Below are 41772 nucleotides of genomic sequence, written 5' to 3' on the forward strand. Positions count from 1 at the left end.
CGAAGGAAGATAAATGAACAGATAAAACACTTGGCAAAAATGAGGTGTCCATATATATATTCACGGCGGGTCTGCGTGGGCTTTGCCTTTTCCGCTGCATCTGAACCCACTAGTGAATAGATAAGCAGTTTTTGCATAAAAACTGCTTATCTGACTGGCATTACTGACGGCCCTTTGGGTTTATAAGGTTTCTTCAAACAACTTCAGAATACGTTTGTATTCATCCAGCCAGCTCGACGGCTGACGGAAACCATGAGGCTCCACCGGGTAAATCGCCGTTTCAAAGTTGGCATTTTCATGCTCAATCAGGCGTTGCACCACCCGCACGACGTCCTGGAAAAACACGTTGTCATCCACCATAGGCGCATTGATCAGCAACTTCGATTTTAACCCTTCGGTGAAGTAAATCGGGGAGCTGCGACGGTAGGCGATAGGATCCACGTCCGGTGTATTGAGGATATTGGAGGTGTAAGGGTGGTTGTAATAGGCCCAGTCACTGACAGGACGCAGTGCCGCCCCCGCTTTAAACAGATCCGGTTGGGTAAACAGCGCCATAAAGGTCATAAAACCGCCATAGGAGCCACCATAAGTTCCGATACGGGCACGATCCACATTGGCATGTTTCACCAGGTACTCCACGCCGTCCATCAGATCCTGAATTTCAGGGGTCCCCATCTGACGGTAAATGGCGGTACGCCAGTCACGGCCATAGCCTTTTGATGCCCGGTAATCCATATCCAGCACCACATACCCTTTTTGCAGCAACAGGTTGTGGAAGAAGTATTCACGGAAATAACCAGACCAGCCTAAATCGCTGTTTTGCAGGTAACCGGCACCATGGTTGAAGATCACGGCGCGGCGTTTTTCACCCTGCTGGTAATTGTTGGGCAGGTACAGCTTGGCAAAGACCGGTTGTTTGCCATGACTGGACGGCACGGCGACCACTTGCGGCGCAGCCCAGTTCATCGCTTTAAAAGCCGCTGTGGTGGTATTGGTTAACCGGCTGGCCGCAGCTTTGGGTTTGTTATCCATCAGGTAGAGCTCAGGTGGGGTCACCGAGTTGGACCAGGTCAGCAGCAGCTTGCTTTCATCCGGCGATAACTGAAAATCAGCCGAACCTTTGAGCGCCGTCATCTGTTCCAGTTGACCGGATTTCAGCCCAACCCGGTACACTTCATAAATGCCCGGGTGGCTGACATTGCCTTTGAAATAAACAAATTCGTCATTTTTGCTCAGCACAGGGCTGCTCACTTCAAAGGTCCCAGCTGTCAGCTTTTTCGCTTTGCCGTTCAGTGCTTTGACATACAAATGGGCATAACCGGATTCTTCCGACAGGTAGTACAGGCTGGTTTCATTGTGCAGCCAGCCAAAGTCATTGAAGCTGTAGTTAACCCAGGCATCGTCATGCAAACGGTGCTGGCTGACTAAACGTTTTTTGGCAAAATCCACAGTCGCCAGCCAGCGGTCTTTGTTATCCCAGGCTTTGAGCATCACAGCCACCTGCTCACCATTCGGGTGCCATTGAATGGCCCCGTTGGCCCAGCTCCAGTCGTTCAGCAGCGAAATAGCCCGTGGCGCTTTTTTCGACTCGTAGCTTTTACCTTCGGCTTTGGCGTTTTCCGCTTTGACGCTGGCAAGCACATCCTCATCAAAACCCGGCAGGCTGTCGTATTTCAGCTCGGTCACTTCACCTGTGGCCAGCTCCACCAGCATCAACTGCTGGGATTGCGGCTTTTGGTCGGCCACACGGCGGCGCACCTGCTCAGCGGCAATATTGCCAGAGGCAGTGATGTAGTTTGGCATAATGTCCTGATCATCACGCCACGACGTTTTATCGGCCAGTGCTACCAGCATTTTGTCGGCTTTGGGCGACAACACAGCGCTGGCAATACGTTTGTCTTTTTTCAGGTAAACGGCTTTGGGCGCCAGCGTTGGGTTTTGCTTGGCCAGCAACTGCTGCTGCTCGAACTTGTCTTTGGCATTCTGATGCTCAAGCGCAATAAACTGGATCAGCTTGTGCTGTTCCTGCGCTTTGTAATCCTTGCCGACTTGTGGCGCTTTCGGCGCATCGGCATTTTTCAGGCTGACCAGTTCAGTCAAAGCACCGCTGGTTAAATCCAGCACCTGATAAGTCCAGCCCTGACGGAATGCCAGCCGGTTGTCAGCCAGAAACATCAAATCTTCAGCCGCAGTTGAACTGCGGGTGACCTGGCTGAGCTGACCTTGTTTCAGTACAAACACATTGCCTTCAAAGGTCCAGGCTTTGCTTTGTCCGTCCGGACTGGTGATCAGGCTCGCCGAGCCCAGTTGATGCCAGTTGGCCATAGGCACCAGTTGTGCCACTGACCCTGCGGCGGCCTGCTGGGAGTACCAATCGCGGATTTCTGAACCTTCGCGTTTTTGCTGGTAATACAAGGTGCTGCCATCGGCACTGAAAAATACATTTTCCACCGCGCGTTGCAGCCAGTCCGGATGCGCCATCGCCTGTTCGATGGTCAGGTTAGCCGGGCCTGACTGAGAGGGCTGCGCCACGGATACAGGCGCCAGCTGGTAGGTTTGTGGTTCTTTGGCCTGAACCGGGCTTTGTAAAGCAGCAGCCAGTAAAGCTGCCAATAACCAAGGTTTTGTTTTCATGCTGTTGTTCTTATCTGTGGTATCCAGCCTCTGTTATACAAAGAAAAAGCCGGGGGGCCAAGAGTTGCAAAGCGGCCTTGGGATTAACAGGAGCTAATGGGCGACAAGCGGACAGGACTGGAACCTCCGCCGCTGACGGCACCGGCATACCGTACGTCCTGTACATCGCCGAAAATTGCTCCTGCCATTTCGGCATACCGTACGTCCTGTACATCGCCGAAAATTGCTCCTGCCATTTCGGCATACCGTACGTCCTGTACATAAAAAAAGCCACCGCGAGGTGGCTTAAGGGAATGGCTGCATCAATGCAGACAGGAACAAGGTTTACAGCACAAGCCGCCGTTTAAGCGGCAACGGCTGGTGCCAGTTCAGCCAGGCGGGCTTTGGCGGCGGTCAGCGCTTTTTCTGCACTTTCGGCGCCCATATTCAGGCCTTCGGCATAGACAAAATGAATGTCCTTCAGACCGATAAAGTTCAGGAAACTTTGCACAAAAGGCGTCTGTGAGTCGGCCGCTGTGCCCTGGTACAAACCACCGCGGGTTGCCAGTACGATCACTGGTTTGTCATCCAACAGCCCCACAGGGCCTGTCTCAGTGTATTTAAAGGTGATGCCAGCGCGGGCCAGACGGTCAAAATAAGCCTTTAACTGGCTGGGAATGCCAAAGTTGTACATCGGTACACCAATCACAATGGCATCTGCCTTTTTCACTTGTGCAATGGCATTGTCAGACAAAGCAGCCAGCGCTTTTTGCTCTGGGGTCCGGTCGGACTCCGGCGTCATCCAGGCACCGATTTCAGCCATAGCCAGGTGTGGATAGCTGTCTTGGGCAACATCCAGCGTATCCACGCTGAAGCCTGCAGGTAATTGCTGCAAAAACTGCTGAGACAATTGATTGGATTGGCCTTTATCGCCACTGATTGAACTGTTGATTACCAGAATGTGTGCCATGTTTTACGCTCCTCTGAGTTGATAGGCACAGATTAACTCGAATTTTTTAGATAAAAAATCAGAATAAAACGCTAAATTAGTTCTATTTTTTCGAAAGTAGCCAGTCACATGCCTGGCTGTTGTCAGTGAACAGTTGCGGCTCAGGTCAGCAGTGCCACGCCGCCTTTCAGGTTATACACCTGCTGATAACCCGCCCTGGCTAACACTCTGGCAGCCAGCAGGCTGCGGTTGCCAGAGCGGCAGACCAATAAGATGCTTTGTTGGTTGTTCAGCTGGCCCTCGCTCAGCCGCTGTACCAGGCATGACAGTGGCACATGTTCAATCTGATGATCCGGAATATAGTGCTCCAGCGCACCGGCAACCTGCTCATAGGTTTCCCGCACATCCCAGATTTGCAAATCCCTTTGTTGCAGGAGCAAAGACTGCAACTCATGGGGACTGATCAGCGCCTTGGCATCGGACGCACTGACTTCCACCACACCACAAAAATGCTTTTGTTGTTGCTTCAGCCACTGGTGCTGCGCAGACAGTTGCTCCGTCCAGCTGTCACAACAATCCGGTTGCTGCAACAGGTTTTGCAGTACAGGTTGCTCCTGCAGGATCAGATCCCAGCGGGTAAAAAAGCGTTGGGCGTAATCGTGGCTGGATAACAGCAGGGTCTGTGGTTGCAACTGCTGTTGCAACAATTGCAGGCTCTTTACAAAGTCGGCCGCATTGCCGCCGGGTAAATCCAGCCGACCTGTGCCGCCGGGCAGAATTAAATCGCCGGTAAACGCAAACTTCTGCACGCCCTCTTCATCCACCAGTACAGTCACTGCCTCCGGGCTATGACCCGGGGTTGGCAGGCGGCGCAACTGGTAACGCCCCATTTGCAATCTGGTTTCCCCCTGCGGCCAGCCCAGAACATCCACCTGCTCAGCGCCGCAATAGCTGGCCAGCAGCGCGGCCAGTTCAGGCCGGGCCGAGGGGTGATCCTTGTGCAGATGGGTGTCCAGAATAGCACAGACCTGCAGCTGATGGCCCTGCACCAACTGGGCAATTCGGCTGGCCAGGCTTTGTACCGGGTCTATCACGACCAGGCGTTTCGCGTTGGCGTCCACCAGCAGGTAACTGCATAAATCTTCATGTTTTAACTGGATCAAGCCATCAACCGGCTGCAAATCGGTACTTTGTGCGTCACTGACCACCAGGCAACAGCTGTCCACCACCGACTTGAGCGAAGTGATACGCTCGCAAGCTGTCAGGCATTCCTGCTCTGTCATGGCCGGGCCAAAAGACAACCGCACAGCCCCCTGCGAGCGCCATAATTCCAGGCCCATCGCATTCAGCACAAAGCTGCTGGGGATTTTCGAGCTGCAGGCAGAACCTGCGCTGACACGGATAGCCGCCGCATCAAACAAATCCAGAATGTCTTTACTGGCAAAACCCGGTACAGAGAAATTCAGCGTAGTGGGCACCACATAAGGCGCATCACTGTTAAGCACCAGGTGCGGAAACACTGTTTTCAACGCTGCCAGCAGGTGGGCGCGGTACTGCCACAAAAGGTCGCTGCTGACAAAATCGGACTGCTCTTTATTCAGCAACTGACGGAACACCGCATTGAGCGCTGCAATACCTGGTAAGTTTTCGGTGCCGGAGCGCAAGCCGGCTTCCTGACCGCCACCGGCCATCAGAGGCAGGTAAGGCGCGCCAGAGCGCTTGTACAAAAAGCCGATGCCTTTGGGCGCATACAGCTTGTGACCGCTAAAAGGTGCGTAATCCACCCCCAGTTGCTCCAGCTGCAAGGCGGTTTTCCCCAGCGCCTGCACACAGTCGACCAGCCACAGCGGTGGATGACTCCCCCCTTTAATCAAGGCGGATAATGCAGCCAAATCCTGCATCACACCGGTTTCGTTGTTCACCGCCATGGTGCAAATCAACGCACATCGCGGCAGCTGTTCGCGGATAAAGTCCAGGTCCAGCACCCCATCTTTGTTCACGGGAATAGCTTTGATTTTGGCATTCAGCCCCAGCACCTGATTCCAATGCTCCAGACTTTGTGGTACGGCTTTGTGTTCAGTCGCGCCATACAGCAACAACTGGGGCTGCCCGGCAGTCGAATCACGGGCCGCCGTCAGCGCAGATAACACGGCCACCTGAATGCCTTCGGTGGCGCCAGAGGTAAAAATAATATCGCCCTGCCCGGCCCCCGTCAGTTCCCGTGCCAATTGCCTGGTTTGCTCTAATTGAGCTTTGGCTTTAATACCTGTGGCATGACTGGAGCTTGGATTGCCAAAACTCTGTTGCATCGCATACTGAGCGGCCGCTGCTGCACAGGCTAAGACGGGAGTGGTGGCATTGTGATCCAGATAAATTTCCGGATTGGGCAAAGCGGTCATACTGAGCACCTTTATATAACTAATGGTTATATTGATATAATAGGAATGATAAACCAGAGCCAAAAGCAAGGACAAGCGAAAAAACAGCATGGTTCAGGTAAAAAAAAACCGCCAGTACGGCGGTTTTTTTAAAAAGAAATGTTATTCCACTAAATCTTTTGGAATTTGTGAGCGCAAGCCGGACCAGATAATACCGCTTTCTTTGCCGTATTTACGCACGGCAAACACTACTTCGTCGTGTTTCCCAGCTTCAGCGTACAGTTTTAACTGTTTGTAATACTGGCGCGCCAGCTCACGGGCTTCAGGATTGGAAAAGTAAAAACGCGCAATTTTGTTATAAAGACCACGGAAGCCGTTGAGGATCAACACATAAATACGGTTGGATGAATGCAGCGCCAGTTCATGGTTCAGGTTGTAATCAAACTCGGCAAAAGCTTCCGCGCTGTCTTCCAGCTGTTCTGCCGCAGATAAAGCCGCAATAACCTGCTCTTTATGCGTTTTCACCGCACCGCGGATGTAAATAGCGCTGATATTGGTGCGGGCCGACAATAATTCGTTCACCAGATCAGGCATTTGATCTTCATCCAGCCGTGCCAGAGTTTCCAGAATATTCAGGCCTGACGTTTCCCAAAAATTATTGACTTTGGTTGGTTTGCCATGCTGGATGGTCAGCCAGCCATCACGGGCCAGGCGCTGCAACACTTCGCGTAATGTTGTACGGGTCACACCTATTAATTCAGACAATTCACGCTCAGCCGGCAAAATTGAACCAGGGGCGAACTTTCCGTTCCAGATCGACTCAACGATATATTCTTCGGCAAAACCCGCCGGGCTTTGAGCTTTAATCAGATTCATAGTCATGCAATATGGCCCGCAATCATTGTTATTATGGGAAAACGGCACTGATTGTACCAGAGGTGCGGCAGTTAACAAGCCGGGTGTTTAAAATTGCGTTAAGGCAGAGCAAAGCGTGGCGACAAGCCGCCAAAAAACCCGTTCGAACAGGCATTTGGCGGATCGCCACAGACATCGGTTGTGTTTGCCGTTGATTTGCTCTAGATTGAGCCCATAAAAAAAATTTGTTCGAACAAACAAAGGGATCCGAATGTTGGTGATTCTGGCCAAATGGTCAAAACAACGCTGGGCTTGGGGCCTGTTGGCGTTCTCTGCGCTGGTGCTGTTACTGGCCGCTCTGTATTTTCAGTATCAGATGAATTTAGCACCCTGCATGTTGTGTGTGTACGCAAGGGCCGCCTTGACCGGTGTGTTGCTGGCTGGCCTCATTGGAATGCTGTCCCCGAAGAGCGGTCTGGTACGCAGCATCGCCTGGCTTTTGCTGGCTACCTCTGTCGGTTGGGGCCTGTTAAACAGCCATGAACATGTGCAGGTTGAACTGCTGGTGCAATCTGGTGGTTTATACACCTGCAGTCTGTTCCCTGAATTCCCGCTGGGTTTGCCACTGGACAGCTGGTTGCCCGCCGTCTTTAATCCAACAGGTATGTGTGGCGAAGTGGCCTGGTCATTTCTTGGCTTATCGATGCCCGAATGGACCCGGATTATTTTTGTTATCTACAGTCTGTTAAGCCTGATGCTGCTGTTCAGTCAGTTTAAGAAAGTGAAATACAACCCCTACGATTAGCAGCAATAAAAAAGGGCCATTCGGCCCTTTTTTATTGTGCGTCTATCTGGCCTCAGCCAATGATATCCAGCAGCTCTACGTCGAAAATCAGCGCGCTGAACGGGCCAATTTTACCACCAGCACCGCGCTCGCCATAGGCCAGTTGGTGCGGGATATACAACCGTAATTTGGTGCCCACCGGCATCAGCTGCAACGCTTCTGTCCAGCCGGCTATTACACCGGATACCGGGAATTCGGCTGGCTGACCACGGTTGTACGAACTGTCAAACACAGTACCGTCAATCAGGGTGCCGTGGTAATGAGTGCGGACTGTGGATGCACGCGTTGGTTTTTCACCTTCGCCTTGCACCAGCACTTCGTACTGCAGACCGGATTCTGTGACCGTAATGCCTGGTTTCTTGGCGTTTTCAGCCAGGAAAGCTTCACCGGCCGCGGCCAGCGCTTTGGACTGTTCAGCTTGTTGAGCTTCCATCCGCTCGGTGATCACAGCAAAAGCCTGACGGATTTGCTGTTCAGTCACTTCGGGTTCATCGCCCTGGAAAGCGGCCGCCAGACCTGCGGCTACAGCCAGAATATCCAGCCCGTCAAAAGGATTGTCAGCCAGCTGCTGACCCATCTGCAGACCAATACCATAGCTGGCATGCTGCTCAAGAGTAGTAAATTTAGTCATACGACCTGCTTATGTTTAAGGCAAAAAACGCCTGGTTGTGACTCGACCCCTGTCCTGTGTATGGTCAGGGGATATACCCGTCGCCCTTAACGCTGCAGCTTTGTTGACTTCGCCCACTCGCCCCGCTCACATCGATCTCCTATGCTCCCGGGAACTCACTGGCGTGTCGACTCGCCGAAACTTCAAGTAACTTGGGTATACAGGTCACGGTTCAACCCGGTCACACCGGATCACGAAAGTTGTTGCACCTGGGCCCACAGCCCCAGCACCAGCTGTTGGTCCTGTGCATTCAGTTCACCATTGGCAATGGCCTGCTGCAGGCTCTGATCGATATCCGCTTTTAATTCATTCAGCGCAAAAGCCTGCTCAGCGACCTGCCGCTGCCCTATGGCCAAATCCACATGACCCCGTAAATAACCACTGGCAAATAATTCGTCGTCGCTGGCTTTTGGCACCAGCGCATCAAAAAAATCCGCCACCCGGCCAATAAAATTCTCAACCTGCACTAGTCGTCCTCCAGTCCGAGACGATACATCACATAATCGTTATACCCCACCAGCACAGGGATAAGCCCCTGCAGCTCATGGTCCAGTCCGGCATCGCCGGTGTCGGCCAGCAAAGGCCGGCCTGCCAGTTCTTTTAATTTGCTTTTCGTCGCAATCAGCCAAATATTGTCGCGGCCTATGGCGCGGATCACCGCCGGGCTTAATTGTTGGTTGCCTCGGCCAAACACATGACCCTGCCCGCCAATTAAGGTGATCACCAGTTTGCAGTCATGGCCCTGCACCAGCTCAAGCAGTTGGCTGGCCGTGACATCTTTGGCAATCAGCTCGCCATTTTCCACCACGTCGACGCCGAGCAAAGTGTTCTCCAGCCCCAGCTCCGCCATCACCGCAGCCACAGTGGAGCCTGAGCCCATCACATAACGTACATTGGCATCCATTTGCGACACCACATAAGCGGCCAGATCATCCAGCACCAGCGCTTCCACTTCTTTGCCACCGCTTTTTACATTCTGCACATAACGCAATTCGGCCGGAATACGCATTTCGCCATAACGCCGGGCTTTCACCACGCCCTGGCGAAATGCCGTTTCATCGATATCCATCACCGGCGCTTCGGTCAGCGTCACCAGCTCCCCAGCCACCAGCTGGGCTATCACTTTACCTGCAGCGGCCGGGCTTATGGCATACACCCCGGAGTGAATTTTACAACCGGCCGGAATCCCCAGCACAGTGGTTTTATCCGCCACCACAGTGCAGATATTGCGGGCAGTACCGTCACCGCCGGCAAACAGCAGCAGGTCGACCCCGGCTTCGGCCAGCGCCTGTGCCGCCGCTTCGGTATCCATCGCCGAGGTGTCGGTTTGGGCCGGGCAATAACAGATGCGGTACTGAAAGCCCATTTCTGCAGCCAGGGTTGCGCCCATGGCGCCAGCCACAGTGTAAATCTCCAGCTGTTCAATAAAAGGCAACAAAGGCGTCAGCGCCTGACGGGTTTTTTCTCCGGCCATAGGCACTGCCCCTAACGCCAAAGCTTGTGCCACCACCCCATCGCTGCCTTTGAGGGCCACTGCACCACCGACACCGGCCACAGGATTAATAATCAGACCTAAACGAAACCGACTCGCCACCATCACCTCGGGCTGTACTTACTTTCAGCTGGCGCGCATTGTACTCAAGTCTGCCCTTATTGCCCAGCCACAGCCTGCACAGGCTCCTGCCTGCGGGGCAAGGTCCAGGCCAGATAACAGGCCGCTGCCGCCGCCACAGCGCTGGCGCAAAAGGTCAGCGTAGAGCCTGCCCCATCGGCCCAAATCAGACCGGCAACATAAGCACCTATGGCACCGCCGCCACCGTACACCACGCCGGCATACAAGGCCTGGCCCCGGCTACGCTGCTGCGGTGGGAAAAAATTCTGCACAAATTGCATCGCAGCGCTGTGGGCCAATGCAAAACTGGCGGCATGGAAAGTCATACTGAATGCCAGCCAGTACCAGTCTTGGGCCAGAAAAGCCACCATCAGCCAGCGCAGCACCGTGATGCCGTAACAAAACATCAATAATTTGCGGTAATGCACCCGCTGCAAAATGCTGCCGGCGAAGAAAAAAGCGACAATTTCTGCCAGTACGGCAATGGCAATCATCAAACCTGAGAAGCTGCCGCTATAACCCAAATCGCGGCAATACAGCATAAAAAAGCCATAAAAGGGCGCAAATCCCAGCTGCATCAGAAAGGTGGCGCCCATAAAGGTTAAAAAGGTTTTATGCCGGAATAAGCTGCGAAAACGAATGCTGGCGGCTTCAGTCTGACTTTTAATGGAAAAAGATGGTAACAGCCATAAAGTCCAGAGCAATAAGGCCAAAAAGACGCTGGCCGACCAAGGCAGAAACTCACTGCCCAAGTGCTGCAATAACCAGCCACCCAGCATCACCACCAGAATGTAGCCCAGGCTGCCAAAGCTGCGGATGCGGCCATAAACTTTGTTGTCGTTCTGCAGAAAGTGAAAGGCACTGACTTCCAGCTGCGGCAAAATGGCGGTCCAGAATAAGCTGTACAATGCCATGGCGGCCACCAAAGGCCAGTAGCCCACGTCAAAGTAGCTGACTCCCCAGCCCAGCGCAGCCAACACGGCCCCCAACCGCATGACAGATACGGGGTCGCCACGACGCTCCACCACCATGGCCCAGGCACTGGGGCCGACAATACGGGCGGCGGTCACAATGGCCAACAACACCCCTATCTGGTAGGAATTAAAGCCCCGGCCATCCAGGAACATCGGCAGGTAAGGCACAAAAATACCCAGCACGGCGAAATAGGCAAAATACGCCAGGCCAAGTTTGGAGCTGTTGGTCAGTTGCATGTTCAGGATTCAGAAAAGAAAAGCGCGCTATTGTAGCGCGCTCCTCATCAGGCAACCAGACAGCTGCACCGGGTTATTTGTCTGCTTAACGCAGCGCAGGGGTACTGACCTGCACATCGGCATTTTGCGCACGGTGACGCAAAAAGTGGTCCATCAGCACTATGGCCAGCATGGCTTCGGCAATGGGCACAGCCCGAATCCCCACACAGGGGTCATGCCGGCCTTTGGTGATCATTTCGGTTTCTTCGCCTGAGGTGGTAATGGTTTTACCGGCAATACTGATGCTGGAGGTTGGTTTGAGGGCAATGCTGACTTTCACATCCTGCCCGCTGGAAATGCCCCCCAATACGCCACCGGCGTGATTGGCAGTAAAGCCATCCAACCGCAGTTCATCGCGATGGGTTGACCCCCGTTGCTCTACCACCGCAAAACCATCGCCCACTTCCACCGCTTTCACCGCATTGATACTCATCATCGCATGGGCAATATCCGCATCCAGCCGGTCAAACACGGGCTCACCCCACCCGACAGGCACACCGGACGCCACCACATTGACGCGGGCTCCGACAGAATCGCCGTCTTTTTTCAGCTGCCGCATGTAGTCATCCAGCGCGTCCAGTTTGGCTGGATCGGCACAGAAAAATGGATTGGTTTCCACCGCGGCCCAATCGACCAGGTCCAGCTTCACCGGCCCCAGTTGCGCCAGATAACCGCGAATTTCGACACCAAACCTGGCTTTGAGGTACTGCTTGGCAATGGCGCCTGCGGCCACCCGAATGGCCGTCTCCCGGGCCGATGAACGGCCACCGCCGCGGTAATCGCGCAGGCCATATTTGTGCCAGTAGGTGTAATCGGCGTGCCCTGGGCGGAACAGGTCTTTGATCGCCGAATAGTCCTGGGAGCGCTGGTCAGTATTTTCAATCAGCAAACCAATGGAGGTGCCTGTGGTGTAGCCTTCGAACAGACCGGACAAAATTTTTACCACATCATCTTCACGCCGGGCCGTGGTGTAACGGGAGGTGCCAGGTTTGCGTCTGTCCAGCTCGTGCTGCAGTGCGTCCAGGTCCAGCTGAAAGCCCGGAGGCATACCATCGACAATACCGCCCAGCGCCGGCCCATGGCTTTCACCAAAAGTCGTCACCTTAAACAACTGGCCTATCGAGTTACCTGACATCCCCTTTACCCTCTTATCCGAAAAACTCTGACTGACTAATTAAACAACGCCTGATGCGCAACAAGATCCGCTTTGCTGATTGCAAAAACACCATGGCCGCCCTGTTCAAACTCCAGCCACTCTAAAGGCAACTCCGGATACAACTGGTCCAGCGCCGCCATACTGTTGCCCACTTCACAAATCAGCCAGCCGCCATCATTTAACTGAGCTGCAGCCCCCGCCAGAATACGCCGGGTCAGTTCCAGGCCATCGGCGCCGGATGCCAGCCCAAGCTCCGGCTCATGGTGAAATTCCGCAGGCAAATCCGCCATGTCTTCGGCATCCACATAAGGCGGGTTGGTGACGATTAAATCGTAGGTCATGCCAGAGAGTGCCTCATAGCCGTCCGACAAAATAGGCACCACCTGGTGCTCCAGACCATGCATCTCGATATTGTGGATGGCAACATCAAGCGCCTCTTCGCTGATATCCACAGCATCCACTTCAGCAGCCGGAAACTGCTTGGCGCAGGCAATGGCGATACAACCCGAGCCTGTGCATAAATCCAGAATGCGCCGCGGTGCTTTTTCTGCAAACCATGGGGTAAAACGGCGCTGGATCAGCTCACCAATAGGTGAACGTGGCACCAGTACGCGCTCATCAACATAAAAGCTCAGGCCACAAAAATAGGCATGATGCGTCAGATAAGCGGCCGGAATGCGCTGCTCAATGCGGGCTGCGAGCAGTTCACAATAGGCACGGGCTTCGGTGCCGGTGATTCGGGTTGGCAGAATATTGTCGGTAAGGCGGTTTAAGTGCAGACAGGACGCCAGCAAAATTCCGGCTTCGTCCCAGGAGTTGTCGGTGCCATGGCCAAAATAGATATCGGCGTTGTTCAGCTGGCTGACACCCCAGCGCAACCAGTCATGAATGGTCTGCAACTGTTTTAAGGCTTCATCAACCAGTGCAGGTTCCAGGGCTGAATTCAGAGCTTCTGTCATTGTATTTTACTCAGTGCTTTAGGTAGACTGCCGCGATGAAAAAGACGCCCCCCATAACCGACGAGGATATCCGGCTGTTCCGTGACGCGGTCAGCGGAGCCAAACCTCTGCCTCAGGACTGTCATCTGCCGGAGCGGCCAAAGCGGCGGCCGAAGAAGGCTGTCACTTTAGCAAATAGCAGTCCGGATAGCCATTTGTTTTATTTTTCAGACCTGTATGAAGGGGTGTTTCCGGACAGTGGCGCATTGTCTTTTTTTCAGCCCGGTGAAGACCCTCACCTGCCGAAACGGCTGAAACGCGGTGAGTTTCAACCGGCAGTGGTGCTGGATTTACACGGCTTAACCCAGGAAAAAGCCAAAGAAGAACTGGCCGGTCTGTTGGCGTATTGCCAGCAGGAGCACCTGAACTGCGCCTGCATAGTGCATGGCAAAGGTCTGGGCATTCTGGCACGGCGGGTGCCGAACTGGCTGGTCCAACACCCCAATGTACGGGCTTTTCATACGGCTCCGACCGAATGGGGCCGGGACGGTGCCTTATTGGTCTTGTTGAAGACGCCGCAGTAACCACTCAGACCGAATGCTGCACCAGCTGCACCAAGGCCGGGCTGGCATACTCCAACAACACCCCATGGCCTGGCTTGAACTCAAGACAGGCGACACCGGCAGTGTCAAATATCGGCGTCTGGCCCTGGCGGGTAAAGGCTTCCACCAAAAAACTGACCAGTGGCATATGAGACACCAGCAGAATACGCTGGTCCGGCTGTTCGCTCAGCTGCAATTCAATAAAATCCAGCACCAGTTGAGCATTGCCTTCAGGCACCAGATCGGTATTGGTTTGCACCGGAGTCAGTGCCAATCCGGCTTCCGCTATCAAGGCCGCGGTTTGCTGGGTACGGCGATAAGGGCTGGCGTAAATACAATCAAAAGCACTATAGTGGTGCTGTAGCCACCCGGCCATTTGTTGTACTTCGCGGATCCCCGCATGGGTTAATTGTCGTTCGCTGTCGCTACTGTACTGCGGCTGTGCTTCACCATGCCGCATAATAACCAGATTCACCATTGCTGCTACCAGTTACAACTTCGCGCTCGCCGCGAAAAGAGTGCGCTATGATAATGAAACTTAGCTTGCTCGGTAACTGCCAATAAAGCATAAAATGACGTTATGATATTCCTATTAGCTATGATGAACCGTCGCCTTCAGTTTTTACGGTTCCGGACACGAGGCCTGTTTTGAACGCACAGTCACTACTGCAAAGTCCCAACGATAACCGCCAGTTTCTCGCGCTGACTTTGAGCAATCATTTAGCCGTTTTATTGGTGCATCAACAGGATGCGGAGAAAAGTGCGGCGGCACTGACGGTCAATGTTGGCCATTTTGACGACCCTTTTGAACGTCAGGGGCTGGCGCATTTTCTTGAACATATGTTGTTTCTCGGCACCGAAAAGTACCAGGGGGCCGGTGATTACGCCCACTTTATCAGCCACCACGGCGGCAGCCATAATGCCTGGACAGGCACCGAACACAGCAGCTTCTTTTTTGATATAGACCCGGACTATTACGACGAAGCGCTGGACCGCTTTGCCGATATGTTTAAAGCCCCGCTGTTCCATGCGGATTACATTGACAAAGAACGTCAGGCCATTGAAGCCGAGTTTTCATTAAAACTGAAAGACGATGGCCGGCGGATTTATCAGGTTCACAAAGAAACCGTCAACCCGGCACATCCTTTCGCCAAATTTTCGGTCGGTAATTTGTCCACGCTGGCCGATACCGCAGAACAAAGCCTGCAACAGGCTGTGCAACAATTTTTTCGTCAGCATTATGGCGCGCGTCGTATGACCTTGTGCCTGGTGTCCTCCTTGCCGCTGGAGCAGATGCAGCAGCTGGCTGAGCGCCATTTTGCCGCCATTCCAGACCATGTGGCACCCAAAGCCCCGCTGACCGAACCTTTGTATCTGGATGAACAGCAACGTATTCAGCTGTCGATCGAACCGCATAAACACAGTCAACGGCTGGTGGCCAGTTTTGCACTGCCCGACATTCAGCCACTTTATAAGTACAAACTGATTTCTTTCTTAGCGCATTTATTGGGCGATGAAGGGCCAGGCTCTTTATTGTCAATGCTGAAACAACGGGGCCTGGTCAACCAGCTTAGCGCTGGCGGAGGCATAGACGGCAGTAATTACAAAGACTTCAGTGTGTCTTTTGAGCTGACCCAGGCGGGTCTGAATGCCTGCTCGCCAATACTGCAGCTGTTATTTGGTCAGATTGCGCTGCTGCGTCAGTCGCCTTTCCCATTAAACCTGTTTCTGGAGCGCCAGCGCCTGGTGCAATGGAGCTTTTTGTATCAGGAGCCGAACACAGCCCAACAAACCGCCTGTGATCTGTCGGTCAATATGCAGCATTACCCGGTACAGGATTACCTGTATGGCGACTACCGGATGGACTTGCCCTCAGAAACCTTATACCGCCAGCTGCTGGATTATTTCAGGCCGGACAATTTGCGGGTGATGCTGATTGCGCCAGAACTGCAGACCGACAAACAAGCACGCTGGTACCATACCCCTTACCGGGTGGAAAAATTAACTCAGGCTCAACTGGAACAACTGGCCAATGCCCAGCCGGCTCTGGACGCCTCGCTGCCCAAACCCAATCCCTATCTGGTAGAAACGCTGGAGCTGCTGCCTGACAGTCAACATCAGAGTGTACCGGAACTGTTGCTGGAACAACCCTCGCTGCGCCTCTGGTTTAAAGCCGATACAGAGTTTCATACCCCTAAAGGCCATGTCTTTGTGCAGCTGAATTTGCCACACAGCATTGCTTCTGTTGGCGCCATGGCGCAGACCCGGCTCTGGCTGGAACTGTTTCAGGACCTGATTAACGAAAACCTCTATGCAGCGACCACAGCGGGCCTGACCTACCATTTGCATGTGCAGAACAATGGGCTGAGTGTGCACTGCGCCGGTTTGGCGGGCCATCAGATCCGCTTGATGCAGGATATTCTGCAACAGCTGCAGCAGTGCAGTTTTACTCAAGACCGCTTTGAAGAAATTCGTCGTCAGTTGGTGCGGCACTGGCAGAACCACAGTAAAAGCAAACCTGTGTCCAAATTATTCAGTCAGCTCTCGTCCTTATTACAACCCCTGAACCCGGATATTGAACAACTGGCTGCTGAACTCAGTGCAGTGCAGTTCAATGAATTCCAGCAGTTCCACCAGCAGCTGCTGAGCCAGGTGTCACTGGACGCCTTTATGATTGGTAACTGGCCACGTTCTCAGGCCCAGGCTTTGACGTCTGTACTAAGCCAGTTTTTACAGAACCTGTCCAATGGCCCTTTCCTGCCAAGGCAACGTTACAGCACCGCCAATATAGGCCCGGTCTGGCTGGAGCAGCAGGTGGAACACAATGATCAGGCGTTGATCATCTATTTGCCTGCACAGCAAAAAACCGCCACCCAGATGGCGTTGTTTATGCTGGCCAATCATTTGCTGGCACCAGAGTACTTTCATGAGCTGCGCACCGAGCAGCAATTGGGGTATCTGGTCGGCACTGGCTATGTACCGATGAATTTGCTGCCCGGCATTGCATTTTATATTCAAAGCCCGGCAACGGCATGCAGCACTTTGTATCAGGCCACTCTGGATTTTTATAAAAACTTCCTGTCTGAGCTGGAACAACTGACCCCGGAAGATTTTGAACAGATGAAACAAGGCCTGTTAACCCAAATCCGGGAACGGGATGCCAGCCTGGCGGCCCGCGCCAAACGCTTTTGGCTGGCAATTGCCCAAGGCGATCACCAATTCCATTTACAGCAGCAGATTGAATCGGCGCTGCAGCACTTGCCGCTGGGCGATTTCATCGCGTTTTTCTATCAGTTACTGGCACCTGAGTACGATGCAATTTTCCTTGCCACCGGACCAGCACCGGCACACAGCCACCTGAAAGTGCAAAATGCCAGCGATTGGCATCGACAGTTAGAGTTGCAAAAGGAATAGTTTTGACAGTCTGTTAGAGTTTCGTTACTTTGGATTGTGATAACAATAAGAACGAGCAGTGCTGCAGGTGAAGTCTCCCAGTCTTGTTTTGCTTTTGCTAAGCCCTTTTCCGGCGCTGGCCTCTGGCTGGCTGCTTATTCAGCCGTATTTACTCCCTGTGGTCTCCGTACTTTCCATTATGGCATTGGTGCTGGCACACCTGAGCCTGGTGCGGATGCGGCGTTACCAGCACCGTCTGGAACAAAGTGAAGAACGTTTGCGCTTATCCTTGTGGGGCAGCGGCGATGAGTTATGGGACTGGGACATAGAACAAGGCCAGTTGTACCGTTCCAGCTCCTGGCACCAGCCGCTGGAAAAACCAGACAATGCCCAGCAGTTCCCTCCGAACAAATCGGAAATTCACCCGCAGGATTTAGACAGGGTGACCCGCGCCCTTGAACAGCATATTCATGGGATTACGCCTATTTTTGAAGCCAGCTACCGGATTAAAGCCGCTGACGGCCAGTGGCTCTGGGTGCTGGACCGCGGCAAAGTGGTGCATCTGAACGAAGAAGGCAAAGCAGTCCGGATGACAGGCACGCTGAAAAATATTCAGCAGTTGAAAGAAACCGAAGAGCGGCTGGGTTTATTCGCACGCTGTCTGGAAAATATCTCTGACGCTGTGCTGGTCTGTGACACCAATTTTGTCGTGGTGGAAGTGAACCCGGCGTACCAGAACATTACAGGTAAAAACCGCGAGCAGGTGCTACACCATCTGTTCGAGTTACCGCTTTACCCGGCCCGGTTTTTACATGAAATTCGCCAGACCCTGTTTGAACAGGGGTACTGGTCAGGGGAAATTGAAGAAAAACGTCAGAATGGCGAAATTTTCCAGGCCGAACTCAGCTTTGATGTGATTCGGGACGACGAAGGCATGGTGCAGCAGTTTGTCGCCGTGATGTCGGACATCAGCGAGCGTAAACGCCGTGAAGCCGAATTGAACCGTCTGGCCGATACCGACACCTTAACAGGCTTGCCCAACCGCTCCCGTTTTTCCAATCACCTGACGCAACTGGTCAAAGAACAAGTCCCACATGCACTGCTGGTGTTTGATTTGGATAACTTTAAAAAAATCAACGACTCGCTGGGCCATGAGCTGGGCGACACCCTGCTCTGCCGTCTGGCGGAGCGTTTAAGCCACTTTATCCGCTTCAAAGCCAAGCTGTACCGCTTAGGCGGCGATGAATTCGCCGTGGTACTGGAAAACACCAATGATATTCACAGCATTACCAGTCTGGCGAAAGAGCTGTTAAAGCAAATTAACCAGCCGTTTTTTATCGAACAACACGAACTGGCGATTACCAGCAGTATTGGCATTGTGATGTACCCGGAAGACGGCCTGGACCCACAGGCACTGCTGCGAAACGCCGATACCGCGATGTACCACGCCAAAAATGAAGGCGCCAACCGTTACCTGTTTTTTAATGATTCGATGAACAAACTGGCGGTGAAACGCCTCCAGGTGGAGAACCTGATCCGCCATGGTTTGAAAGAAGATTACTTCTCAGTGTTTTATCAGCCGAAGATGGACATAGTTACCGGGCAACTGGTGGGGATGGAAGCGTTGGTGCGTTTTATTACGCCAAAAAAAGGTGTAATAAGCCCGGCTTCTTTTATCCCTGTGGCAGAAGAAACAGGCCAGATTGTCGAGATTGGCGAAGTGGTGTTGCAGAAAACCTGTGAAGATGTGAAACGCTGGATTGATCAGGGCCTGTTTCATGGCCGGGTCGCCGTCAACCTGTCAGCCAAGCAGTTTATGCTGCCATTTTTATGTGAGCAGATAGACGATATTCTGCAGCGCTCTGAACTGCCCTCCTACCACCTGGAGCTGGAAATTACCGAAGGCACGGTAATGCAGTCACCGAAGCTGGCCATAGATACCATGAAGAAGCTGCGTGCCCGCGGTATTCATCTGGCGATGGATGATTTTGGCACTGGTTATTCGTCTCTGGCCTACCTGAAGCAATTTCCGCTCAATACGCTGAAAATCGACAAAGCTTTTGTCGATGACATGACCTCAGCCCGCGGCCGCAATATGGTGGATACCATAGTCACTATTGCACACAACCTGAATCTGACCGTAGTGGCTGAAGGGGTGGAAACAGCCGAGCAATTGCAGCAACTGAAACAGTTACGTTGTGAAATTCTACAGGGGTTTTACTACAGCAAGCCTTTATCTGCCGCTGAGTTTGCGGCCTTCCTGAAGCAACAAAAACAACAGAAACCTAAACTGGCCGCCGTACACGCATAAGCAGCATCGGCGTTAACGCAAACAACAGCGATTAAAAAAGCCCTAACGGGCTTTTTTAATCGGCATCGCTGCTGTCAGCGAAAGAGAAATCGTCACTGCCATCGGCAATACGCTTTTTGCCAAATACCGTATGGAATTTACGTTTTTCTCCAACACGCTGCTTGTATTTGACCCAGACTTTTTCATACTGACTGGCTGCTTCCGCTTCGCCTTTGCACACGTCCAGAAAACGTTTCTCTTCGTCGTTAACTGGCTGGCGGCTGCCTTGTTCTAACTCTTGCATGGCGATGCCATGTTTCTCCAGCAAATTACCTTCTGCCAGAGTAAAGCGCCCGGACCTGGTAAATCCCTTTGGGAAATTACGGTCATCGAAAAAGCGACGGGTAGCGACAAAACTTTGCTGCATCACTTTTTACCTCTAATGTCGTTAATTTACAGCTGTCCCAATGAAACTGTGCGCAGTATGGTAAACAAAATCAGACTCGTCAAACAAAAATTTGGCTTTGTCAAAAGATTTCAGAGAGGCAGGAACAAGGAGGGAAAAGACGTGCAAAAATTAACCGCAACTGACTGAGTTTTAGTAAGTTTTAGCTGGCAACCTGCGGTAAAAATTGTTGGATTAACACTTAAACCGCACCTTGCTGGCATAGGCACGTTTCAACGTCAGGCGTTTATGGCTGTGAAAAAAAGGCAGAACCAAAGGACCAAAACACAAGGCCGCCAGAGCCCAGCGCCGGGCCGCCATGCCAGTACGCAAAGCCGCAATATAACAGGCCACAGCACTCGTCAAACTAGCCAGCAAGAATACCAACACAGACACCTCCGGTAAAAAACCGCGCGCAGTATACCAAGATAGCCCGGCCGTTGCGGCTATTTTTCACTCAACAAATACGTTTGTTTTGTTTTGCACCCGTTCCCTGCCGTTTTGCAGAAAAACAAAGCCAGCAATTCGCTGGCTTTGATGCGTATTAAAGACGAGCCAGGCTGTTAATAAAAGGTCTCTGCCCGCTCTGCTTTGTCCAGCAACAACTGGCAAGGGGCAAAACGGCTGCCGTGTTGTTGCTCAAAGCTGCGCAGGTGCGCCACCAGAGTTGCCGCGCCCATCTGGTCAATGTAACGGAACGGGCCGCCATGGAATGGTGGGAAGCCGATACCAAAAATGGCCCCTACATCCCCATCACGGGCGCTGCTAATAATGCCCTCTTCCAGACAACGCACCGCCTCGTTCAGCATCTGCACCGTACAGCGCAGTGCGATTTGGTCCAGGCTTAAACGTTCCTGCGGGTTCAGCCCCAGCAACAGGTACACAGAAGGGTCGACCTGCTTTTTGCCTTTTTTCGCTTTGGCCCCATAGAGGTAAAAGCCTTTTTCACTCTTACGGCCTTTACGGCCATCGGCCATCAGCTTGTCAAAGGCGGCAGGTGCGACAAAACGCTCCCCCAGCTCCTTGGCCAGAATGGGGCTGATTTTGGCGCCCACATCAATACCCACTTCATCCAGTAAGGTGATAGGCCCCACCGGGAAGCCAAATTTCACCAGCGCCTTATCCAGCTGCTCTACGGGCTCGCCTTCCAGCAGGATGTTGGCCGCTTCGTTCATATAAAGCGCCAGAATACGGTTGACATAAAAACCGGCCCCGTCTTTTACCACTATAGGGGTTTTGCCTTGTTTGCGGGCAAAAGCCACAGTGGTGGCAATGGTTTCAGGCGAGGTTTTGTCATGGGCAATCACTTCCACCAACGGCATTTTATCGACCGGTGAGAAGTAATGCAGACCAATCACATTTTCTGGCCGCGCCGCTTCAGCCGCGATCTGACCTATAGGCAACGAACTGGTATTGCTGGCAAACACAGTGTGTTCGCTGCAGTGCTGCTCAATGTCTTTGACCATCTGACGTTTGAGGTTCAGATCTTCAAATACCGCTTCCACCACCAGGTCGACATCATGAAAACCACTGTAATCTGTGGTGCCTGTCAGCAACGACATCTGCTTTTGCAGTTCGGTTTTGCTGATAAAACGACGACGGAATTTCTTCTCCAGCAGGCTGTAACTGTATTTCAGTGCATTGCTGATGCCGGTCTGGTTAATGTCTTTAATCCGCACCGGAATACCGGCTTTGGTGGCCGTGACATTGGCAATACCACCGCCCATCAGGCCGCCCCCTAAAATAGCCGCCTTTTGCACTTTGCGTGGTTTCACATCGCCGGCGCCTGTTTCTTTTTTCATCGCGGTTGTCGCGAAGAAAATAGAACGCAGCGCTTTGGACTCTGCCGTCATACAGAGCTCACCAAAAGCTTTGGCTTCGACATCCAGGCCTTTGTTAATGCCACCGCTGATCCCGGCTTCAATCGCCTCCAGGATTTTCAGTGGCGCCGGGTAATTGCCATGGGTTTTCGCCAGCGTTTGCTTTTTCGCCTGCGAAAACAGAATGGAACGGCCGAACGGCGTTTTTTCCAGCACTTTGCCAACCAGGTTCAGTTTCACCTGACGGGCTTTGGGTTTGCCTTCCAGCGCCAGTTTCACCGCCGCTTCGAGCAGAATACTTTTTGGCACCACCGCATCCACTAAACCTGCTTTTTTGGCCTGGGCTGCACGCAACTGCTTGCCAGTTAAAATCATGTCCAGTGCTTTTTGAATACCGACCAGACGAGGCAACCGCTGGGTCCCCCCAGAACCAGGCAACAGGCCCAACTGCACTTCAGGCAAGCCCAACACCGTTTTATTGTCTGAGGTGGCTACCCGCTTATGACAGGCCATTGCCAGTTCCAGCCCCCCGCCTAAACAAGGGCCGTGAATGGCAGCAACCAAAGGCACAGGCAAAGCTTCCAACTGGTTAAACACCTGTTGACCCATACGGCCAATGTCTTCAGCCTGCTGCGCAGTGCTGCAGCCATCCAGCATGCTGATGTCGGCACCCGCAATAAAGGAGTCTGGCTTGCCAGAGATAATCACCAGGCCTTTGATGTCTTTATTGCTTTTGATTTCACTCAGCAGTTCTTTGATCTCATCAGCAAAGGCGGCTTTGAGCACATTCATACTCTCGCCCTGCACATCCATGCTAATCACGCCCACACCATCCGGACGGACGGACAGGCTAAAAGTCGACGCAGTCATTAATCAGTCTCCAGAATCATGGCAGCACCCAAACCACCGGCGGCACAGGCGGTGGTCAGCGCAGTCCCTCCACCGCGGCGTTGCAGTTCATTTAAGGTTTGGGTAATTAAACGGGTGCCGGTGGCGGCAAAGGGGTGGCCATAAGCCAGTGAGCCACCAATAACGTTGAATTTGTCCATATCAATGTCACCAATGGCATCAGAGCGGCCCAGTTTCTCTTCGGCAAACTTTTTGCTGCCGAACATTTTCACGTTGGCCAGTGCCTGTGCCGCAAAAGCCTCGTGCATTTCAATCAGGGTTAAGTCAGACAGCTTCATACCAGCGCGGTCCAGCGCAACAGGCGTGGCATAAGACGGGCCCATCAGCATATCGTCCCACACATCGATGGCGGCAAAAGCGTAGCTGCGGATATAACCCAACGGCTTGTAGCCGAGCGCCTTGGCACGGCTTTCCGTCATCATCAGTACCGCAGAGGCACCGTCTGTTAAAGGTGTGCTGGTGGCGGCGGTGACCGTACCAAACTGGCGGTCAAATACCGGTTTTAATTTGGCGTACGATTCCAGCCTGGAATCGGTGCGGATATTGTTATCCATCTCAAGGAAGGTTTTGTAGGGCTCGATATGCGCCGCCATCACTTCGTCTTTTAACTTGCCGTCCGCCCAGGCCTGCGCTGCCAGACTGTGCGAGCGGTGCGCCAATGCGTCCTGGTCTGCCCGGCTGATGCCATGGGTTTTCGCCATTTGCTCAGCCGTATCGCCCATCGATAAACCTGTGGTGTATTCCGCGACAGCCGGTGGCACCGGCAACAGGTCTTTCAGGCCCAGACGGCGGAATATCGCAAGTTTCTGGCCAAAGGTCTTGGCTTTATTTAAATCCACCAGCGCACGCGCTAATTTCTTGCTGACACCAATCGGCAGCACTGAACTGGAATCGGCACCACCGGCGATGGCAATGTCATGGATACCGGCCATCATGCCTTCCGCCACACTGACCACAGACTGGAAACTGGTGGCACAGGCACGGGTCACGCTGAAGGCGTCGGTATGAATATTCATACCGGTCCCGAGCACGATTTCACGGGCAATGTTCGGCGCTTCAGGCATTTGCACGACTTGACCATAGACCAGCTGATCTATTAGCTTGGGCGACAATTCGCTGCGGATCAGCAGTTCGTTGACAACCAGCTTGCCTAATTCCAACGCGGAAACGCCATGGAATTCAGTAGCTTGTTTGGCAAAAGGGGTTCTCAGACCACGCACAATCGCGATGCGGTCTCCCTGACGGGTCTTAAGTTCAATAGGCGCGGCCATAACTGTCCTCGAGTTGCTGATGTGGCTGTGTCTGAACAGGTCAGACCTCTAATTTGAATCGATTGTAACCACAGATCGGTGAAATTAAAACACTTGTTTTAAAGCCTGCAGAACCTTATAGATAACTTCAGGTCAGAGCCTAGCTGCTTTTGCAGTTAACTGCATGGAAAACAACAACTAACTGGACCAGTATTTATGGTACAAGCCTTTTCTGCATTAAAAGAGTATTTAGACAGTCAGGTGCTGGGTCAAAGCGCCCTGACCGAAGGAATTTTGCTGGCCTTGTTGGCCAACGGCCACTTGTTGGTGGAAGGCCCGCCTGGCCTGGCCAAAACCCGCGCGGTCAACGCCCTGGCAAAAGGGGTCGAAGCCCGTTTCCACCGCATTCAGTTTACACCCGATTTATTACCAGCCGATTTAACCGGCACCGACATTTACCGGCCTGACACTGGCCAGTTTGAGTTTCAGGCTGGCCCTTTGTTCCACCATATTATTCTGGCGGACGAAATTAACCGGGCTCCGGCCAAGGTGCAGTCTGCATTATTAGAAGCCATGGCGGAAAAACAAATTACGGTGGGCCGCAAGACCTACGCCTTGCCTGAACTGTTTTTGGTGATGGCCACGCAAAACCCGCTGGAGCAGGAAGGCACTTACCCGCTGCCTGAAGCCCAGTTGGACCGCTTTTTATTGCATCTGAAAGTGGATTACCCGGATGCGGCCACTGAACTTGAGATCCTGCGGTTAACCCGCGGTGAAGCGTTGTCGCAACAAAAAGCCGAATTGTCCCCCATCAGTCAGACGGATATTTTTGCCGCCCGTAAAGCCATTTTACAACTGCATATGGCACCAAGCCTGGAACAATACATAGTGCAGTTGATTATGGCCACCCGCAACGCCGCCGCTTACAGCGATGAGCTGGCCAGTTGGATTGCTTATGGTGCCTCCCCGCGGGCCTCTATCGCGCTGGAACGGTGTGCCCGTGCGAAAGCCTGGTTGTCTGGCCGCGATTTTGTCACGCCGGATGACGTGCAGGACGTGTTTTTGAATGTACTGCGTCATCGCCTGATCCTGACCTATGATGCAGAAGCTCAGGGCCTGACCACGGATCATGTGCTGAAACAAATTCTGAAACTGGTGCCTGTGGCCTGATGCAAAACGCCTCTTCTGTTTATGAGCAACTGCAGGCGCTGAAAACCAACGGCATCGATTTGGATTTGCCGCAGCTGTTGGCCTACCAACGCTTTCACAGCCTGCTCGATTTAAGCCCGAAAATGGCCATACAGAGTAAGCTGGCCGGTAGCTACCTGGCGAAAACCAAAGGCCGCGGTATGGAGTTTGATGAAGTACGGCATTACCAGACCGGTGATGATGTCCGCACCATCGACTGGCGGGTGACGGCCCGCACCGGCAAAATGCACACCAAGCTGTTCCGGGAAGAAAAAGAGCGCCCAGTCTTTATTCTGACCGACTTGTCGGACTCAATGCAGTTCGGCTCCAGTTTGTTATTTAAGTCGGTGCAGGCGGCTCATCTGGCGGCCCTGCTCGCCTGGCATGTGAAAGAGCGCGGTGACAAGCTCGGTGGCCTGGTGTTCAGCCAGGAGCAACTGCTGGAACTGAAACCTGCGGCGCGCAGCCAGTCGGTATTGCGCTATTTAAATGCGATGCTTCGGGTGCAACAGGGGAAAGCGCTGCCGTCCAAAGTACAGCTGGATCAGGCACTGGCTTTACTGCGTCGGCTGGTACATCCAGGCGCGTTGGTGTACTTACTGTCGGATTTCAGCACTTTAACGGCCCAGGGCTGGCGTCATATTCAGGCCATTCGTCAGCACAATGAAGTCTGTGCCGTGCAGATTCTTGATCCGCTGGACAGCAGCTGGCCTGCCCATGCCAGTGGTGGGGCCCGCATCAGTAACGGCGAGGAGGAAGCTGTGCTGGATTTAGGCTCAGGCTTTAAACGCCAACAGTATCAACTTGAACAGCAGCAACAGCAGCAGCAATTGCAGCTGAGCTTTCAACAACTGGGTTGTCGCTTTATGCAGCTGTCCAGCGGTGAATCGTTATTACAACAACTCAACAGGAGCTGGGGCCATGGCCACTGAACCTGCATTACAACTGGCCGACATCAGCGAGCCGGCCCTGGCCACCTTCTGGCCACCAGCCCCTCTCTGGTGGGGGCTGGCCTTAGTGGTGTTCCTGCTGTTGGTCTGGGTGGTCAGGCATTTGATGCGCCGGCGGCATAAACAGCTGGCATTACGCCAGGCCCGGCAGGAATGGGCCCAGCTCAGTCCTTTGCAAAGTGCAGAGCTGAATCAGTTGCTCAAACGTCTGGTCAAACACTACCAGCCGACGCACCCGGCTCTGTCGGCTGCTCTGCCCCAATGGCAACAGCTGCTGCAGTCGTTGCACACAGAACCTTTGCCAGATTTACAGCACCTGTTGTATCAGGGCGCACCAGCTGAACAACAACAGCAAAAGTTTTACCACTGGGCAGGCGCTCTTCTGCGTCAGCTGAATGTACAGCAACTGGAGGCCTTATGTTCGAATTAGGTTATCCCTGGTTGGCTTTACTGCTCCCCTTGCCTTTGCTGTTCCGGCAAAAAACCAGCGCCCATGGTGCCGCGTTGCGCCACCAGGCGCTGTATCAGTTCAGCCGGAAACAACAAAGCAAAGTGCAGGCCCCACGGCACTGGAGCCGCTGGTTACGTGCCCTGTGCTGGTGTTTATTGGTGTTGGCGGCGACCCAGCCTCGCTGGTTGGGTGACACCATCACCTTGCCACAACAAGGACGCGACCTGATGCTGGCCGTTGACCTGTCCGGTTCGATGGACATTACCGATATGCAATACCAAAACCAGGCCATCAACCGGCTGGATGCGGTGAAGCTGGTACTAAACGATTTTATTCAGAAACGTCAGGGAGACCGGCTTGGGCTGATCCTGTTTGGTGACGCCGCTTATCAGCAAACCCCTCTGACGTACGACCTGACCACAGTCCGCACTATGCTTGATGAATCGGTGCGGGGATTGGCCGGTGAGCGCACCGCCATTGGTGAAGCCATTGGTCTGGCCATTAAACGGCTGAACAGTTACGAAACCTCCAACAAAGTGCTGATTCTACTGAGTGACGGCGCCAATACGGCCGGGGTGATTCAGCCGCTGGAAGCCCTGCAACTGGCCAAAGCCGCCGGGGTAAAGATTTACACTGTGGGTGTGGGCGCAGAACAAATGGTGCAGGAGAGCATCTTTGGCCGGCAACTGGTGAACCCGTCGCAGGATTTGGATGAAGCCCTGCTGACTCAACTGGCGACTGAAACCGGCGGCCGTTATTTCCGCGCCAGGGATTTACAGGAGCTGGCCGGCATTTATCAACTGCTCGATCAACTCGAACCTGTGGAGCGTGATCAAATCAGCTACAGGCCCCAACAAAGCCTGCTGCATTATCCGCTGCTGCTGGCGTTGCTGCTTATGGCTGTGCTGGCGGGTCGTCAAATCCAGTTAAGGAGGCAACACCATGTGGCCTGAACTGCATTGGTTACGGCCTGAAATGGCCTGGCTCGCCTTGCCCGCTGTGCTGTTATGGTTGCTGTTCTGGCGTTTTCGCCGTGTACCCAGCGCCTGGCAGCAGTGGATAGCCCCTCATTTACAACACAGGTTATTCAATGGCACCACAACACAACAACCTCAAAAGGCGCTGTGGCTGCTGCTGTTTTGGCTGCTGTTAGTGCTGGCACTCTGTGGCCCCAGCCTGCAAAAAATACCGCAGCCGGTGTACCAGCTGAAAAAAGCCACAGTGCTGGTGATGGACATGTCCTTGTCCATGCACGCCACGGACCTGGCCCCAGACCGCGCCACACAGGCGCGTTTTAAAGCGATGGATTTTTTGGAAGGCATCCGCGAAGGCGAAGTAGCACTGATCAGTTTTGCCGGCGACGCCTTTGTGATTTCCCCCCTGACGCAGGACAAAAACAACCTGAAGCTGCTGCTGCCCACTTTAAGCCCGGACATTATGCCGGTGCAGGGCTCAAACCTGGCTGCCGCCTTGCAGCTGGCGGCGCAGTTGCTGCAGCAGGGCAATTACAGTCAGGGCGACGTAGTGCTGTTTACCGATGGCTTTTCCAGCCGTGATTACGCGGCGCTGCGTGATCAACTGGATAATTACCCGCACCGTGTTTCAGTGCTGGCCTTTGGTTCAGCCGACGGCGCACCGGTGCGGCTGAGCAATGGCGAGCTGCTCAAGGACAATCAGGGTGCCATAGTGCTGCCCAAAGTGCCCTTACAGCAATTGCAACAGCTGGCCCTGCAAAAAGCCGGCGTTTTTGCTCAGGTACAGCCGGATGACAGCGATATCCGCCAACTGTGGCAATTGCCTGATCTGACCAGCCTGCAGGACGAACAACAGCCCAGCCAGCTGCGGGGCGAGCAGTGGCAGGACAATGCAGTCTATCTGGTCTGGCTGTTGCTGGCATTCTGGTTATGGCAAAAGAAACAAGGCCAGCTGCTGGCACTGTTGCTCTGTGTGTACCTGCCACAAAGCCATGCGCTGGACTGGCAGGATTTATGGCTGAACCAGCAACAACAAGCGAAGCAGGCCTACGAACAGCAGGACTACAGCAGTGCCTGGCAACAATTTGATGACCCTTTATGGAAAGGCAATGCCGCCTATCGAGCCGGCGATTTTGCCGCCGCAGAAAAGTCGTACCGGCAAGCCAGCGGACCGGATGCCAGCTACAACCTTGGCAACAGCCTGGCGCAACAACAACGCTTTGACGAAGCCATTCAGGCTTATGAAGATACCCTGGCGCAGCAGCCGGACCACGCCAATGCCGCCCATAATCTGGAGCAGGTAAAAAAGGCGCTGGAGCAACAAAAGCAGCAAGAGTCTCAGGATCAGAAACAGCAGGGCGACTCCAACGAGCAACAATCTCAGGGCGACCCATCGCAGGAACAAAACGCTGAAGACAAATCACAGCAGAGTGAAAACTCTGAGCAGTCCTCAGCGCAGAATCAGTCGTCCGGGCAAGGTGACAAAGATCCCGAACCTCAGGCAGGTCAACACAATGACCCAGAACAACAAGCCCAAAACAACGAACAACAACAGCAGCAAGAACAGAAACAGGCAGAACAGCAAGAATCCGTTCAGCAAAAACAACAGGCGATATCCGAAGCCTGGCCCAATGCATCACCAGAGCAAAGCCAGCAATTGGATAACTTGCTGAGAAAAGTGCAGGACGATCCCTCCTTATTGCTGAAACGAAAAATGGCCCTTGAATATCAGAAGCGACGCTTTGAACAGGCATCGCAGGGAGTATTGGAAGAATGGTAAGACATGCTGTGTTTGCATTGGGACTGACCCTGCTTTTCGTCAGTCAGCCACTGCTGGCGCTCACTCAACTCAAAGCCAGCTTGGACAAAAACCCGATGCTGTTGGGCGAAACTGCCGTATTGGAGCTGGTGGCCGACGGCGATGTCAGCAGGCAACCGGATTTTTCTGTACTGGAGCCTTATTTTGAAGTGCAGGGACCGTCCATAGGCCAGCAAATGCAAGTCTTTAACGGTCAGGCCAGCCGCACCACCAGCTGGCGTTTATTGCTCAAAGCCCGCGACACCGGGCGTTTTGTGATCCCCGCCTTTACCCTGGAGGGCGTCAGCTCCTCCCCTATTGAGGTGGAGGTGCAAAAAGCTCCGGAGCGCAGCAGTCAGAACAAAGAGTTGTTGTTTGTCGAAAGCAGCCTGGAGCAAGAAAAGCTGTATGTGCAGCAGTTGAGTTATCTGACCGTAAAAATTTACTTTAAAGGCGATTTGCAACGCGGCAGTCTGAATGAACCCAAAGTGGCGGGCCTGAGCATTGAACAACAGGGCAAGGATCAGGAAGGCACTGAACTGGTAAACGGAGAACGTTACCGTACTTTCACCCGCCGCTACCGCTTGATCCCGGAACAAAGCGGTGAATTTACGATTCCGCCCGCCATTCTGAGCGGTGAAATGCTGGACCGCAGCTCTGGCCGCTATGACTATTTTGCGCAGACGCAAAGCGTGACCGCCACCTCCAACAGCCTGACCCTGCGCGTAGAACCACAACCGGTCGATTTCCCCGGTGACTGGCTGGTCGCTGGCCTGGTGGAACTGACCGAAGAATGGAGCCCGGCCGGTACCAGTGTACGTCAGGGTGAGCCCGTGACGCGCACCATCACACTGACGGCTTTGGATGTGGCAGCCAATCAGTTACCCGATTTACCCCAGACAACGCCGGACGGAGTGAAACTTTACCGGGAACAGCCACAAAGCAAACAAGCCGAGCGCAATGGCCGGCTGGTGGCGCAAAAAGTCTTCAGTATGGCGGTGGTTGCCAGCAAAAGCGGTGAACTGACCTTGCCTGAAATTCGGCTGCCCTGGTGGAACGCCAAAACCAACCAACTGGAGTATGCCGAGCTGCCCGCTGTGACATTGCAAGTAGCTGCCGGTGAAAACACTGGCGCTGACACAGCACCTACAGTCAGCACCAGTCAGGCTGTAACAGCCGCAGCCACAGCCACTTCGCCATGGGCATGGACGCACAGCAGTTCGGCCCTGTTGCTGTTGTGGTTAAGCACAGTGGCGCTTTGGGTCTGGCAAGCACTGAAAGCAAGGGCTGTCCCACAAGTCAGCAAAACAGTGACCGAGTCCGCCAAAGCACGGATGAACCCAAAGAAACTGCAACAAGCCGCACACGCCAATGATGCTGCATTGTGCCGCAGCTGGCTGCTGGACTGGGCAGAGCAGTATTTTGGTGAACGACCACAGTCACTGAGCCAGTTGGGGCATTGGTGTGGGCAGGATGAATTCCGCCAGCAACTGGAAGGACTGAATAAGGCACTGTACCAACCGGGTTCAGCCCCTTGGCAAGGCAAGGCGTTATGGCAGAGCTGGTCCAGACTGGAACTGCAAAAACAGTCCAGCCACGCCAGATTGGCGCCGCTGTATCCGAACATGTAGCGGCAACAAACAAGGTGACCGCAGCCAGCTGCCAATTCACCGAAAGCACTGGCTTACTTCCGGAGCTGTTGTTAGCATTCGGCGCATTTTATTAAAACAATAAGCACGGGGGTATTATGGCGACGGGAACCATGTTGGCACTTGCCATTTATTTTTTTGCCATGCTGGCTATAGGGGTCATGGCTTACCGCCAGTCCAGCAGCAATTTGTCTGAGTATATGTTAGGTGGCCGGAAGTTAGGCCCAAGCGTGACAGCTTTATCGGCCGGCGCTTCCGATATGAGCGGCTGGTTGCTGATGGGTGTACCTGGCGCCATGTATGCCTTAGGACTGTCGCAGATCTGGATTGGTGTCGGCCTGGTGATTGGTGCTTATCTGAATTACATCCTGTTGGCACCAAGGTTTCGGGTCTATACCGAACTGGCCAAAGACTCGATCACCCTGCCCGATTACCTGGAAAACCGCTTTGCCGACCCAAGCCGTATGCTTCGTCTGGTCTCGGCCTTAGTGATCGTTATTTTCTTTACCTTGTATACCTCCTCCGGCATGGTGGCCGGTGGCAAACTGTTCGAAACTGTGTTTCAGCTTGACTACCGCTTTGGCTTGTTTTTAACGGCTGGTGTTGTCATAGCTTATACCCTGCTGGGTGGCTTCCTGGCAGTCAGCATGACAGACTTCGTTCAGGGCATGATTATGTTTGTCGCACTGGTTATGGTGCCTGTGGTTGCCTATGGCTCACTGGAGCAACCTGAAACCCTGTTCAGCACCATAGAACAACTGAACCCGACCCATTTGGATCTGTTTACCGGCACCTCATTGCTGGGCATTATTTCTTTATTGGCCTGGGGCCTCGGCTATTTTGGCCAGCCACATATTATTGTGCGTTTTATGGCGATTCGATCGGTGGAAGATTTTAAAGCGGCCCGCCGCATTGGCATGTCCTGGATGATTGTGTCACTGATTGGCGCCATGGCCATTGGTTTTGTCGGTATTGCTTATGTGCATCAGGCGGGTACGACGCTGAAGGATCCTGAAACTATCTTTATCTACTTCTCCCAAATTCTGTTTCACCCCTTTGTCGGTGGCTTACTGTTAGCCGCTATTCTGGCCGCCATTATGAGCACTGTTTCCTCCCAGTTGCTGGTCACCTCCAGTGCACTGACCCAGGATTTTTACAAAACCTTTTTGCATAAAGCGGCCACGGACAAGCAGCAGGTGCTGATTGGCCGTCTGTCCGTGTTGCTGGTGGCTCTGATCGCGATAGGCTTAGCACTGGACAGCAACAACAGCATCTTATCTTTGGTCGCCGATGCCTGGGCTGGTTTTGGTGCCGCCTTTGGTCCTGTGGTGCTGCTGAGTCTGTACTGGTCACGGATGAATCACTGGGGAGCACTGGCGGGCATCAGTGCTGGTGCCGTGACAGTTCTGTTCTGGGTTTATGCCCCCCTGCAAATTGATGGCAAACAACTGGATGATTTCATCTATGCAATGATCCCTGGTGTACTGGCGTCAGCGCTGGCCACTGTGCTGGTTAGCCGTCTGACATCCCCTCCGGCCGCCGGAGTGCAGGAATTGTTTGGTTCTGTGCTGAAAAAGTTAGAAAAAAGTGAAAACAATTAGATAGATAGGCATAAATCAGTCGTCTCGAAGTTTGTTTTGAACAAAACAAAAAAACTCTGTATGACAGATAGTCGGACAGAGTTTTTTTTTGCTACAGTGGGTTGGTCACCCCAAGGAACAGGAATTTCCCCCAAATGTACTTCTACACGGCGCGCCAGCCTATTCTGGACAAAGAGAAGAATCTGTTTGCTTATGAATTATTATTTCGCGATGGGGTAAAAAATTCGTTTCCGGATATAGACAGTGACGAAGCAACCTTAAGAATGATTGAAGGTAGCCAACTGAACCTGGGTCTGGGCGAATTTCTGGATGACAAACCTGGTTTTATAAATTTCACCCTGGATGCGCTCCTCAAAAGATTTCCAACTTTGCTTCCACCTGAGCAGGTCGTGGTTGAAATTCTTGAAACTGTGCAGCCAGGCAAACGATTATTGGCTGAATGTCAGGCACTCAAAAAAGAAGGTTATGTTCTGGCGCTTGACGACTATATTCATCAACCTGTCTGGCGACACTTTTTCCCGCTGATCGATATCATTAAAATTGACTTGCGCAGTACGTCTTTCGAAGAAATACGCCAAATAAAACAGGCGATTGCAGGTTTTCCTCAGATCAAACTTCTGGCTGAAAAAGTAGAGACCAATGAAGAATTCCAACAAGCCATTGAAATGGGTTTTGATTTTTTTCAGGGCTATTTTTTTTCCAAACCTGAAATGATGCAGAGCCGGGCTTTGTCTCCGGCTCAAATGACGCTGGCAGAATTGTTGTACGAAACCGCGAAAAAAGAAATGGACCTGGCTGTCATTACCGGCATATTTGAACGGGATGTAAACCTGTCTTACAAGCTGTTGCGTTATGCCAACTCAGCCGTATTTAAGCGCAGAACCGATATTTCCACCATCCGGCAAGCTTTGGTTTTATTGGGACAAACTGAATTGAAACGCTTTTTGTCTGTCTTGTTTACGGCTCAGGTCGGCTCAGAAAAACCAGCCGAGCTGATGCGTCTGGCAATGACCCGGGCACGATTTGCCGAACATCTGTCAATATTAGCCGGTTTCACAGCTCCGGCAGAGGCCTTCCTCACCGGCATGATGTCTTTAATAGACGCCATTTTGGATGAACCAATGGCGTCGGTCATGACAAAACTTCCGCTGTCCGTTGATATCAAAGCGGCATTGATCGATAACAAAGGTCCGATGGCGGATTACCTGCAATTGATCAAACTATACGAGCAGGCACAATGGGATGAAGCGGAAGTGTGGATCCGGCGACTGCAGTTAGACAACAAAGCAGTGCCGGACGCGTACCACAGTGCGGTGCAGTGGGCCAACGAGCAAATGAAAGCCCTGGGTGAATAACAATACACCACTCAGAAGCTGATATGCTCCGCCACTTTAGCCGCCAGCTTGTCACCAATACCTTTCACTTCCGTCAGCTGTTGCTGATCTTTGATCGGACCATTGGCAGCGATGTACTCTTTGATAGCCTGAGCTTTTTTCTCACCAATGCCTGGAATAGCCACCAGCTGATCCAGACTGGCTTTGTTGATATTAAGTTTAGTTTTTACGGCGGTTTTGGCTTCAGCGCTGACCGTCAAAGGGGCTTTCGCCAACTCCTGAGCCAGGCTCAGGTTAACACCCGCCGTCAGGCTGGCCAGTAACGCGGCAATAAGGATATGTTTCATGATGGATCCCTCCGGTATAGCTCACGTCGCAGACTCTGCCGCCGGGGTTGCGTCCGGTTCCACCTCGTCGCCGTCCTTGCGTTGAGCTGTTATGCAACCTGAAAATAAGCATAGTCACTTGCAACATTATGGCAACTTTTTATCTACATTTTTAAGGCGCTGTCATCGGACTGTTCAGGGGCAATTCAGCCCGGACCAACCATAGTCCGACGATTGAAGCCAAAGCAAGACTGCTTTAGCATAGCGGTCATTAACCCGGTGATATCCCAAAGGAAAGACAGATGCGTTTACTGGTAGTTGAAGACGAAACCCTATTGGCAGAGCAGATCCGCGAACATTTGGTACAACAGCAATTCAGTGTTGACCTGGCATTTGACGGTGCCGAGGGCTGGTACAAGCTGAGCGAGTATCCCTACGATCTAGCTGTCATTGATATAGGTTTGCCAAAAATGGATGGTTTGTCGCTGATCCGGAAAGCCCGCCAGAATGAGCTGAAAACCCCCGTGATTGTATTGACAGCCCGTGGCAGCTGGCAGGAAAAAGTGGAAGGACTGGACGCAGGCGCTGACGATTACCTGACTAAACCTTTTCACACCGAAGAATTATTGGCCCGTATCAATGCGCTGATCCGCCGTGCAGCGGGCCAGCCGGATCCGTTGCTGAATGCAGGCCCCATCCGCCTGAACAGCCGGACTCAACAAGTCTGGCATGAGCAGGATGAAGTCAGCCTGACAGCTTATGAATACAAAGTACTGGAGTACTTTATGCACAATCCAAATAAAGTGATTTCAAAAACAGAGCTGACCGAACACATTTATGATCAGGATTTTGATCTGGACAGCAATGTAATTGAAGTCTTTGTGCTGCGGCTGCGTAAAAAACTGGACCCAACCGGTGAGCTGAAACCAATCGAAACCTTAAGAGGTCGTGGCTACCGTTTTACCCTGGCAGTCAGCTAAATGCAGTTATCACTGAAGCTTCGCCAAGGCGTGATCAGTCTGGTGTTACTGTTGTTTTTATTGCCAGGTTCTTTTTTTGCAATAGAGCAGGCGTTTTACACCCAGTTACTGACCAGCACTGAACAGAAACTCGAAGTTCATATGTATTCGATTCTGGCGGAGGTTCAGCCGCAAGGTGAAGAAGTGGCGTTAAGCAATAACCTGCTTCCCCCTGACTTTTACCGGCCTGATTCTGGCTTAACAGCTTTTATCACCAGTGAAAACAAACTGCTGTGGCAATCAGATTCGTCAATTAACCTGCAGTTTGAACCCCCAATGCATCAGATACTGCCAGCATCCCATGAGTTTGTGCTGATGGAACAACATCAGAAGAAATTTTGGGTCTTGTCTTTTGCGGTACTGTTCGACTCGGGTGACAGCACCTTGCCTATCACTATCCATGTAGTGCAGGACGACGATTTATTGCAGGAACCGCTACAAAGCTTTCGCACCACGTTACGCCAATGGTTTGTCGGCATAGCGGCCGTTTTGCTGTTATTGACCTTGTTGGCCTATTACTGGACAACCAGACCGCTGTGGCTGCTCGACAAAGAAATCAACAAGCTGGAACAGGGCAAGCAGCAGCAGTTGGTTGGCGATTATCCGACTGAACTGCAGAAAATCAAAGAGGACCTGAATTTATTATTGTCCAGCCAAAACCGGCAAAAGCAGCGTTACCGTCATCATTTAAGTGATCTGGCCCATGCTCTGAAAACTCCGATAGCCGTATTGCGTACGTCCAAATTGTCTGAACAGCCCGAGTTGCGTGAGCAATTGGACCGGATCACCGCCATGATAGAACATCAGCTGAAACGCGCGGCGAGTTCAGGCGAAGACGTCTGGCAGAAACAAATTGCCGTTCGCCCTCTGATGGAAAAACTCGAAGCCGCACTGAGTAAAATTTACCGCGACAAAGGTATTCAGCTTGAGATTGAATGCCAGGCCAGCGTCAACTTCCGTGGCGACGAAACAGATTTTATGGAGATCCTTGGCAATTTGATGGACAACGCCTGCAAAGCCTGCCACCACAGAGTCAAAGTCACAGCTTTTGGTCAACCGCTTCAACTGGACGTGGAAGACGACGGTCCCGGTATTCCTGAACACAAAATGCAAGACATGTTCGAACGCGGCACCCGGCTGGATACCTATAAGGATGGCCACGGTGTGGGCTTATCTATAGTGGCTGAATTGGTTCGATCGTATTCCGGTGTGCTACAGGTGTCGCGCAGCCCTCTTGGCGGCGCACGCTTTGTTGTCCGTTTCAGTGAAACTAAAACAAGGGAAACTGCATGAAAACCCTGGTTCTGACTTTATCTGTTTTTGCCTGCCATCTGTCCGCCAACTGTGACGAAAACCAGCAGGATAAAAAAGCGCAGCTCAGATGCCTCGAACAGCAGTTGCAGCAGACTCAGCGGGAACTCAGTACCTGGGAAAACAACCTGCAATTTAAGCTGGAACAGCATGTTAAAACCACAGGCCGTCAGGATGCACTAAATGGTTTCAATAAAAGCCGTCAGAGCTTCCAAAGCTATCAGGAGCAGGATTGCCGCTGGCAATTTCAGCTGCGTTTACCGGAATCGCAGGCTGCAGCAATTGCTTACAAAAGCTGCCAGTTGAGGCATATTCAGCAACGTATTGATCAATTGAAACTTTCTGACTTTCAACCCGAAAATAACTAGCCAGCTATACTTGCCAAGACAGTCACCACCTGAGGCATGCTGATGAAGATCCTGCTCACCGGAGCCACCGGTTTAATTGGGCGCGCTTTGGTTGCGCACTGGCAATCCACCCATCAGCTGATTCTGCTCAGCCGGGATCCAAAACGGGCGGGCAGGCTTTTGGGTACCAACCATCCCTGTGTTGGGCAGTTAAGTGATGTCGATTTTAACCAGTTAGATGCCGTGGTTAATCTGGCTGGCGAGCCTATTGCCGCCAAACGCTGGACCGAGGCACAAAAGCAACGGATCTGCCAGAGTCGCTGGCTTTTAACCGAACAAATCGCCGGCGCCATTCAGCAGGCCAGCACTGCACCTTCGGTGTTGATCAATGGGTCTGCGGTTGGTTTTTATGGCCGACAAGGACCAGAACCTATATCTGAACAAGAGTTGTCCTTTTATCCTGAGTTTAGCCATGATGTCTGCGCCCGTTGGGAAAACCTGGCGAACAGAGCAGCCAGTGAACGCACCCGGGTTTGTTTAGTACGAACCGGTATTGTGCTCAGTGAAAAAGGCGGTGCCTTGAGCAAAATGCTACTGCCATTCCGGATGGGTCTTGGAGGTCCTATCGCCACAGGCCAGCAATTTATGTCCTGGGTCCATATTGAGGATATGGTCGCTTTGATTGATTTTCTGTTGCATCAAAATGAACTGAGTGGCCCTTTTAATGCCACTGCACCACGCCCTGTTACAAATCAGCAATTCAGTCAACTGCTGGCCGCCAGGTTGGGGAGAAAAGCGGCGTTGCGGATGCCCGCTTTTGTGGTCAGGGCTTTATTTGGTGAGATGGCCGATTTGATGCTGTTTGGGCAAAACGCCCAGCCTCAGCGTCTGCTGCAGGCTGGGTTTCAGTTCCGTTATCCTTATTTGAAAGAGGCATTGGCAGCACTTCAGCTCTGAAGTGCGCGCCGCAGTAACAGACTGCCAGGCAGACTTAATAAACCGCGCAACTGCCAGGCGCCCAGCACCGTCACCAAGCCAATACCAGCCACGGGGCCGAGCCACCATAAAGTCCAGTTCGGGCTGTAACTCAACTCAAAGAAACGTTGCTGAACCACAGCAAGCAACACCTCCGCCAGTAAGGTCGCAAAGAGACCAGCCAGAGCCCCCAGCGCAGCAAACTCCAGCAGCAATGCTGAGCGAAGAAATACCGAACTGGCCCCCAGAGTACGCAAGGTAGCAAGTTCTTGTTCACGTTGCTCCAGCGTCGCCTGCACCTGGGCAACCAAGACCAGAGTGGCTGCGGCAACCACCAGGATCAGAATGAAGCTTAACGCTACCGAGACCTGGTTGATGATATCGTTCACCTGTTTGAGGATCGCATCCACCGAAATCACACTGACCGTTGGAAACTGTCGGGCCAATTGATTAAGCAGCTCCGTCCGGTCTGCCGGCAGGTAGAAAGCCGTGATATAAGTGGCAGGGAAATTCTGCATCAGATCTGGTGACAGGATCATATAAAAGTTAGGTTGCAGGCTGTTCCAGTCCACAGTACGGATACTGCTGACTTTGGCATCGAATAATTGCCCGCCGATCGAAAACTGTAAACTATCACCCAATTTCAGCAATAACCGTTGTGCAAGCTCGGCTTCCACCGATACTTCCGCCCGACTGTTTTCATTAAACCACTGGCCCTGACTGATCCTGTTGTTGTCAGGCAACTCGCTGACCCAGGTAAGATTCAGCTCACGCCCTACCCCTTCGCGGCGCTCAGGAGCTTCTTTGGTCGCTTCATCGCGAAACAGTTCGCCATTCACCGCCAACACCCGGCCTGGTACCATTGGATAGAAACCTGTCAGCGTTAAATTTTCGGTGGTGGCTATAGATTCGAGCTCAGCCCGGTCCTGAGCAGTCAGATTGACCAAAAACTGATTAGGAGCACCTTCAGGTACCTGCCGCTGCCATTGGTCCAGCAATTCTGAACGCAGGAAATACAGCAGTAACGTGAGAAAAAGCGCCAGGGTAAAGGTAATGAGCTGAAAAGCGTTTGGCCACAGCCGCCGGCGCAGATTGGCCAGTGCCAGTTTCAATGCGCTGCTTTGGCCTGCCGCCATCGGTTTGGCGATTTTCATCATCAGTGCGGCAAACCCCATCAGTAAGGCCGCAAAAAGTGTACAAAGCGCAAACAAAGCCGTACTTAAGAACAGATCGCCGCTAAACAGCCACATCAGGCCCCAAATGGCTGCGGCGCCGCTGGCCAGGTGAATCGGATCGAGTTTCATGCCTTCGTGCTGCTGACGCAGCACATTCAGTGCTGGCACAGCAGCAAGCCGCCATAACGGCCTGGCGGAAAACAGTAAAGCACAAATTAGTGCCGTCAGCGTACCAAGGCCCAGAGGGCGCCAGCTGAAACGCGCTTCATAATCCGGTAAATAAAACCGGATGCCAAACTGACTCAGCTCAACGGCCAACTGACCCAACAGCAAGCCCAAGGCCACACTAAATATGGTCACCAGTGCCAGATGACTGCTGTAGAGTTTGCGCGTCAGAGTGACACTGGCACCCAAGGCTTTCATCACGGCAACAGCACGGGCGTGGCGTTGACTGTATCGGCTGGCGGCCACTGCGGCAGCACAGGCGGCCAGAACGATACCAAGAAGGCCAGCCAGTAATAAAAAGCGTTCAGCTCTGTCTACTGCACCACCGACGGCAGATTGCCTGTCCATCGTCTGCCATCTGTCCTGAGGGCCCAGCAGGTCTTTGCTTTGCTCCTCAAGCTGCTGCAGACGATCGCCATCCCCAGCATACATCTGCCGGTAGCTGATTCGGCTGCCTGGCTGGATCACTTGAGTGGCTGGCACGTCATCGATATGCATCAGTAACCGGGGCTGACCGCCAAATACACTTAAAGGTGCATCCGGCTCGTTGATAATAATGCCGGCAACCTGTAAGCGGCTTTCGCCAAGTTCGATAGAATCACCCGGTACCACTTGCAACAAATTTAGCAAACGTTCTTCGACAAAGACCTGTCCTGATGTCGGTTTCAACCCGGGTTTCACCTGCTGTACCGTGGTACCAAGCTCTAATGTCCCCCGTAAAGGGTAACTATCAGAGACCGCCTTGATGGCTGTCAGCTGCATGTTTTCCCCAGCAAACACCATGGAATTAAATTGCAGTTGTTGTGCTGCTTTGAGCCCTAACGCATCTGCCTTCTGCTGCACATCAGAATTGAATCCCACAGATGATCGCAGAATTTTATCTGCCGCCACAAAATTGGCACTGCGCTGGTACAAAGCCGCCCGGACTGATTCGGTAATACCTGACAGGCTCACCACTGTCAGTACGGCTAAGAACAATGCGAACGCAATCACCCATAACTCGCCACGTTTGAGTTCCCGCCAGAACAAACGCCACGCCAGTTTAGCCCACATGACGTTGTGCTCCGTCCTGAGCCAGGTCTATTGGGCTCAGTTGACCTGCATGCATGCGGTACCTGAACTGGCAGCGTTGTGCCAGCTCATCATTGTGAGTCACTAACACCAGGGTTGTCCCTTGTTGTTCATTCAGACGAAACAGCAAGTCTTCGACTTTGCTTCCGGTCGCATTATCCAGATTGGCCGATGGCTCGTCAGCAAACAAGACCTGTGGGTTGGTAATAAAAGCACGGGCTATAGCCACCCGCTGCTGTTCACCGCCTGACATCTGCCCCGGGTAAAAATCAGCCCTGTGTGACAACCCCACCTGCTCCAGCAATTCCAGTCCCCGCTGCCGGGCGTCTTTCATTCCGGCCAGTTCAGCCGGTAAGGTGACGTTCTCCAATGCGGTCAGGCTTGGCAGCAATAAAAACTGCTGAAACACAAAACCTACTGTTTTTGCTCGTAATGCAGCTCGCTGATCCTCAGTCATCAGATGCAAAGGCTGCCCCGCCAGGTAACATTCGCCGGCACTGGGGGTATCTAACCCCGCCAGCAACCCCAACAAGGTAGATTTGCCAGAACCGGACGCGCCCACTATGGCAACGCTGGCACCTGCGGCGATAGTCAGGTTAATATCCTGCACTATGGTCAGTGTCCCATCGGACAGCTGCACCTTTTTAGTTAACTGTGTTGCAATAAGATCTGAAGTAGGTGTTGTCATGAATCGTCTTATTTCTGTATTGGGGTTAGTCTGTTGTCTTAGCTTGCCTGTGCAGGCTAAAACCTTACTTATTCTGGGTGACAGCCTGAGTGCAGGCTATGGTTTGAGCCAAAGCCAAAGCTGGGTGCACCTTCTCCAACAAAAGCTATCCGATCAACAGAGTGAAGTCACCCTGGTGAATGCCAGCATCAGCGGTGAAACTTCCGCCGGAGGTTTAGCCCGCCTGCCCGCTTTATTAGCACAACACAAACCCGACGTAGTGTTAATTGAATTAGGCGCCAATGACGGACTGCGTGGCTTTCCCCTGCCTCAGCTTGAACAGAACCTTTCAGCTTTGATAAATCAGGTGCAACAATCAGGTGCCCATGCTGTGCTAATGCAAATACGTATACCGCCCAACTATGGCGCACGCTATAGCAAAGGATTCAGCGATTTGTATCCCAAAATAGCTGCAAAGGCAGATGTTCAGCTCTGGCCATTTTTTATGGAGCAAATAGCGTTAAAACCCGAATGGATGCAAGCAGATGGTTTACACCCCAATCTTACAGCTCAGCCAATCATTGCTGATTTAATGCTGCCAAAGGTGCAAAGTCTAGAATAAAACTGTAAACAAACATAAAAGAGCGGCCGATGGTCGCTTTTTTGCTATACAGTGAGGAATTTGGTGGAGCTAAGCGGGATCGAACCGCTGACCTCTTGCATGCCATGCAAGCGCT

At 52.7% G+C, this 41772-nt stretch carries 36 protein-coding genes; 17 read left to right on the plus strand and 19 right to left on the minus strand.

Features of this window, described 5'->3' with window-relative positions:
• Positions 1-180 precede the first annotated feature (180 nt).
• The 5 genes from WKJ04_RS16645 to fadR all read right to left on the minus strand — a co-directional run bounded on the left by WKJ04_RS16645 (position 181) and on the right by fadR (position 6822).
• On the minus strand, positions 181-2634 hold the full coding sequence (locus WKJ04_RS16645; RefSeq protein WP_337881444.1) for a prolyl oligopeptidase family serine peptidase: 2454 nt from the start codon (positions 2632-2634) through the stop codon (positions 181-183).
• 83 nt (positions 2635-2717) lie between these two features.
• Positions 2718-2870, minus strand: a complete 153-nt coding sequence (locus tag WKJ04_RS16650) for a hypothetical protein (protein WP_337881445.1) — start codon at positions 2868-2870, stop codon at positions 2718-2720.
• A 107-nt stretch (positions 2871-2977) separates the two neighbouring features.
• Positions 2978-3583, minus strand: coding sequence for an NAD(P)H-dependent oxidoreductase (locus WKJ04_RS16655; RefSeq protein WP_337881446.1), 606 nt, complete (start codon positions 3581-3583; stop codon positions 2978-2980).
• 140 nt (positions 3584-3723) lie between these two features.
• Positions 3724-5961, minus strand: a complete 2238-nt coding sequence (locus tag WKJ04_RS16660; protein ID WP_337881447.1) for an aminotransferase class V-fold PLP-dependent enzyme — start codon at positions 5959-5961, stop codon at positions 3724-3726.
• A 141-nt stretch (positions 5962-6102) separates the two neighbouring features.
• The gene (gene fadR, locus WKJ04_RS16665) at positions 6103-6822 is read right to left on the minus strand and encodes a fatty acid metabolism transcriptional regulator FadR (RefSeq protein ID WP_337881448.1); all 720 of its coding nucleotides are present in this window, start codon (positions 6820-6822) and stop codon (positions 6103-6105) included.
• A 244-nt stretch (positions 6823-7066) separates the two neighbouring features.
• Here fadR and dsbB point away from each other — a divergent pair, with 244 nt between their 5' ends.
• Complete coding sequence (gene dsbB / locus WKJ04_RS16670) at positions 7067-7600, plus strand: disulfide bond formation protein DsbB (protein ID WP_337881449.1); 534 nt, start codon at positions 7067-7069, stop codon at positions 7598-7600.
• Positions 7601-7652: 52 nt separating this feature from the next.
• Here the strand turns inward: dsbB and WKJ04_RS16675 are convergent, their stop codons facing one another.
• From WKJ04_RS16675 to prmB, 6 genes are all read right to left on the minus strand, one after another.
• Positions 7653-8270 carry an FKBP-type peptidyl-prolyl cis-trans isomerase gene (locus WKJ04_RS16675; protein ID WP_337881450.1) on the minus strand — a complete coding sequence of 206 codons (618 nt, stop codon included), beginning with the start codon at positions 8268-8270 and terminating at the stop codon, positions 7653-7655.
• A gap of 230 nt (positions 8271-8500) precedes the next feature.
• Entirely contained in the window at positions 8501-8776 is a 276-nt protein-coding gene (locus WKJ04_RS16680; protein WP_337843624.1) for a YfcL family protein, read from the minus strand.
• Complete coding sequence (locus WKJ04_RS16685; RefSeq protein ID WP_337881474.1) at positions 8776-9906, minus strand: ATP-NAD kinase family protein; 1131 nt, start codon at positions 9904-9906, stop codon at positions 8776-8778. Before WKJ04_RS16685 ends, WKJ04_RS16680 begins: the two co-directional genes overlap by 1 nt.
• A 53-nt stretch (positions 9907-9959) precedes the next feature.
• On the minus strand, positions 9960-11132 hold the full coding sequence (locus WKJ04_RS16690; protein ID WP_337881451.1) for an MFS transporter: 1173 nt from the start codon (positions 11130-11132) through the stop codon (positions 9960-9962).
• Positions 11133-11217: 85 nt separating this feature from the next.
• Positions 11218-12306 (minus strand): chorismate synthase, encoded by a 1089-nt coding sequence (gene aroC, locus WKJ04_RS16695; protein WP_337881452.1) that lies wholly within the window; start codon positions 12304-12306, stop codon positions 11218-11220.
• A 35-nt stretch (positions 12307-12341) separates the two neighbouring features.
• Positions 12342-13286, minus strand: a complete 945-nt coding sequence (prmB, locus tag WKJ04_RS16700; protein WP_337881453.1) for a 50S ribosomal protein L3 N(5)-glutamine methyltransferase — start codon at positions 13284-13286, stop codon at positions 12342-12344.
• Between the two features lie 35 nt (positions 13287-13321).
• On the opposite strand from prmB, the gene smrB reads away from it, so the two are divergent.
• Complete coding sequence (gene smrB, locus WKJ04_RS16705; RefSeq protein WP_337881454.1) at positions 13322-13849, plus strand: endonuclease SmrB; 528 nt, start codon at positions 13322-13324, stop codon at positions 13847-13849.
• A gap of 4 nt (positions 13850-13853) precedes the next feature.
• Here the strand turns inward: smrB and sixA are convergent, their stop codons facing one another.
• Positions 13854-14345 carry a phosphohistidine phosphatase SixA gene (gene sixA, locus WKJ04_RS16710; protein ID WP_337881455.1) on the minus strand — a complete coding sequence of 164 codons (492 nt, stop codon included), beginning with the start codon at positions 14343-14345 and terminating at the stop codon, positions 13854-13856.
• 170 nt (positions 14346-14515) lie between these two features.
• On the opposite strand from sixA, the gene WKJ04_RS16715 reads away from it, so the two are divergent.
• Together WKJ04_RS16715 and WKJ04_RS16720 are read left to right on the plus strand one after the other, a co-directional pair.
• A complete protein-coding gene (locus WKJ04_RS16715) occupies positions 14516-17281 on the plus strand; it encodes an insulinase family protein (RefSeq protein ID WP_337881456.1) in 2766 nt (921 codons plus the stop codon).
• A 67-nt stretch (positions 17282-17348) separates the two neighbouring features.
• Complete coding sequence (locus WKJ04_RS16720) at positions 17349-19571, plus strand: EAL domain-containing protein (RefSeq protein ID WP_337881457.1); 2223 nt, start codon at positions 17349-17351, stop codon at positions 19569-19571.
• A gap of 55 nt (positions 19572-19626) precedes the next feature.
• On the opposite strand, the gene WKJ04_RS16725 is transcribed toward WKJ04_RS16720, so the two are convergent.
• The 4 genes from WKJ04_RS16725 to fadI form a co-directional block, all read right to left on the minus strand.
• The gene (locus tag WKJ04_RS16725; protein WP_337843615.1) at positions 19627-19977 is read right to left on the minus strand and encodes a DUF413 domain-containing protein; all 351 of its coding nucleotides are present in this window, start codon (positions 19975-19977) and stop codon (positions 19627-19629) included.
• Between the two features lie 213 nt (positions 19978-20190).
• Complete coding sequence (locus WKJ04_RS16730) at positions 20191-20385, minus strand: hypothetical protein (RefSeq protein WP_337881458.1); 195 nt, start codon at positions 20383-20385, stop codon at positions 20191-20193.
• Positions 20386-20558: 173 nt separating this feature from the next.
• A complete protein-coding gene (gene fadJ / locus WKJ04_RS16735) occupies positions 20559-22685 on the minus strand; it encodes a fatty acid oxidation complex subunit alpha FadJ (RefSeq protein ID WP_337881459.1) in 2127 nt (708 codons plus the stop codon).
• Positions 22685-23995: an acetyl-CoA C-acyltransferase FadI gene (gene fadI, locus WKJ04_RS16740; protein WP_337881460.1), complete on the minus strand. Its 1311-nt coding sequence runs from the start codon at positions 23993-23995 to the stop codon at positions 22685-22687. The genes fadJ and fadI overlap by 1 nt, the downstream gene beginning before the upstream one ends.
• 195 nt (positions 23996-24190) lie before the next feature.
• Here fadI and WKJ04_RS16745 point away from each other — a divergent pair, with 195 nt between their 5' ends.
• From WKJ04_RS16745 to WKJ04_RS16780, 8 genes are all read left to right on the plus strand, one after another.
• Positions 24191-25144, plus strand: a complete 954-nt coding sequence (locus WKJ04_RS16745; protein ID WP_337843611.1) for a MoxR family ATPase — start codon at positions 24191-24193, stop codon at positions 25142-25144.
• Positions 25144-26094 (plus strand): DUF58 domain-containing protein, encoded by a 951-nt coding sequence (locus tag WKJ04_RS16750; protein ID WP_337881461.1) that lies wholly within the window; start codon positions 25144-25146, stop codon positions 26092-26094. Before WKJ04_RS16745 ends, WKJ04_RS16750 begins: the two co-directional genes overlap by 1 nt.
• Positions 26084-26542 (plus strand): DUF4381 family protein, encoded by a 459-nt coding sequence (locus tag WKJ04_RS16755; RefSeq protein WP_337881462.1) that lies wholly within the window; start codon positions 26084-26086, stop codon positions 26540-26542. Before WKJ04_RS16750 ends, WKJ04_RS16755 begins: the two co-directional genes overlap by 11 nt.
• Positions 26530-27516, plus strand: a complete 987-nt coding sequence (locus WKJ04_RS16760; RefSeq protein WP_337881463.1) for a VWA domain-containing protein — start codon at positions 26530-26532, stop codon at positions 27514-27516. Before WKJ04_RS16755 ends, WKJ04_RS16760 begins: the two co-directional genes overlap by 13 nt.
• Complete coding sequence (locus WKJ04_RS16765; RefSeq protein ID WP_337881464.1) at positions 27506-29317, plus strand: VWA domain-containing protein; 1812 nt, start codon at positions 27506-27508, stop codon at positions 29315-29317. Before WKJ04_RS16760 ends, WKJ04_RS16765 begins: the two co-directional genes overlap by 11 nt.
• On the plus strand, positions 29311-30966 hold the full coding sequence (locus WKJ04_RS16770) for a BatD family protein (RefSeq protein ID WP_337881465.1): 1656 nt from the start codon (positions 29311-29313) through the stop codon (positions 30964-30966). The genes WKJ04_RS16765 and WKJ04_RS16770 overlap by 7 nt, the downstream gene beginning before the upstream one ends.
• 116 nt (positions 30967-31082) lie before the next feature.
• Positions 31083-32585, plus strand: coding sequence for a sodium/proline symporter PutP (gene putP, locus WKJ04_RS16775; RefSeq protein ID WP_337881466.1), 1503 nt, complete (start codon positions 31083-31085; stop codon positions 32583-32585).
• 134 nt (positions 32586-32719) lie between these two features.
• Entirely contained in the window at positions 32720-33940 is a 1221-nt protein-coding gene (locus tag WKJ04_RS16780; protein ID WP_337843604.1) for an HDOD domain-containing protein, read from the plus strand.
• A gap of 11 nt (positions 33941-33951) precedes the next feature.
• Here the strand turns inward: WKJ04_RS16780 and WKJ04_RS16785 are convergent, their stop codons facing one another.
• Complete coding sequence (locus WKJ04_RS16785) at positions 33952-34266, minus strand: helix-hairpin-helix domain-containing protein (RefSeq protein ID WP_337881467.1); 315 nt, start codon at positions 34264-34266, stop codon at positions 33952-33954.
• Between the two features lie 281 nt (positions 34267-34547).
• On the opposite strand from WKJ04_RS16785, the gene WKJ04_RS16790 reads away from it, so the two are divergent.
• From WKJ04_RS16790 to WKJ04_RS16805, 4 genes are read left to right on the plus strand one after another with little or no spacing between them, the layout of a single operon-like run.
• Positions 34548-35225 (plus strand): response regulator transcription factor, encoded by a 678-nt coding sequence (locus WKJ04_RS16790; RefSeq protein WP_337843602.1) that lies wholly within the window; start codon positions 34548-34550, stop codon positions 35223-35225.
• Positions 35226-36557: an ATP-binding protein gene (locus WKJ04_RS16795; protein ID WP_337881468.1), complete on the plus strand. Its 1332-nt coding sequence runs from the start codon at positions 35226-35228 to the stop codon at positions 36555-36557. It begins immediately after the preceding gene.
• Positions 36554-36943, plus strand: coding sequence for a lysozyme inhibitor LprI family protein (locus tag WKJ04_RS16800; protein ID WP_337881469.1), 390 nt, complete (start codon positions 36554-36556; stop codon positions 36941-36943). Before WKJ04_RS16795 ends, WKJ04_RS16800 begins: the two co-directional genes overlap by 4 nt.
• Positions 36944-36985: 42 nt before the next feature.
• Positions 36986-37879 carry a TIGR01777 family oxidoreductase gene (locus tag WKJ04_RS16805; RefSeq protein WP_337881470.1) on the plus strand — a complete coding sequence of 298 codons (894 nt, stop codon included), beginning with the start codon at positions 36986-36988 and terminating at the stop codon, positions 37877-37879.
• On the opposite strand, the gene WKJ04_RS16810 is transcribed toward WKJ04_RS16805, so the two are convergent.
• Both WKJ04_RS16810 and WKJ04_RS16815 read right to left on the minus strand, forming a co-directional pair.
• Positions 37870-40350, minus strand: coding sequence for an FtsX-like permease family protein (locus WKJ04_RS16810; protein WP_337881471.1), 2481 nt, complete (start codon positions 40348-40350; stop codon positions 37870-37872). The genes WKJ04_RS16805 and WKJ04_RS16810 overlap by 10 nt on opposite strands.
• Positions 40340-41056 carry an ABC transporter ATP-binding protein gene (locus WKJ04_RS16815; RefSeq protein WP_337881472.1) on the minus strand — a complete coding sequence of 239 codons (717 nt, stop codon included), beginning with the start codon at positions 41054-41056 and terminating at the stop codon, positions 40340-40342. The genes WKJ04_RS16810 and WKJ04_RS16815 overlap by 11 nt, the downstream gene beginning before the upstream one ends.
• Between WKJ04_RS16815 and WKJ04_RS16820 the strand changes: the two genes are divergently transcribed.
• Positions 41055-41657 carry an arylesterase gene (locus WKJ04_RS16820; protein WP_337881473.1) on the plus strand — a complete coding sequence of 201 codons (603 nt, stop codon included), beginning with the start codon at positions 41055-41057 and terminating at the stop codon, positions 41655-41657. The two genes, WKJ04_RS16815 and WKJ04_RS16820, sit on opposite strands and share 2 nt — an antisense overlap.
• Positions 41658-41772 lie beyond the last annotated feature (115 nt).

The sequence above is a fragment of the Rheinheimera sp. genome (assembly GCF_037442345.1).
Lineage (GTDB): Bacteria > Pseudomonadota > Gammaproteobacteria > Enterobacterales > Alteromonadaceae > Pararheinheimera.

Excerpts from the sequence above, each read along its gene's own strand:
- WKJ04_RS16645 (WP_337881444.1), bottom strand. The coding sequence starts at position 2,634 with ATGAAAACAAAACCTTGGTTATTGGCAGCTTTACTGGCTGCTGCTTTA.
- WKJ04_RS16650 (WP_337881445.1), bottom strand. The coding sequence starts at position 2,870 with ATGGCAGGAGCAATTTTCGGCGATGTACAGGACGTACGGTATGCCGAA.
- WKJ04_RS16655 (WP_337881446.1), bottom strand. The coding sequence starts at position 3,583 with ATGGCACACATTCTGGTAATCAACAGTTCAATCAGTGGCGATAAAGGC.
- WKJ04_RS16660 (WP_337881447.1), bottom strand. The coding sequence starts at position 5,961 with ATGACCGCTTTGCCCAATCCGGAAATTTATCTGGATCACAATGCCACC.
- fadR (WP_337881448.1), bottom strand. The coding sequence starts at position 6,822 with ATGACTATGAATCTGATTAAAGCTCAAAGCCCGGCGGGTTTTGCCGAA.
- dsbB (WP_337881449.1), top strand. The coding sequence starts at position 7,067 with ATGTTGGTGATTCTGGCCAAATGGTCAAAACAACGCTGGGCTTGGGGC.
- WKJ04_RS16675 (WP_337881450.1), bottom strand. The coding sequence starts at position 8,270 with ATGACTAAATTTACTACTCTTGAGCAGCATGCCAGCTATGGTATTGGT.
- WKJ04_RS16685 (WP_337881474.1), bottom strand. The coding sequence starts at position 9,906 with ATGGTGGCGAGTCGGTTTCGTTTAGGTCTGATTATTAATCCTGTGGCC.
- WKJ04_RS16690 (WP_337881451.1), bottom strand. The coding sequence starts at position 11,132 with ATGCAACTGACCAACAGCTCCAAACTTGGCCTGGCGTATTTTGCCTAT.
- aroC (WP_337881452.1), bottom strand. The coding sequence starts at position 12,306 with ATGTCAGGTAACTCGATAGGCCAGTTGTTTAAGGTGACGACTTTTGGT.
- prmB (WP_337881453.1), bottom strand. The coding sequence starts at position 13,286 with ATGACAGAAGCTCTGAATTCAGCCCTGGAACCTGCACTGGTTGATGAA.
- smrB (WP_337881454.1), top strand. The coding sequence starts at position 13,322 with ATGAAAAAGACGCCCCCCATAACCGACGAGGATATCCGGCTGTTCCGT.
- sixA (WP_337881455.1), bottom strand. The coding sequence starts at position 14,345 with ATGGTGAATCTGGTTATTATGCGGCATGGTGAAGCACAGCCGCAGTAC.
- WKJ04_RS16725 (WP_337843615.1), bottom strand. The coding sequence starts at position 19,977 with ATGCAGCAAAGTTTTGTCGCTACCCGTCGCTTTTTCGATGACCGTAAT.
- fadJ (WP_337881459.1), bottom strand. The coding sequence starts at position 22,685 with ATGACTGCGTCGACTTTTAGCCTGTCCGTCCGTCCGGATGGTGTGGGC.
- fadI (WP_337881460.1), bottom strand. The coding sequence starts at position 23,995 with ATGGCCGCGCCTATTGAACTTAAGACCCGTCAGGGAGACCGCATCGCG.
- WKJ04_RS16745 (WP_337843611.1), top strand. The coding sequence starts at position 24,191 with ATGGTACAAGCCTTTTCTGCATTAAAAGAGTATTTAGACAGTCAGGTG.
- WKJ04_RS16750 (WP_337881461.1), top strand. The coding sequence starts at position 25,144 with ATGCAAAACGCCTCTTCTGTTTATGAGCAACTGCAGGCGCTGAAAACC.
- WKJ04_RS16755 (WP_337881462.1), top strand. The coding sequence starts at position 26,084 with ATGGCCACTGAACCTGCATTACAACTGGCCGACATCAGCGAGCCGGCC.
- WKJ04_RS16760 (WP_337881463.1), top strand. The coding sequence starts at position 26,530 with ATGTTCGAATTAGGTTATCCCTGGTTGGCTTTACTGCTCCCCTTGCCT.
- WKJ04_RS16765 (WP_337881464.1), top strand. The coding sequence starts at position 27,506 with ATGTGGCCTGAACTGCATTGGTTACGGCCTGAAATGGCCTGGCTCGCC.
- WKJ04_RS16770 (WP_337881465.1), top strand. The coding sequence starts at position 29,311 with ATGGTAAGACATGCTGTGTTTGCATTGGGACTGACCCTGCTTTTCGTC.
- putP (WP_337881466.1), top strand. The coding sequence starts at position 31,083 with ATGGCGACGGGAACCATGTTGGCACTTGCCATTTATTTTTTTGCCATG.
- WKJ04_RS16780 (WP_337843604.1), top strand. The coding sequence starts at position 32,720 with ATGTACTTCTACACGGCGCGCCAGCCTATTCTGGACAAAGAGAAGAAT.
- WKJ04_RS16785 (WP_337881467.1), bottom strand. The coding sequence starts at position 34,266 with ATGAAACATATCCTTATTGCCGCGTTACTGGCCAGCCTGACGGCGGGT.
- WKJ04_RS16790 (WP_337843602.1), top strand. The coding sequence starts at position 34,548 with ATGCGTTTACTGGTAGTTGAAGACGAAACCCTATTGGCAGAGCAGATC.
- WKJ04_RS16795 (WP_337881468.1), top strand. The coding sequence starts at position 35,226 with ATGCAGTTATCACTGAAGCTTCGCCAAGGCGTGATCAGTCTGGTGTTA.
- WKJ04_RS16800 (WP_337881469.1), top strand. The coding sequence starts at position 36,554 with ATGAAAACCCTGGTTCTGACTTTATCTGTTTTTGCCTGCCATCTGTCC.
- WKJ04_RS16805 (WP_337881470.1), top strand. The coding sequence starts at position 36,986 with ATGAAGATCCTGCTCACCGGAGCCACCGGTTTAATTGGGCGCGCTTTG.
- WKJ04_RS16810 (WP_337881471.1), bottom strand. The coding sequence starts at position 40,350 with ATGTGGGCTAAACTGGCGTGGCGTTTGTTCTGGCGGGAACTCAAACGT.
- WKJ04_RS16820 (WP_337881473.1), top strand. The coding sequence starts at position 41,055 with ATGAATCGTCTTATTTCTGTATTGGGGTTAGTCTGTTGTCTTAGCTTG.
- WKJ04_RS16815 (WP_337881472.1), bottom strand. The coding sequence starts at position 41,056 with ATGACAACACCTACTTCAGATCTTATTGCAACACAGTTAACTAAAAAG.